Below are 55,605 nucleotides of genomic sequence, written 5' to 3' on the forward strand. Positions count from 1 at the left end.
CTTCGGCCCGGACAAGGACGCCTGATGCTCCTGACCGGCACCTTTCGTCCTGTGAAAGTGGTCACAAGGCCCGAACTCATGATCGGGGGCGGGTGCCCATCACGCACCGAGTTCGCGTAAGGTCGCGGGTCGGCCACCCACGGCCGACCCGAACCACACCGTCATCGAACAAGGAGTCGCAGGTCATGCCGGCCAATGACACCGCCCAGGCGCCGATCTATGAAACCCTCGTCCAGGAGCACGGCGACGTTCTCGCCACGGCTCGCAAGGCCGCGGAGGAGACCCAGCAGACGGCCCAGGACGTCCTCGACTTCAGCACCCCGCCCCGCGTGAGCGTGCCCGCGGAGCCGGCCTCCTGACCCGGCCCCGGGGCGACGCCGCCTCGCGCCGGGGGCGGCCGATCGGTCAGGATGACGCCATGGACCACGAGTTCTGGAAAGAGATCCACGACCGCGGCGGCATCCCCGCGGTCAGGAGCGCGCTGGCGGAACTCCCCGAGGACCTGCCCCCTCGGGAGGCGGAGGCCGCGGCCGAGCTGGCGCTGAAGGTCATCGAGGAGGACATCGCCCGCCTCAACGCCCGTGCCGACGCGGCCGAGGCGAGGGCCCGCGACCTGGCCGAACAGACCCGCGAGGTGCACCGCCGACTCACCGAGAACGCCACCCGCGGCTCGCACGAGGCGTGACGAGCGGCACCCCCGGACGCCGGGGCACGCCGCACTGCTGAGCGTCGGCGCAAGCTCCCCTCGCGGCGGACGTCGGCGTACGGCCCCGGTCGGCTCAGCCGACCCACGGGCACGCCGGCCGACCGAGCGACAGGGCACGCCAGCCGACCGATCCACGGGCACGCCGCGCGACCGACCCACGGGCACGCCGCGCGACCGAGCGGCAGGGCACGCCGACCGACCGAGCGGCAGGGCCCGGCCCGCCCCGCGACCGAGCCGCAGTGCATGCCGTGCGACCGACCCACGGGCACGCCGCGCGACCGAGCGACAGGGCACGCCGACCGACCGAGCGACAGGGCACGCCGCGCGACCGAGCCGCAGAGCACGCCGTGCGGCCGAGGGCACGGGCAGCCCCCGCGCCGCCCGCACCCCCGGGGCAGTACCGCACAGCCGAGGTCACGCCCCAGCACCCCGGGGCCGGCCCCGCTCCAGTCCCCCCTGCGAGCAAACCTCGCCGCGACCCGTCACGTGCGGGACATCAGCCGTACCATCGCCGTGTCGTACCGCGCCTGGAGCCCCGCGTCCGCCGAGACACGGAGCAGCGCGCCGAGGGCCCGTACCGCGCCGTCGTCGTAACCGCACGTCTCCGCCTCCAGGGCCGCGTTCTCCAGGCGGCGGATGCCCTCCCTCTCGTCGCCCATCCCCAGCAGCGCCTCGCCGATCGCCGTGAGCAACAGCACCCGGGCCGCCACCGACGCCTCCGCGGGGCCTTCGAGGTCCAGCGCGGCGACGGCCGTCTCGTGGGCCGCCTGCCACTCCCTGCAGTCCAGCCGATGCCGGGCCAGGTGGCAGAGCGCGAGGCGTTCGGTATGCCGGTCGCCGACGCTGTGCGCCAGCTCCGCCGCGAGCGCGCACCCCTCGGCCGCCTCGTCCGGGCTGCCGAGCGCCGCCTGAGCGAGGGACAGATTGATGAGCGCGGTCGCCTCGCCGCGCGTGTCGCACGCCCGTGCCGCTAGTACCGGCGCGGCCTCCAGATGGACGAGCGCCTCGTCGACGCGGCCCTCCTCGGTCAGCACCCACCCCAGCAGCGCCAGGACCCGCGACTCCGCGCGCGGATCACCGTCGGCGCGCGCCGCCTCCAACGCCGTCCGGAGCAGGGGAGTCCACCCGTCCCGCACCCGCCATACGATCTGCGGCCACATCCCGAGGATGATCCGCCACGTCCTGCCGTGCAGCCCCGCGGAGTCCGCGGCGGCGGCCGCCAGCGTCAGGTCGTCGCGCTCGGCCTCGTACCAGGCCATGGCCTGGTCACGGTCGGCGAACTCCCGCGTGGCCCGCGGCGCGCGGAAGTCCGCGGGCAGGGCGAAGCAGGACTCGTCGCCGGGCTCGGCCGCGTCGGCGGCGGCCAGCGCGGTCGCCACCAATTGGTCGAGCACGCGCGGCAGGGCCTCCGCCCCGGCGTCCAAGTCGTGCGCGTACAGCCGTACGAGATCGTGCAGCGTCCAGCGGTCAGGACCGGCCCGCACGACGAGGTGCGCGGCGGTGAGCCTGTCGAGCGCGGCCTCGGCGGTCGCCGGATCGGTGTCGGCGAGGGCGGCCGCCGCGTACCGGTCGACGTACCTGCCCGGATGGCGCCCGAGGTGGGCGAACTGCCGTGCGGCGTCGGCCGGCAGACGGCGCACCGTGAGCCGCAGTGCGGCGCGCACGCTCGTGTCCTCCACGTCGAGGAGGCACAACCGGCGCGACTCGTCGGACAGTTCGGCGCACATCGCGCTCAGCTGTGCCTCCGGCTGGTCGGCGAGCCGCGCGGCGGCCACCCGCAGGGCGAGCGGCAGCCCACCGCACAGCTCGGCGAGCCGCCGCGCTGCCACCTCCTCCGCGAGCACCCGCTCCGTGCCGAGCACCGCGGCGAGCAGGGCGGTGCTGTCCTCCGGTTCGAGGACGTCGACGGGTACGGGGCGCGCGGCGTCGGAGGCGATCAGGCCGCGCAGCCGGTACCGGCTCGTCACGACGGTCACGCAGCGGGCGCCGCCCGGCAGCAACTCCCTGACCTGCTCGGATGCCCGGGCGTTGTCGAGGACGACGAGCAACTGCCGTGCGGCGCACAGGGAGCGGAACAGCGCGGACGCGGCGCCCGTCGACTCCGGTATCCGGCGCGGCGCGACCCCCAGGGCGAGCAGGAACTCCCGCAGCACCTCCAGCAGGGCCGGTTCGCCGGTCTCGCTGAAGCCGCGCAGGTCGGCGTAGAGCAGGCCGCCGGGAAACCGGTCGCGGTTGCGGTGTGCCCAGTGCGTCACCAGCGCCGTCTTGCCGACGCCCGCGGGCCCGGTCACCAGGCAGACGGGCGCCTCACCGGCGGCGGCGCGGGACAGCGCGGTCAGCTCCCGGGCCCGCCCGTGGAAACCGCGGGGCATACGTGGCAGCAGGTCGATGGTGGCGGAGACCGCGGCCGGCGCGGCAGCCACCGGGGGAGCCGCCACCGTGGAGCCGTCCACCGCGTCATGCCCGCGCCTGACGTTGAGCCCCCTCCTGTTCCCGTTCCCGCCCGCGCCGGCCTCCTCGGCCTCGTCCTCTCCGACTTCTTCGGCCCCGCGCAGTGCGAGCGCGTAGGCGTCGGCCAGCTCCCGGCCGGGGTCGACCCCCAGCTCGTCGGCGAGCAGCCGCCGGGTGCGGTGGAACCAGTCGAGTGCCTCGGTCCGCCGCCCCGCCCGCTGGAGCGCCCTCATCAGCGCGGCCGACAGCGATTCGCGCAGCGGATGGGCGCCGGCCTCGGCCCGCAGCACGGCGGCGGCCCGTGCGTGCTCGCCCATGCGCCCGTAGGCCCCGGCCAGCGACTCCACCGACGCCAGCCGCAGTTCCTCCAGAGCCTGGGCGGCGGCCTGGAGCGACTGACTCGGATACGCCCCGGTCAGCGCGGGCCCCTGCCACAGCGACAGCGCCTCCTGATACATGGCCACGGCGTCGGCGGGCGCCCGCTGACCGCGCGCCAGCGTCACCAGTTCCTCGAAGCGGTGGGCGTCGAGCAGCGACTCCGGCATCCGCAGGACGTACGCCGTGCCCTGAGTGACCAGCTCCACGCCGTACATGTCGGCCTCGGCACCGGCGAGCAGCACCCGCAGCCGTGACACATGCCCCTGGATGACGCCACGAGAGCGCGCCGGCGGTTCCTGGTCCCACAGCGCGGCCGTCAACTGATCCACGGGAACGGGGTGGTTGGGCCGCAGCAACAGCGCGGCGAGCAGGCTGCGCCGCTTGGCGGGGCCGAGCGGCAACACGCCGGCCTCAGTGGCCACGGACACCGCTCCGAGCAGCCGGAACTCCACTGACGCAACTCCTCCTGCGGGAAAAGATCCAGATTACCGGAGCCGTACACCTGTCCTGCCTGCCCTGCCCGCCCTGCCCGCCCCACCTCTTCCCTCGCTGACCGCGAACGGTCCATCAGGTCCCGAAAGGGCAGATTTGTCAGGGTGTCCTCGGGGCACACGATCATGGTGATCCGCCGATCACCCCTGGATCACCCGAGGGCGACCGGCGGACCACACCGACCGCACCACGCGTCGGCCGGAGACATGCGCGCGGGTCCTGGTTCGGCCAGGATCGTCAGAGGGCCACCACCTCCGCATGCCGACGGCCCGCGCCCCTTTTCCACCAGGAGGACCTCATGCTGGACCACACGCTGCCGCTCCTCGCCCAGGGCTACGCGTGGCTCCCCGACCTCACCCGCCGCAAGGGGCCGGGGCCCGTGCGCACCCGCCTGATGGGCAAGCCCGCCATCGCGCTGCGCGGTCCGCAGGCCGTCTCCTTCTTCTACGACGAGAACCACGTACGCCGTCGCACGGCCCTGCCCGAACCCATCCTCAGCACACTCTTCGGCAAGGGCGCGGTGCACACCCTCGACGGGGAGGAGCACCGCCGGCGCAAGGCGATGTTCGTCTCGGCACTCAAGGACGCGACCGCGGTCACCGTGTTGGCGGAGCGGGTCGCCGAAGAATGGGAGCGGGCCGCCAAGGAGTGGGCCGGGCGCTCCCAGGTGACGCTCTTCGACGACGTGAGCCTCCTGCTCACCCGTGCCGTCTGCGCGTGGGCGGGCGTCCCCCTCACCGGGCACCCGAGCGACCGGCACCCGAGCGACCGGCACCCGAGTGACCAGCACCCGGACGACGCGGCGCGGCAGACCGCGCAGGACCTCGTGGCCATGGTCGACGGCTTCGCCACCGCGGGTCCCCGCCACTGGAAGGCGCGGAGCGCCCGCAAGCGGCAGGAGGAACGGCTCGCCCGCCTGATCGAGGAGGTCCGCTCGGCCGGCCACGAGCCCTCGGACGCGCCGTCCGTGGTCGAGGCCGTGGCCGCCCACCGCGAGGCCGACGGGCGGCTGCTGGACCCTCGTACGGCCGCTGTCGAGGTCCTCAACGTGCTGCGCCCGACCGTCGCCGTCACGTGGTTCACGGTCTTCGGCGCGCACGCGCTGCACCGGCACCCGGCCCTGCGCGAGCGGCTGGCCGCCGAGGGCGACGGATACGCCCGGGCGTTCGCCCATGAGGTGCGGCGCTTCTACCCGTTCGCGCCGTTCGTCGCCGGCCTCGCCCCGAGCGACCTGGAGTGGCAGGGGGAGCACATCGCCGAAGGTTCCATGATCCTGCTCGACCTGTACGGGCAGAACCACGACCCGGGGCTGTGGAAGGCGCCGTACCGGTTCGACCCCGAGCGGTTCCACGGCCGTGAGCCGGGCCGTGACGAACTCGTCCCGCAGGGCGGCGGCGACGCCTCAGCGGGCCATCGCTGCCCGGGCGAGGACGTCACCCTGGCCGTGCTGACCACCCTGCTTCCGCGCCTCGCCCGGCTCGACTACCGCGTAGCCGAACAGGATCTGCGGATACCGCTGCACCGGGTGCCCACCAGGCCCCGCAGCGGCTTCGTCATCACGGACGTACGCTGACCCGCCCCCCTGCCCCCGCCGACCGACGCCCCCAGAAGGGACCGGTGTGAAACCATGGCGCGTGCCGCGCTGTTCGACGTCGACGGAACCCTCGCCGACACCAACCACCTGCATGTGACCACGTGGTGGGAGGCGTTCCGCCAAGCCGGTGAGGACGTCGCGATGCACGACATCCACCGTGCCATCGGCCTCGGCTCGAGCGACCTCATCGCCCACCTCCTCGGCGACGAACGCGACCGCGGCCTCGACGACGAGATCAGCGCCGCCCACAGCACCCTGTACGCCACGTACTTCGACCGGCTGCCCGCGCTGGAGGGCGCCCGCGACCTGCTGCACGCCTTCCACGGGCGCGGGTGGCGCGTCGTCCTCGCGACCTCGGCGGGCGGCGGGGAACTGGGCGCGCTGCGCCGGGCCATCGACGCGGACGACGTGATCGCCGGCATCGCGAGCGCCGACGACGTGTCCTCGGGGAAACCGGCCCCCGACGCGGTGCGGCACGCCCTGGACATCGCCGGGTGCGGCCCGGACGAGGCGCTGTTCATCGGTGACACCGTCTGGGACATGCGGGCCGCGTCCCGCGCGGGCGTACGGAGCATCGCGCTGCTCTCGGGAGGAATTCCGCGCGGCGACCTGGAGGAGGCCGGTGCCTCGGCCGTGTACGCCAACCCGGCCGATCTGCTGGACCAGTTGGACGCCGAGGTGCCCGCCGCCACGGCGTGACCGCGGGGGAGCATCAGGGGAGAGAGGGAGTCCGACCGGCCGCACCCCAATGCGGCCGGTCGGTGAGGCCTGCGTCCATGTGCCGTTCCGACGCTTCACCCACCGGCCGCGTGTGCCCCGAAAACGCCACGTCATTCCCTCGTTCACCGTTACGGACGACGCCTTGAACGCGCGCACGTATCGTCCGCGCCGAGCCGTTCGGCCAACGCCCGAGCCGCCGCAGCGAAGCCCGAGACGCTTTGCGGGAAAGGCTGTTTGGCCCCAGGTTCGGAGGGCAGGCGGAAAACGTGCTTCGGACCGGAGGCGCGTTCGCGGGAGCGGTGTGTCGCTGCCCGGTGGATGCCTGTCACGGGGCGCCTCCGTTTCCCGCGGTTCCTGTTGGCGGCACCGTTGAGGAGCGATTTTCTGATGCTTACCGACCTGACTGCATACTCCGCCCGTCGTCGTTCGTCGACCCGGCACCCCCACAACGACGCACCCGACACCGCGGCGGACTTCGCCCGCCTCGCCGCCCTCGATGACGGCCCCGAGCGTGAACTCCTCTGCGAGCAAATCGTCGAGGCGTGGCTGCCCATGGCGCACCGCATCGCCGGCCGCTTCCGCAACAAGGGGGAGAGCCTCGAGGACCTCCAGCAGGTCGCCGCGATGGGCCTGGTCAAGGCGGTCAACCGGTACGAGCCCGGCCGCGGCGCCTTCGAGAGCTACGCCGTGCCCACCATCACCGGTGAACTGCGGCGCCACTTCCGCGACCGCATGTGGGACGTGCGCGTGCCCCGGCGCGTCCAGGAGCTGCGGAACAAGGTCCGCGTCGCGCGCCGGGAACTGCTCGACCGGCCCGGCAGCGGCCCCGAGCCCAGCATCACCGAGATCGCCGAGCACGCGGGGCTCACCGAGGACGAGGTGAAGGACGGCATGGAGGCCATGGAGGGGTACAGCGCCCTGTCGCTGGACGCCGAGATCTCCTCCGCCGACCCCGACGGCTTCAGCCTCGCCGACACCCTCGGGGCGCCCGACCCCGCGTACGACTGCATCACCGACCGCGAGGCCGCCAAGGCGGGCCTGCGGCAGCTGCCCGAGCGCGAGCGGACCATCCTGTACCTGCGCTTCTTCGAGGACATGACGCAGAGCCGGATCGCCGAGGAACTGGGCATCTCGCAGATGCACGTCTCGCGCCTCATCAGCCGCAGCTGCGCCCGCGTCCGCGCGGAGGCCGACGCCGGGTACGACGACGCCGAGCACGCCCACGCCGCGTGACCCGCCCGCACCACAGCCGTGGACGCAGTCGGCGGCGGGCACGCGCCGCCGGCCGGGCGACCCACCTGGTCAAGGGGGGTTGCGCCCGGTTGCCGGATGCCCGGATTGGACGGCGTCCCGCCAGGGAACGCGTGTCCCATGCCGCTTGACCACACCCGCGCGCCCGTCCTCACGCCGCCGGGCCCCGAACAAGGCCGCGGCGCCGACCCCGCCGTACGCGACGTGCTCGTCGAGTAGGCCCCGCCGCACCCACCGGGGCCCGCCCCGGGCACAGAGAACAGAGAACACCGAGGAAACGGAGCACCACCCATGGACCCCATGGACGAGCGGAACCCCCCGTCGCCGGGCCAGGACGGCAAACCCGTGCCCAGGGACCTGCCGGACCAGCAGGCCTCCGACGAGCCCGACCCCTGGGAGGCCGACGAGAAGACGTCCACCACGGGCAACGCGCCCGAGGACGCGGACGACGACGTGCCCGACACGGACGAGGCGGGCACCGGCCGACGCGGCTCGGCCGAGGCCGAGACCTCGCCCACCGACGACCCGGAGCCGCAAGAGCCCACCGCCTGAGAGCAGCCTTCCAGGCGTACGCGCTTCCCCCTATGACGGGCCGCGCGGCCCGCTCGCCGTGCCGCGCGGCCCGTCATGGGCGACGCTGGTAGCACGCGTACGCCGCCGAAGGAGACCGGCGGCCGGAGGTGCCGATGGAGCCCGTGGAGGCGCTGGAACGGATCGCCTTTCTGCTGGAGCGCGGCCGCGCCCCGACCTACCGGGTGCGGGCCTTCCGCACCGCGGCCGCGGTGATCGGGGCCCTGCCCGACGGAGAGACCGCACGGCGCGCCGCCGACGGAACGCTGGAGTCCCTCAAGGGAGTCGGGCCCAAGACCGCCGGTGTCATCCGCGAGGCGCTCGCCGGCGGGGTGCCCGGCTATCTCGAACGGCTCGAAGGCGAGGCGGGCGACCCGCTCGCCGAAGGCGGCGCCGAGCTGCGGGCCCTGCTGCGCGGCGACTGCCACCTGCACTCCGACTGGTCCGACGGCGGCAGCCCGATCGAGGAGATGGGCCGGGCCGCACAGGCCCTCGGCCACGAGTGGGCGGTGCTCACCGACCACTCGCCCAGGCTCACCATCGCCCGCGGACTCTCCTCGGAGCGGCTGCGCGAGCAACTCGACGTGGTGGCCGACCTCAACACCCGCTGGGCGCCCTTCCGGCTGCTCACCGGCATCGAGTGCGACATCCTCGACGACGGCTCCCTCGACCAGGAACCGGAACTGCTCGACCGTCTCGACGTGGTCGTCGTGTCGGTGCACTCCAAGCTGCGCATGGACGCCGCCGCGATGACCCGCCGCATGGTCGCCGCCGTCAGCAACCCCCGCGCCGACATCCTCGGCCACTGCACCGGCCGGCTCGTCACCGGACGCGGCAGGCCCGAGTCGCAGTTCGACGCCGACGAGGTGTTCGCCGCGTGTGCGGCTGCGGACACCGCCGTGGAGATCAACAGCCGTCCCGAGCGCCTGGACCCCCCGCGCAGGCTGCTGCGCCGCGCCGTGGACGCGGGGGTCCTCTTCTCCGTGGACACCGACGCGCACGCCCCCGGCCAGTTGGACTGGCAGGTGTTCGGGTGCGCGCGGGCCGAGGAGTGCGGGGTCCCCGCCGAGCGCGTCGTGACGACCTGGACGGCGGAGGAACTGCTGGCCTGGACCCGTCGGAGCCGGGCCGGAGCCACCGCCTAAACCGTAGCGCCGCGCGGCCGGTCTACGGGGTGTCCGCGGCGGCCGCGAGCACCCGGTCCGGCGTGAGCGGCAGCTCGCGCAGGCGTACGCCCGTCGCATGGTGCACCGCGTTGCCGATGGCGGCGGCCGTCCCCACGATGCCGATCTCCCCGATCCCCTTGCTGCCCATCGGGTTCAGGTGGGGGTCCTCCTCCTCGACCCAGTGCGCCTCGATCGCGGGCACGTCCGCGTGGACCGGTACGTGGTAGGAGGCGAGGTCGGACTCCGCGAAGTCGCCGAAGGCCTTGTCCAGCGTGCTGTGTTCGGTGAGCGCCATCCCCAGCCCCATGGTCATCGCGCCGACGAACTGCGAGCGCGCCGTACGGGCGTTGAGGATGCGCCCGGCGGCGTAGACACCCAGCAGGCGGCGCACACGTACCTCGCCGGTCACCATGTCGACACCCACCTCGGCGAAGTGTGCGCCGAACGCGTGCCGCGCGTACTCGCTCTCCGCGTCCGCCGTACCCGCCGTGTCTGCCGTCGCGCCCACACCCTCCGGCGGCAGCTGCTGCCCCTGCTGCCCCGAGAGGCGCTCGGCCAGCCGCTTACAGGCCTCGTGGACGGCCCAGCCCCAAGAGGCCGTGCCGGAGGAACCACCCGCCAGCGGCGCGTTCGGCAGGTCGCTGCTGCCGACGTCGGCCCGCACCCGCTCCACCGGAACGCCGAGCGCGTCCGCGGCGACCTGCGCGAGCACGGTGCGCGCGCCCGTACCGATGTCGGTGGCGTTGACGCGCACCAGGAAGCTGCCGTCCGGGTAGGCGTGCGCGCTCGCGCGGGACGGCGCGGCGAGCACGGGATAGGTCGCGGCGGCGACGCCACTGCCGATCAGGACGGGTCCCTCGGCACGCGAGCGGGGCCGCGGGTCACGCGCCGACCAGCCGAAACGACGGGCCCCTTCCCGCATGCACTCGGCGAGGTGACGGCTGCTGAAGGGCTTGGAGCTGTCGGGTTCCGTACGGGTGTCGTTGCGCAGCCGCAGCTCGACGGGGTCGATGCCGAGGCGCTCGGCCAGCTCGTCCATCGCCGACTCCAGCGCATACATGCCCGGTGCCTCACCGGGTGCTCGCATCCACGAGGGGCTCGGCACGTCGAGCGGTACGACCCGGTGCGTGGTGCGGGCGTGCGGCGAGGGGTACATCACGCGCGTGGCGGCCGCCGCGGTCTCCACGAACTCCTTGACGCGCGAGGTGTGCGAGGCCACCTCATGGATCACGGAGACCAGCGTGCCGTCCGGCCGCGCGCCCAGCCGCACCCGCTGGAGCGTCGGCGAGCGGTGCCCCACCACGGTCGCCAACTGCCGCCGGGGCAGGGCGAGTTTGACGGGCCGCCCGGTCATGCGGGCGGCCATGGCGGCGAGCACGACATGGGGCCGAGGTGTGCCCTTGGAACCGAAGCCGCCGCCGACATGTTCGGAGACGACCGTGATCCGCTCCTTGGGCAGCGCGAACATGTCCGCGAGGACATCGCGCACGGTGGTCGCCCCCTGGCTGGAGTCGTACACCGTCAGCCGCCCGTCCTCCCAGGACGCGGTCGCCGCGTGCGGCTCCATGGGGTGGTTGTGCAGCGGCGGTACGCGGTAGACGACATCGACCTGGGCGGGCGCGGCGGAGAACGCCTCCTCGGCGTCACCGCGGACGTGCTCGCCCGAGGTGCCGTCGGTGTCCTCGGGCACGTACGCGTCGGCGTGGTCGGCGGTCAGGGTGACGTCGTGGGGCTCCTCGGCGTAGGTGACCTCGACGGCGGCGGCACCCTCACGGGCCGCCTCCAGCGTCTCGGCGACCACCAAGGCGACGTACCAGCCGCGGTGGGGCACCCGCGTGTCCTGCAACACCGCGAGGGTGGCGTCCTCCGGTTCGACCAGGCGCGGGGCGTTCAGATGGCTGAGGACGTCGATGACTCCGGGCAGGGCGAGGGCCGCCGTGTCGTCGAGGGCGGTGATCTCACCGCGCGCCACCGTGGCGGGGACCGGCCAGGCGTACGCGCACCCGTCGGGCGTGTGCTCGGCGGCGTACCGGGCGGTCCCGGTGACCTTGGCGGGGCCTTCCCTGCGCTCGGCGGGCGCCCCGAGAGCGCTGACGCTGGTGGTGTCCGGCATGAGGTGTTCTCCCTGAAGGGCGGAGGACGGAGGACGGAGGGGTGGGACGACGGGGGCCGCGTCAGGAGGCCGGGGGTCTGCCGGCCAGGCGGCCCAGGACGTCACACGCGAGATTGCGGGCCAACGGCACCTTGAACGCGTTGTCCCGCAGCGGCTCGGCCGCGTCGAGTTCGCTCTCCACCGCCTGCCGGAACGCCTCATCGGTCGGCGCGCCGCCCACCAGCGCCCGCTCGGCCCGCCGCGCGCGCCAGGGCCGGTGCGCCAGACCGCCGAACGCGATCCGCACCTCGCGTACGACGGAGCCCTCGACGTCCAGGACCACGGCCACGGACGCCAGCGCGAACGCGTACGAGGCGCGGTCGCGGGCCTTGCGGTAGGCGGAGGGCAGGCCTGCGGTCTCCGGCGGGAGCACGACGCCGGTGATGAGTTCCCCGTGCCTGATCTCGGTGTCCAGGTCGGGGCGGTCGCCCGGCAGCCGGTGGAACTCCGCCGCGGGCACGGTCCGCCGACCGCCCGGCCCGTACAGCTCCACCTCGGCGTCGAGCGCGGCGAGCGCGACCGCCATGTCGGAGGGGTGCGTCGCGATGCACTGCCGGGAGTGGCCGAGGACGGCGTGGTCGCGGTGGACTCCGTCCCTGGCCCCGCAGCCGGTGCCCGGCTCCCGCTTGTTGCACGGCTTGCCCAGGTCCTGGAAGTAGGGGCACCGCGTGCGCTGGAGGAGGTTGCCGCCCGTGGTCGCCATGTTGCGCAGCTGGCCCGACGCACCCGCGAGCAGCGCCTGCGACAGGACCGGATAGCGCTCGCGCACCAGCGGATTGGCGGCGAGGTCGCTGTTGCGCACCGTCGCCCCCACGCGCACGGACCCGTCGCGCAGTTCCTCGACCGCGTCCAGGGGCAGGGCGCTGACGTCGATCAGCGTACGAGGGCTCTCCACGCCCAGCTTCATCAGGTCGACCAGGTTCGTGCCGCCGCCCAGATAGCGGGAGGTGGGCCGGCCCGCGTGCGCCGCGGCCGCCTCGTCGACGCTGTGGGCGCGTACGTACATGAAGGGCTTCACCGGGTCACGTCCTCCACGGCCTCGACGATGTGCGGATAGGCGCCGCAGCGGCACAGGTTGCCGCTGAGCCGCTCCCTGATCTCGTCCCTGGTCAGCTCCACGGCCGACTCCGCGGGTGTCTGCGGGTCCGTGACGTGCGAGGGGTGGCCCGCCTCGGCCTCCGCGATGGCGCCGACGGCCGAGCAGATCTGCCCCGGGGTGCAGTAGCCGCACTGGAAGGCGTCACGCTCCACGAAGGCCCGCTGCAACGGATGGGTGCCCTCACCGGCGGCCGCGCGCAGCCCCTCGACGGTGGTGACATCGCGTCCCTCCTGCGCCACGGCGAGCAGCAGGCAGCTGTTGGCCCGGCGCCCGTCGACGAGGACGGTGCAGGCACCGCACTGGCCGTGGTCGCAGCCCTTCTTGGCGCCGGTCAGGCCCAGCCGCTCGCGCAGGACGTCCAGCAGCGTCGAGCGGTGGTCGACGGTGATGCGGCAGGATCTGCCGTTCACCGTCAGGGGCACTACCGACTGGAACGCTTCGGTTCCCATGAGCCTCTGCTCCTCGTCCTCCGTGGTCCGTGCGATGACCGCTTATCCAGCCTGGACCAGGACACACGTTCCGGCATGGCGGAAAGAGCCGGATGCTCCGACCGGCCGTCTGGTAAGACGGCAACGACATGGCCCCGACCGCCGGAGAAGGAGAACCGCATGCCCCTCAGCGTCGAAGAGCGCGAGCAGTTCCTGGCCGAACCCCACATCGGGGCGCTGGCCGTGACCGGGGACGGAGGGCGGGCGCCGCTCACCCTGCCGATCTGGTACCAGTACGCCCCGGGCGGCGAACTGTGGGTGATGACCGGACGCCACTCCAAGAAGGGCCGCCTGATCGCCGCCGCGGGCCGCTTCTCCCTCATGGTCGACCGCGTGGAGCCCACCGTCCGCTACGTCTCCGTCGAGGGCCCCGTGGTCCGCACCGAGGACGCCACCGTCGAGCAACTGCGGGAGATGGCCGCCCGCTACCTCCCGGCCGACAAGGTCGACGCGTACGTGGAGTTCGCCTCCAAGGAGCACGGCGAGCAGGCGGTCTACCACCTGCGTCCGGAGCACTGGTACTCCGCGGACCTGGGATCTGTCTGACCGCGCCGGCAGGCCGCCCGCGGCGGTGGCCTGCCCTCAGTCGGTGTGCCCTCAGTCGGTCTGCCCGGCGATGTCGACCATCCAGGTGGTGCCGTGGCGGTCCGTGCACATGCCGAAGACGTCGCCCCACATCTGCTTCTCCAGCGGCACGGTCACCGAGGCGCCCGCCGAGAGCTTCTCCCAGTACCCCCGCAGTTCGGCGTCGTCGTCACCGCTGAGGCTCACCGAGATGTTGTTGCCCGGCCGGTGGCCGTCCAAGGGGGTGTCGGCGCCCATCAGGGTGAAGCCACGGGGGGTTTCGAGCACGCCGTGCATGATCTTGTCGGCCATGGGGGAGTCCGTCTGGCCGAACTCGGCGTAGGTGTGGAACACCAGAGTGCCGCCGAAGACTTCCTTGTAGAACTCCATCGCCTGCCGGGCGTCACCGGCGAAGGAGATGTAGGGGTTGAGGCGCGTAGTCACGAATCCTCCTGAAACAGGGCCGAAAACCGGACATGTCAGTCTGTGAGGAAAGTAGCGCAGGCCACTGACAACGGCTCGCGCACGCACCCATCCCGGCTGGGGCTCGCGCAGCACCCATCCCGGCTGGTACGGGAAAACGCCCGCCTCCCGGTGTGAACCCACCCCGGGAGGGCACACGTGCAGTGCAGGGGTGACAACCTGACAGGGACCGCCGATGGTCAGTGGGCGGTGCCACGTGTGAGCTGAGCGGCCGCGCCTCCGTGGGACAGGGACGCGGCCGCTCAGACGGTTGCACGAGGGCCGGTGGGCTACTTGGCGTCGCAGGTCAGGTCACGTGCGGGCAGCTTGCCCGTGGCCAGGTAGGCGTTCACCCGCCGGTCCACGCAGGCGTTGCCGTGGTCACCGTAGACACCGTGCTGGTTGGCCCCGGGCACGGTGACCAGCCGGGAGCGCGTCCACCGCTCGCGCACCTGCCGTGCCCCGGAGTACGTCGTCCGGGTGTCACCCGTGGCGTTGACCAGCAGCGCCGGCACGTCGTTGTCGACCACGGTCGGCGCCTCGACGGGGCGGTCCCAGAACTCGCACGCCGTGATGTTGTGCGTCAGCGGACTCGCGAAGGGAGCCCTGCTCCGGTCGGCCTGAATGGCCCGCCAGTAGCTCTCGGTCCCGCGCCGCTCCGCGACGTCCCCGCAGAGTATGGCGGCCTGCGCACTGCCCTGGTGCGATCCGGCCTTGGTCGTCATGGCCGTCAGCATCTCCGTCAGCCAGGGGCCCGGCTCGACCCGTTCACGGTCGGCGGCCCGCGCGAGCGTACGGGCCGCGGTGGCCAGGTCGGTCCGGGCCGCGTCGAGATCGCTGCCGAGACCCCCGAAGAAGACGATCGGCAGGAAGTGTTCGTCGACGCGGAACCTCCCGACCCGCAGCGGCTGCTCCGCCGCGGCCTCCTCGATGCGGTCCACCGAGGCCAGCACGGCCTTCGGGGTCCTGCCGAGGCCGTACGTCCCATGGCGGGCGGAGGCCCAGGCCGCCCAGTCGCGCAGAGCCCGTTCGTTGGCCGCGGTGGAGTCCTCCAGGAGCGTCTGGCTGTACCTGGCGGGGTCGATGACTCCGTCGAGGACCATGCGGTCGGTGCGGCCGGGGAACAGCTCGGTGAAGACCTCGCCGAGGTAACTGCCGTAGGAGTATCCAAAGTACGAGATCCGCTTCTCGCCCAGCGCGGCCCTGACGACATCCATGTCACGGGCGGTGTTGCGGGTGGTGACGTACGGCAGCACGTCGGCGTTCGTGCGTCGGCACCGCTCGGCCAGGTCGCGCCCCCGGGCGACCGAACGCTCGAACCCGGTCCGGTCGCGGCCCGCGGAGAAGACCGTCGAGCCGACGTCCCAGCCGCAGTCCAGCGGCGTGGAACGCCCGACGAACCGCGGGTCCATGCCTATCAGGTCGAACTTCCCGGCCGCCTTGCCCATGAACTGGGCCATGCCGGGCGGCATTTCGAGGCTCGGCCCGCCGGGGCCGCCGTTGTTGAGCAGCATCGCGCCGACGCGGTGCGCGGAATCGGCGGCGCGCAGGCGGGAGATGGCGACGGTGATGGTCCGGCCGCCGGGATCGGAGTAGTCGAGGGGCACGGTGAGGTCGGCACACCGGGCGCCCGCGGCGTCCAGCTCACGTCCGGTGGTGTCGTCGGGGCCGAGGGCGCAGTCGTGCCACCGCACGTCCTGGTCGTAGTACCGCGTGAGCGGATCGGCGGGGGAGGAGGCCGCGGCGGGCAGGGCCCCCGCGCCGACGGCCAGCGTCGCGGCGGCCGCGACGACGACTCGTAAACACGAAGTGATTCTCATGAACCGCACGGTAGGCGCGGGCCCACCCGCGTCTCACTACGGTCCGCCCCCGAATCCCCCTGGGGTCATCCCCACCCCCTGACGAAACCCTGAGGCTCCCGAGCCCCCCGGTGGGCTACCTCGCCAGCTCCGCGCGGATCGTCTTGCCGGTGGCACCGAGCGTGACGCTCACAGCCGCGGCCAGGTTGCGCACCATGGGCCAGCCGAAGCCGCCCGTTCCCCCCGCGAGATCCGGGGTCCGCTCCTGAGGCGGCCGGGGATCCGCGTCGGACACCGTGACCGCGATGGCGTCGGGCAGAGCCTGGAGCCCGAGCGAGCACAGGGTGCCGCGGGCATGCCGCACCACGTTCGTGACCAGCTCGGAGACGACGAGCTCGATGCTCGCGGCGGTCTGCTCGCTCACGGCCGGACTCAGCCCGGCGAGGAAGCCTCGCGTGAGGTCCCGCGCGTCGGTGACCGCGCCCGGCTCCTTGTCGAAGACGGCCGGTCCAGGCGGCCCGTCGTTCAGCCGCATCGGTTGCGCCGGCATGAGCCTCCTCCCTTCGGTTCCCGCTGCGCGATGCCCGTTCGAGGGGGCCCCTGCCCGAAACCAGCGGATTTAATGCTCGCACAGTGGCCGGGAAGTACCGGTTGCCGAACCGTTGCGGAAACCATGGCGGTTCAGCCGACGGCGTCCCGGCATTCCACGTGGCCCCAGCCGTGCGCGTTCTTCGCGATCTTCTCCCCGGCGGCGTACGGCTTCTGGCAGTGGCAGCGGCCGGGGAACTTGGCCTTGATCACGGGGCCCGGTCCGGACGCCCCAGGGCCGGACTTCTTCGCGCGGGCGGCGGCCTTCTTGGGGGCGCGGCCCGCGGGGGCGGCGGTCATCCGCTCCGCGCGCGGCTCGGGGATCTCCAGCGCGCCGTGGGCGGTCCCGGCGGGCCGCTGGGTCGTCGCGGCGTCGCTGGCCGCGACATCGGCGATCGCGTTGAGGTGGTCGCCGCCCACCTGGTGGGCGGCGACGTACCGGAACGTCACCGCGCGGCCCTGCAGCAGCGCGTCGATGCGTACGACGATGTCCTTGTTGGCGACCGGCTTCTTGGCAGCGGTCAGCCAGCCGTTGCGCTTCCAGGAGGCGATCCACTTGGTGACCGCGTTCATCGCGTACTGACTGTCCATCCGCACCTCGATCGGCACCGCCGGGTCCGTGGACTCCAACAGCTCGGCCAGCGCGGTCAGTTCGGCCACGTTGTTCGTCGAGTGGCCCAGCGGCCCGGCCTCCCAGCGCTGCGGGCGGCCCTCGGCGTCGGCGACGACCCAGGCCCAGGCCGCGGGCCCGGGGTTCTTCTTGGCCGCTCCGTCACAGGCGGCGATGATCACGTCAGACATCCTCCGATGATTTCATCCGCCGTCCGGGGCCGGGACGCCGGACACCCCCTTGGCGCGCGCGCCGCTCAGGACGGCTGACTCTCCCGGCGGCGACCGCCGTGCTGGGCCAGCCCCCGCAGCTCCAGGTAAGCCCGCTGGATGAAGCCGCCGGACAGGGACGGGCTCGTGTTCGCCAGCGCGGCGAACGCGACCCGCGTCCGGGGACTGAAGCCGGCGAAGCAGGTGAAGCCCCGGGTGCCTCCGGAGTGGTGGTAGAGGTCGTGGCCGGGGCGGGGCCGGATGTTCCAGACCAGCGCGATGCGGGTACCGGTGGCCGGCAGCGCGATGCGGGGCACGGTGACATCGGTGAGGGCGGTCCGCAGCGTGTCGGGAACCTCTGGCGGTATGGCGCCGGGGGCGCACAGGCCGTCCAGGACCGTCAGCAGGTCCCGGGCGCAGGAGCGCCCCGCAGCCGCACCCGCCATGCCGGCCATGTGCCAGCTGGGCCGCGCGCGGCCGTGCCAGTACCCGGTGGCCTGCGGCTGGTCGGCGGCGCAGCTGGTGCGGGTGAGGCCGAGCGGGTCGAGTACGCGCTCGGCGACCAGCGTGGCGAAGGCGCCGCCGGGGCCGTGAGCGGCCCGGACCAGCAGCTCACCGAGGAGGCCGACACCGTAGTTCGAGTAGTGCACGCGCACGCCGGGGGCGGCCCGCGGTCGCGTTCGGGCGAGGGCGTCGAGCAGCGCGTCGGAGGAGAAGCAGGCGTAGGGGTTGCTGAACCAGGTGGGCACGCTCTTGCGCAGCAGCCCCGGAGGCAGGCGGGGCAGCCCTGAGGTGTGGGTGGCGAGGTGGAGGAGGGTGATGGGCGAGCCCCGCAGGCCCGGGGTCGCGAAGCGGGGCAGAAAACGGCTGATGGGATCGTTGTAGGCGACCTCGCCGCGCGCGACCATCTCGGCCAGCAGCAGGCCGGTGAACGTCTTGGTGAGCGAACCGATCTCGAAGCGGGTGTCGGCGTCGGCGGGTGTTCCGTCGCGCCACGCGGTCTCCCCGGTGGCGAGAAGGGCATGCTCGGGGCCGTGCCGCACGGCGAGTGCCACGGTGCTCGCACCGGGCGCGGCATCCCGCAGGGCCCGCAGGAGGTCGACCGCCCAGGCGGGGCTGTCCGGGGCCGCCACAGGCTCTGCCCGGCGCCCGGTGGGCCCGACACCACGGAGCTTCACCGCGCACCCGTCGCCCCGCCCAGCGCGCGGGAGACCGCGAGGGTCCCCGCGATCGCCGCCACGACGGCGGTGTGCTGGTGGTCGGAGAATCGCTGCGCCTGATCCGCACTGACGGGATCACCATCCCGGGGCACGAGACCGTCGGCGTGCTGGACGCGGGCCAGACGCTCCCAGTCCGCCGGGTCGCAGTACGGTTCCCTGAGACAGCTGCCGACGATCATCAGCTCGGCGACCAGGTCCCACTGCTCTATCTCGGCCCAGATGTCGATCCAGACGGGCAGCCACGTCGACACGTATGCGGCGAGGTCGTCGGGCAGCCCCTCGGGCTTGCCGCCCCAGTCGGTGAGGTGGAAGACGGTGTGGGTGACGCAGTAGCCGGTCATCCAGTCGATGAGCCAGGGCTCGGGAGTGTCGCCGAGCCAGGTGGCGCGCGTCAGGGTCGGCCAGTCATAGGCCCGGTCCCCTTGGTCGAGGCCCACGATACGGGCCGCGTTGGCGACGGCGAGTCTGCGGTTGGGCACGACCTCGAAGCCCCGGAACGAACGCAGGGCGCTGGTGTGCGCGAGCAGCCGTTCCAGGGGTTCGTGCCGGATGCCGCAGCGGACGAAGGGCGCGTACGTCTCCAGCGGGTCGGTCATCATCGAGTACCGCAACAGCCGCTCGTACAGCATGTCGCCGTCTCCGAACTGCCGCCAGCAGAAGGCCATCAGTTCCTGGGCCATGCGCAGCGTGGCGCTCCCCGCGGCCGACTCACGCAACACCAGTGAGGCGGCGAGCGAGGTCTCGCCGAGCGGTTTATAGACGCTGTCCGGGTCACCGAGGTCGATGGTGGTGTCGGCGGGCAGTGCGCCGAGTTCGCGGTGGGTATGAAGCCAGGCCACCGCCTGGGTGCTCACCTGATGCGCGGTCTGCGTCGTGGACGCCGTCATGGTGTCTCCAGTGCGAGCAGTCGCCCGGCGATCGCGACGTCGAGCGCGAGCCGAGGCCCGCCGCCGTGCAGTCGGAGGTGTTCGACCAAGGGCGCGGGGTCGAGGGGAACGGGCACACCCTCTACGCTCAGCAGGGCCAGCCAGCGCACGATCCGGGCGGCGGTGGGGAAGTCCCGACGCAGCACGGCGCGGGAGGCGCCGCGCGCGAGGGCGAGTGGGGCGGCGCGGGCGGCGACCTGGACCGGTCCTTCGAGTCGGGGCAGGGCCAAGGGCGCGAGCTGCCCCATCCGGACGGACCAGCGCTGCCAGCCGGTACCGGAGTCCGTCGCCGGAGCGGTGCCGGCGGCCACACCGAGGCCCGGCTCCCCGAGTACCGGGGCACCGGCGGGCCGCGGTGCGAGCACCGCTCCGCTCATCCCCGGGCCGGAGTCGGTCAGGTGGGCGAGAAGCGTGGCGGTGGCCCAGTCCTGCCAGGCGATGAGCCAGGGCTCGGCGGGGCCCTCCGGGGGCGGGGGAGGGGCGGTCACCGCGGCCGGGAACACGGTGAAGGACTGTTCGACCGCCGCCGCGTCCTTCGGATGGAGGGCAGTGTTCCTCAGCAGACAGGGGGCGAAGAGGTCGGCTCCGACAATGCGAATGGCGGCCAGGGCCGCCTTGGGGTCGTCGGCGGCTTCGACGTGCTCGGCGGCCAAGGCCGTGCCCCCGACGCCATGCAGGGCGTCGAGGGTACGGAGAGCCAGGTCAGCCGCCGACGCAGCGTAAGCGGTCCGCGACTGATCGGGACTCACTTGTTCGTCGGCTCCTTCGGTTCCTTCGGCTCCTTCGGCGAAGCAAGAAGCCCGAGCAGGAGCGCCCCTGCGGCTTGGGGACTGTACGTCGGTGCGTCGCTCAAGTCGGCTTCCGGCTCCACCATGGACGTACCAAGAGCCGTGACATCCGTCGGAGTGACGAGAATTGCTGTGTGCTGAGCAAGCATTGTGCCTCCTCAATAGAGTAAGACTTCGTCACTATGTCCAGTGACGCCCACCCTCGGACTAGTTTAGGGCAATTAGCCGCTGTTGTCTGTTTAGTTCGGAACGTGTGTGACGCCGTGACGGTGCGCATACACATGGTCAACCGTTGCCCGGCACGTGGATCGCACCCGGTCCTCGGTTCATAAGGTGGTGCGCCGTATGCGTCCTTCGCTGAGTGGAAGCCTGGTCCAGGTGCCGTCCAAGTGGGCTGGAACAACGGTGAGTTGAGGCTCGTACGTGATGGCCGATCACCTGGGCGGACAAAGGGGGGGGCGACAACAGCTCGGCGAAAGGGGCGAGTTGAGCGTAGGCGGACTCAACCGGCGTACGGCTCAAGGAAAGTGACCTGATCAGGCGTGGCGAGGGCATCGAGACGGCCGACCGTCACTCGTCGCCGCGCCACCTTCGCCGCAGTGACACGCTGCTTCGATCCGACCACTCACCGCCGAACCGCGTACCGTCGAAATTCCCTGCCGTGACAGGCGGCAAGGGCGCAGACTCGCCGTCATGACCGACATGGGGGCGTTCCGTGAGGAGATCACCGCGTGGGCGGCCGGGGACCCCGGCGACCCGGCGCGTCAGCTCGCCGGCCGGGCGCGTCAGCTCCCAGACCGGGCGCGTCAGCTCGCCGAGCGGCTGCCCGTCCGAGCAGTGGTCCTGCTCGAAGGCCCGAGCGATGCCGCGGCGGTCGACGCGCTGGCCGCGAGCCGCGGCCGGGACCTGGCCGCCGAAGGAGTCTGCGTCCTGCCGATGGGCGGCGCGATGAGCGCCGGCCGCTTCGCCGCACTCCTCGGGCCGACCGGCCTGGGCCTGCGCCTCACGGGCCTGTGCGACGAGGCGGAGCGTCCCTTTTACGCCCGCGGTTTGGCACGGGCCGGCGCGGCCCAGGCGGAGTTCTTCGTGTGCGCGGCGGACCTGGAGGACGAGCTGATCCGCGCGCTGGGCGTGACCCGGGTGGAGGGGCTCGTCGAGGCGGAGGGCGACCTGCGTGCCCTGCGGACCTTCCTGCGCCAGCCCGCGCAGCGGAACCGTACGCCCCAGCAGCAACTGCGGCGCTTCCTCGGCACGAAAAAGGGGCGCAAGATCCGCTACGGCAGGGTCCTCGTCGAAGCCCTCCCGCCCGACGGCGTTCCCGCTCCGCTCGACGACCTGCTGACCAGCCTCTGACCGCCTCCGCCGACGCCGCGAGGATCTCGCTCCGGCCGGGGCGCGTCAGCCGCCGGTCAGGTGTCCGTCAGGGGCCGCACGCACACTCGGGGGGCCATACCTGACCGGCGTCACATCTGACCGGGGCCCCATCTGACCTGACCGTCCCCGGGAAGGCCACACCGCCGGCCTTCCCGCTTCCTGGAGGAGACCGCGTATGCCCTCTGCGTCAGCTCAATACGAAGCGCGTGCCGAGGCGGGAAGGAAAGCGTTCGCCGACCACCCGGCCGTCCTGGAGCTGAGTTCACCGCACATCGACGCCGCGCTGTTCCTCCAGTGGCACTACCGCTACTGCCTGCACGGTGTCCACGTGACCCGTGACATGCAGCGCGTCATCGAGACCGCGGGGAACCGCTCCCGGGCCGCGGGCCACGGCTCCGTCGGCGAAGGGCTCGTCAAGCACGCGCGGGGCGAGACGGGCCACGACCTGCTGATGGTCGACGACGCCCGCTCCACCGCCTCGTTCCTGGGCGCCGCGGGCGGCGTCGTCCTGGACACCGAGGACATTCTGAAGAACGCGCCCGCGCTCGCCTCGGCCGCCCGCTACAACGTGTTGTTCGAGCGTCTCAGCGGGGGCGACGAGCCGGTGTGCACCGTCGCCGCGCTCTACGAGATGGAGCAGCTCTCGGCGGGCTTCGCCGTCGACCTGGTCGTCAATTGCAGGCGCACCATGGACGACGACCCGGCGCGGTTCACCTTCCTCGACGAGCACGTCGTCGTGGACGTCGGCCACATCGCGCTGGACCGCCGCATGCTGGAGACGGCCCTCACCGACCGGCCCCAGTTGCTCGACGCAATGGTGGAGGCGGGCACCGAAGTGCTCGCCTCCTACGCGGAATTCGTGGGCGAGTGCCTCGAACTGGCCCGCGCTGATCTTGCCGCGGACGCGGCTCGCTCGGCTCACTGAGTCAGCCGCGGTCCGCAGTACGCCGTCGGCTGCCGACATCCGCTGCCGACGCCGACGGCCGACCCGTTTCGGCGTTGCTACCAGTAGTGCCGTCGGCCACCCACGGCGTGGCCGACCGAGCCGAGAACCCAGAGGGCCGCACCGATGATGACCAGGATGAGACCGATGGTCCACAGGATGGAGATACCGGCTACGAGGCCGATGACGAGCAGGATGATTCCGAGTGCGATCATTGGATTCCTCCGACCCTTGAATGAATTCAAGTATGCGCCTAATGCCCGCTCGGCGACAGCGGTGCGGCAGGGCCCGTGAACAGGTTTGATGCCGACGCGGTCCTTGTGTGCGCCGATAAGATCTCTGTCTTCGGGATCTTCGGGCTTTTCGAGGTCTTCAGGATCTTCGGGCCCGGGGCCCGCCTACGGGCACAGGGCCGGATTCTGTCGGAGATGCGTCCCGTGGAAGAAGCGCCGCGAGGCGGTCAGTGGTGACCGTGGGCCGTGTTGGAAGCCCCGCCGAAGAGTCGCGCGACGGCGCGGAACGGCAGCGTCACAACGGTGGCGATGGCGCCACCGATGGAGCGAAGAACGTCTGCAATGGCCTTCAGCATGTCTGACCTCCATGAATCGCATCCCGGCTCGCAATTGCTGAATTGCTCCGCGGTGCTTAGTGGGCTCTTGCCTACCGGCTGCCCCGCGACCGTCGACAGAAACGCGACGGTGGTCCTGACTCGACTCGTCGGTGGTCCCGCATCGCCTTGTCGACGGTCCCTGCCCCGGTCTCCGGCGCAGCCCTGCAAAATTATGTGATTACCCTCCGTCCGAAGGGGCACAAGGGGACAGCCAAACGGCGATTTCCCCACCAGAAACAGCGATTCTTCGCACCGGACGGAAGGACCCCGACGTGCTCAGGCCTCACCCCTCCTTCGTGCACGATCTGCTCGAGACCCACGCGACGCTGCGGGCCCGGCTGTCCCAGGAAGACTCCGCCGAGGTCCGCCGCCGGCTGGACGACGTCACGTACACGCTCTGCGTGTCCACCGGTACGCGGACTCTCGACGCGGCCCTCGCCTCGGCCCGGGCCCAGCTCGCCGGGGTGGCCTCCCAGGCGGACTCCAGCCTGGCCGCCTGATCGGCACCGGTCTGCTCTGAACGGCTCTGAACGACACTCACCGGCACTCACCGGCAGCAGACTCTTCCGCATCGGCGAAGAGTTCTTCCGTTTCGCCCCGTGGGCTGAGGGCACACGGGGCGGCAGACGCAGGCGGCGGCCCCTCGCGGGGTGGGCCACCGAGTAACCGAGTACGGGTGAGTACGAGAGGAGCCTTCGCGGATGCGCTGTCTCTCCCGAAGACCGTAGGGGCGGCCCCACCACCCCCGCCCCGCCCTCTCGCGCCCCCCGCCAAGCCGCCCCCCACCCAGCCCGTGGCCCCTCTGGGCACTGCGATTCCTCGGAACCCCGGCACCTCGACGCCCCTCCGCGCACCGGCCCACTTCCCCGGCGCCGCCAGGAGTGCGCAACCACCGGAGCACCGGGGCACCCCTGGACGGGCGTATGCCTGTTTGGACGCGCCCTTCCGAGGCCATGGCTGTGACACCCCCCTCCCTCACCACTGGAGCACCCATGAGTGACGCGAACCGCAACGACATCCCGGGAGCGCCGGCCCCGCAGCCGCCGTCGGTCGACGAGCCGACCACGCCGCACGAGCCCCTGCCCCCGAAGCCCGACCAGGAGGCCCCGGAAGCGGTCTCCCCGACAGGCAAGCCCACCGGTGCTCCAGCCAACGCGCGCGCCCAGAGCGGCGCCTATCTCACCACGGCGCAGGGCGCCCGCCTGTACGAGACCGACCACTCCCTCAAGGCCGGCGCACGCGGTCCGGTGCTGCTTCAGGACCACCACCTGCGCGAGAAGATCACGCATTTCGACCATGAACGCATTCCCGAGCGGGTGGTGCACGCACGCGGCGCCGCGGCGCACGGCGTCTTCAAGGGATACGGGACGGCGGCGAACGTCACCAAGGCGGCGTTCCTGGCCAAGGACACCGAGACACCCGTCTTTGTACGGTTCTCCACGGTCCTGGGGTCGCGCGGCTCCTCGGACACGGTGCGCGACACCCGCGGGTTCGCCACCAAGTTCTACACCGAGGAGGGCACCTTCGACCTCGTAGGCAACAACATCCCGGTCTTCTTCATCCAGGACGCCATCAAGTTTCCCGACATCATCCACGCGGGCAAGCCGCACCCCGACCGCGAGATCCCGCAGGCCCAGAGCGCGCACGACACCTTCTGGGACTTCGTGACGCTGCACACCGAAGCGGCGCACCACACCCTGTGGAACATGTCGGACCGGGGCATCCCGCGCTCGTACCGCATGATGGAGGGCTTCGGGGTCCACACCTTCCGGCTGGTCAACAGCGAGGGCGCCACCACCCTCGTCAAGTTCCACTGGAAGCCGAAGCTCGGAGTGCACTCCCTGACCTGGGAGGAAGCACAGATCACCAACGGCATGGACCCCGACTTCCACCGCCGCGACCTCGCCGACGCCATCGAGGCCGGGGCCTTCCCGCAGTGGGAGCTGGGCATCCAGGCGTTCCCCGACACCCCCGAGCAGACCTTCCAGGGCATCGACCTGCTGGACCCGACGAACATCGTGCCCGAGGAACTGGCGCCCGTGCAGCCCATCGGACTGCTCACCCTGAACGCCAACCCGACCAACTTCTTCGCCGAGACGGAGCAGGTCGCCTTCCACCCCGGCCACCTCGTCCCCGGCATCGACATCACCGACGACCCGCTGCTCGCCGGCCGCCTCTTCTCCTACCTGGACACGCAGATCAGCCGGCTCGGCGGCCCCAACTTCGCGCAGATCCCCATCAACCGCACCCACGCGCCGGTCAACGACATGCTCCGCGACGGGATGCACCAGACCGCCGTCCACGCGGGGACCGCGCCCTACCGGCCGAACTCCCTCGACGGCGGCTGCCCCTTCCTGGCGGGAGCGGAGAACGGCGCCTACGTCGAGGTGCCCGTCGACGTACCGGCCGCGAAGAAGGTCAGGGAAGCCCCGGCCTCCTTCTCGGACCACTTCAGCCAGCCCCGGCTCTTCTGGCGCTCCATGACGCCCATCGAGCAGGAGCACATCATCGCCGCCTACACGTTCGAGCTGAGCAAGTGCTACGAACAGGCCATCAAGGAGCGGGCGCTGCAGGTCCTGGCCAACATCGACCCGGAGCTGTGCCGCCAGGTCGCGACCGGGCTTGGGCTGCCCGCGCCTCAGCCGACCGAGAACCTCGCGGACCCCGAGCCGAGCCCCGCGCTGTCCCAGATCGGCAAGAGGTGGCCCGTGGAGGGCCGGATCGTCGGCATCGTCACCGACGGGGAGACCGACCTCGACGGACTCGCCTCGGTACGCCGCTCGGTGCTGGCCGCGGGCATGGTCCCGCTCATCGTCGCCCCCACCGGCGGCCACCTCGGCACCGGTCAGGACGCGCTCGCCGTGCAGCGTACGTTCGCCAACGCGCGCTCCGTCGAATTCGACGCGCTGCTGCTCGCGGGCGCCCCGGTGCCGGGGGCCGATGCCTACGGCGCCAGGGACGCCAAGGCGGGCGAGCCGGCGGGCACCGGTACCGCCATCGACCCGCGGGTCCTGCTGATGGTGTCGGAGGCGTTCCGCCACGGCAAGGCGATCGGCGGCTGGGGAGGCGCGGAGACGGCGCTCCAGGCGGCCGGGATCACGGACGCGGCAGCGGGTGTGGTGCTCGCGAGTGACGGAGTGAGCGTTCTGGAGCAGGTGACGCAACTGCTGGGCGAGCACCGCGTCTGGGACCGCTTCCCGGCCGCGGTCTGACCTTCCGCAACACCTTCCTGCATCCCTTCTGCCACCGGGCCCCGGCCGTCGGCCGGGGCGGAACGGGGCGGCCGTCACTCACGGCCGCCCCGTTCGGCGTGCTCAACGGGCCGCAGCGGGGCTCTTGTAAGCCGAGGGCTGTCCCGCCAGGTGTCCCGGCGACATATGTCCCGTCGGTCAGGGCTGTGTTCCCGCTGCCACGTCCCTGCGGATGTCGACGTCCACCACGACCCCGTAGTGGTCACTCGGCCAGACCCCGTCGACGGGGCGGTCGAAGGCGAGGTTCGCGGCACGTATCTCGCAACGTGCCCTGGGGTGCGCGTGCCAGGAGCCGGTGAACACGTAGTCCAGTCGACGCCGGTGCCCCGGCTGGCGCACGATCTGGTCGAGCAGGGCGGCGGCGTTCTCGTTCTCGGCGCTCCAGGTGTGCCCCGGTCCCTCACCCGCGACCTCCCAGGCATCGTGGTAGTGCACGCTGCGGCCCGCGAGCGACTGACGTCCCGTGAGATAGCGGATGCTGGCCGCGTCGGGGCTCGCGTTGAAGTCACCGGCGATGATCGTGGGGAGGTCGGTCCGGTGCCGGGCGTCCAGATCGCTGAGCGCCACCGCCTGCTGTTCACGGACGGCTTCGGCGTCCAACCGCCAGGACGCGGTGGCGGAGATGAACAGCAGGTCGCCTTCGCCGGGCAGGGGAACCTTGACCGCGAGTGTGCACCAGGGCACGTCACCCGCACCGGCCAGGCGCAGATCGAGGACCTCCACGACCTGGTGCCGCCAACGGGTGGCGACCGCGTTGCCGCCGTAGCGATCGACGAACGGCGGGGCGTAGGACATCACCTCGGACTGGTGGGTGCAGTGCAGACCGGTGCCCGCCACCAGCTCGTCGAGATGCCGCGGGCTGCCCCCGTCGACGACTTCCTGCAGCGCGACCAGGTCGGGGGCGAGCCGGCGCAACTCCTGGTTGAGCAGGCGCAGACGCCCGGGGTCACCCTCGTGGTTCTGGACGTTGATCGTGACGATCCGCAGACGCATGTGTTCACTCGCTCCAAGCTTCTAGTCAGATGTGTGGCGGGGAGAGGAGAGATGGGGGTGCTTGACGCAGGAGGGCAGGCGGTGGGCGGCACCACCGGCTGACGCAGACACCGGTTCCGACGCGGACGCCGACACCGAAGCCCACTCCGACGTCCACCTCAACACGCCCTCCAGGGACGCAACTTGTCGGGGTTCCGCACCGACCAGACCCGCTTGATCCGGTCGCCCACGACCTCGAACGCGATCACCGAGATCGTCACGCCGTCCTGCTGGGCCACCAGACCGGGCTGACCGTTGACCGTGCGTTCCAGGAACGTCAAGGTCGACGCCGCCTTGTCGAAGATCTCGACCAGCCCGTGCGCGATCCGGGTACCGCCCTCCACCGGATGGAGCGCCGCGCTGACCAGGCCGCCACCGTCCCCGACCGCCGTGGCATCGGGATCGAGGAGGCCCACGAGGGCCTGGACGTCCTTGGCCTCCCACGCCTCCTTGAAGCCCCTGACGATGTCCGCCTGCCGGGCCTTGGGTGTCGCGAGCCCCCGCGAGGCGTGGACGCGGCGACGGGCGGAGGAAGCCAGCTGCCGGCATGCCGCAGGCGTACGCCCCACGACCTCCGCCACCTCGGCGAAGGGATACCGGAAGACGTCATGAAGGACGAACGCCACCCGCTCGGCCGGGCTCATCGACTCCAGCACGACGAGAAACGCCATCGCGATCGACTCGTCGAGCGTGACCCGGTCGGCGGGATCGCTGCTCGCGCCGCCGGACCGCCCGCTGATCCACTCCGTGCGGTCCGGCAGCGGCTCGGGCACCCACTCGCCCACGTAACTCTCGCGTCTGGCCCGTGCCGAGCCGAGCATGTCGAGGCAGATGCGACCGGAGACCTTCGTCAGCCAGGCACCGGGGGACTCGATCTCCTCCCGCTGCCGCGGGGACATCGCGTACCAGCGGGCGTACGTCTCCTGCACCACGTCCTCCGCGTCGGCCAGGGAGCCGAGGAGCCGGTACGCGAGATTGATCAGTCCACGCCGCTCGGTCATGATCGCGGTCAGGCCGGGGTCGGGCCGATCGCGTCCCGCCTCGGACGGGACGCCGCTGCTTCGGGTGGCCGTCATGCCGCCGACTCCCATGGTCGCGTCTGCCTTCATTCGTCCGACTCCTCGCACATCTCCTCGTACGGCCGATCAGTACGGCTGCTCGTACTGCTGCTCGTACGACTGCTTCACCAGTACGACGGGACGGCGCGCCGGAATGTGAGACCTGCGGGCGCGGTACAGGCGCGTCACCGGTCGAGTGAGACGCACGTCACGCTTGGGTGACTCTCACATTTCGCGGGGCCGCGTCGTCGATGAGGTGTCACACCAGCCGCAGTGAAGGAGATCAGCGTGGAAGCCCGATTCGACTATCTCGGCAAGGCCTCGGCGGGGAAGTTCTTCAAGCACCTCGTCTCCGCGGGCAGGACCCTCGTGGATTCGCCTCTCTCCATCACCACGCAGGAGTTGGTGCGGATGCGCGCGAGCCAGATCAACGGCTGCGGTTCCTGCCTCGACATCCACACCAAGGAAGCCGCCGCGGCGGGGGAGAGCGCGGTACGCATCAACCTGGTCGCCACCTGGCGGGAGGCGACGGTGTTCACCGACGCCGAGCGCGCCGCCCTGGAACTGGCTGAGCAGGGAACGCGCCTGGCCGACACGCCCGGTGGCGTCACCGACGATGCGTGGGCGAACGCTGCGAAGCACTATGACGACGCCCAGCTCGCGGACCTGATCTCCGTCATCGCGGTCATCAACGCCTTCAACCGGATCAACGTCATCGCACGGCGCCCCGGCGGCGACTACGAGGCCGGTCAGCTGTCCTGACGGCACCGCCTCACCGCAGGGCGGGCGGGACCGAACCAGTGCGTTCGCCTCCCGCCCGCCTCTCTCCGAAATGGACCAGAGGCAAGAGCACGAAGAAAGGGAAGAAGCAGATGAGTCATCTGGGGAACATCGCCGACCGCTTCGAAATCGAGGCGCTGCGCGGCGAATTCACCGACGCGGCCATGATGCGCGACTACGACCGCGTCGCCTCACTGTTCACGCCCGACGGAACGCTGCGCTTCCCCGACGCCGGGACCGAGATCACCGGTCGCCCGGAGATCCGCGCGGGGGCCGAGCGCCTGCAGGGCCTGTGGCAGTACTTCGTCCAGAGCACACACCCCGGCACGATCCAGATCAACGGCGACGACACCGCGACCGGCCGCGCCTACGTGGCAGAGTTCGGACGCATGCACGACGGAAGCTCCCACCGGAACCACGGCATCTACCATGACCGTTACCAACGCACCCCGGACGGCTGGAAGTTCGCGGAACGCACCTACGAGCTGCGCTATGTCGACACCACTCCGCTCCCCGGGACCGCGCCCGGCCGCATCGACGTCTGATCACCGCCGGGGCCCCGTGACGCACGGAGCCGGAGAGCCGCCTGCCGAGCCATCATCACGGCGCACGAGGAACACGTGACGCGACTGGCCGTGGGCCACGTGTGCCCCACGAGGCAGCTTCGTCCTGTTCTGGCGACGGGTCAGGTCGGGCCGGATCGGACTTGATCAGGCCCGATCAGATCGGTCGTCACGGACCATCGCCACACCCGAGGGTCCACCCCGTCTTCAGGCCGCGTCGGCCGTCTGCGTAAGGGTGTACATGACCGAACGCTGCTGCTTGTGGCGCTGTACGCGACCCTTGGCGACCAGGGACTCCAGGGTGTTCCGAACCACCTGCGGGGTCGGATTGCGGCTCGGGTGCTTCTCCAGAAGCTCGTCCCGCAACTCCTTCGCCAGGCGTGGTTCCTGGTGACCGGCGAGCAGTTCCATCAGCACGTCACCGAGCAGAGGCTCGCGCGACTTCCCCTTCGCGCCGCCCTTCGCCCCGGCCCCCGCACGAGCCGACTTGCCCTTGCCCGCCGTCGCCCGCTGCGCGGACTCAGCGGTCTTGCCGCGGCGCTTCGCTTTCGCGACCACGGGCTCGCCCTGCGCCTGCTCCGGCAGACGCACGGCGTCCGCGAAACCCTCGTACCGCTCGGCGAGATTCAAGATGTCCGACAGGAGGGCCTCCTCCTGCTTCAACAGCTCGATCTTCCTCGCCAGTTCCTCCTGACGCCTGCGGTTCGCCTCCAGATCCGCCGCGGCTTGTTCCACGTACCGCGATCGGAGGGTGGCGGCTGATTGGCTGCTCACAACCGTTCACTCCTTTGCTATGGACGATGCTGCGCATGGTAACCAGGCTGAGGTTCCGTGCGAATGGGTGGCGACGCCCGAGAGTTCTTGGGCGTGTTCACCCTTCACCATAAGCGCAAAGGAGGCCGGGCATGTACGTGCTGTCGCCCTCTCACTCGTTGGGAACGATGACGTGCCGACCGGTCAAACGTGTTTGCGGACCGTTCGAGGGGATGCCCGGCAGTGGTGCCGAGTTCCTCGACGCGGATGACGGCGCGCTCTTCTTTCGCGTACGGAGCGCGGCGGAGCGCGGCACATGGGGGGAGGGTTCCCCGTCCCCCATGTGTGTCCCATGTGCGTCCTGGTCAGGACCGGGAGCGGCTCGGCATCGACATCTCCTCCCGTTGCCGGGTGCCTTGCTCCAGCCGGAACTCGCGGCCCTGCCACCGCCGGCGCAGCCAGCGGTCGTGGCTCGCGAGGACGATCGCGCCCGGGCCGGTCCCCAACGCTTCCTCCAGTTCATCGCAGAGGCGGGGCGAGAGATGGTTGGTGGGCTCGTCGAGCAGCAGCAAGTGGGGTGGGCAGGCCACCAACAGGGCCAGTGCGAGCCGCCGGCGCTGACCGACCGACAGCCGGCCGACAGGCCTGGTCAGGTCGTCCGCGTGCATCAGGCCGAGTGAACCGAGCGGCACCCGCTCGGCCCGGGCCGGACCGAGCGACAGCTCATAGGTGTCCCGCACCGTGCGGTCGGGCCGGTCGAAGACGGTGTCCTGGGCGAGCATGCCCACGGTCAGGTGAGGCCGTCGGCGCACCTCACCCTCGGCGGCGAGCCGCCCCGCGAGGACGGCGAGAAGCGTCGACTTGCCCGCTCCGTTGTCACCCGTGACCAGCAGCCGGTCGGTCGCCGACACCTCCAGGGCGTCCAACGCGAGCCGCCCGGGCACCCGGACGTCTCGCAGCGAGACCAGCGGCTGCGTACCCTCCTCCGTCGGCGCGGCCGGCGCGCCGCCCGCGAACCGCAGGGGCCTCGGCGGCTCCGCGACCTGGGCGCGCTCCAGTTCCGCAAGGCGACGTGTGGCGTTGCGTACCCGCCGGGAGATCTGGTGCTGCACCCGTCCCGCGCGGTGGCTGTAGCCCATCTTCTCGTTGTCACGCCGGCCCCGGCCCGGCGCGAGCCGGTGCGCGGTCACGCCCGCCGCGTGCCGCAGTTCCGCCAGCTCCTCCTGCTCCTCGGCGTGGCGCCGCTCCCAACGTTTGCGCTCGGCGCGCTTCTCACCGAGGTACGCGCTGTAGTTGCCGCCGTAGCGGACGGGGCCGTCCACCGCCGGGTCGAGGTCGACCAGGTCGGTGCAGACGGCGTCGAGGAACGCCCGGTCGTGGCTGGCGGCCACCACGGCCCCGGGCAGTTCGCGGAGTTGCTCCTCCAGGAAGGCGGCGGCCCTGTCGTCGAGGTGGTTGGTCGGCTCGTCCAGGAGCAGCGCGGACGGCCGCCGGACGAGCAGCGCGGCCAGCGCGAGCCGACTGCGCTGCCCGCCGGACAGTGAGCCGAGCGTGCGGTCGTGGCCCAGCGCGCCGAGGCCGAGCCCGTCGAGGACGAGGGCCGCGCGACGGTCGGCGTCCCAGGACTCACGGTCCTGGGCTTGTTCGAGGCGCCTGCCGTAGGTGTCGAGGAGTTCTTGGTGGCCAGGGGCGTCCTCGGGGATTCGGGCGAGTTCCTCGCTGAGCCGTTCGAGTTCCGCGAGATCCTCACGGGCCTCGCGGAGCGCCTCGTCCAGCACCGCGGCGATGGTCGAGTCGGCGGCAAAGGGCATCTCCTGGTGCAGGAAACCGAGGTCGTCGGGGCGCCTGACGCTCCCCGCGTCGGGTGCGTCGACGCCGGCGAACACCCGCAGCAGGGTGGACTTGCCGACGCCGTTCTCCCCGATCAGGCCGATGCGGTGGCCGGGGGAGGCGGTCAGGGAGACACCGTCGAGGACACGTCGCCCCGCGAGGGTGCGGATGATGTCATGGGCGAGCAGAGCGGGCTGGTGAGCGGGCCGGTGAACGGGCTGGGACACAGCGATCGATCCGTCCGAGGTGGTGGGTGGTAGGCCCGCCGGGCGCACGGCCGCGGCGCGGGCCACTTCACACGTCGGCGGTTCACACGCCGGGGGCTCCGGTCTCCCTGAGTTCTCCGTCGGCCAGCCGCAGCCAGCGGTTCACCCCGATCGCGGTGAGGAACCGCTCGTCGTGGCTGACCACCACGAACGTGCCCTGGTAGGAGTTGAGGGCGCTCTCCAGTTGGCCCGCGCTGACCAAATCGAGGTTGTTGGTCGGCTCGTCGAGCAGGAGCAGGTGGGGTGCCGGTTCCGCGCACAGTACGCAGGCCAGGGTGGCGCGCAGCCGCTCGCCGCCGGAGAGCACACGGACGGGCAGGTGTGCCCCTGGGCCGCGGAACAGGAAGCGGGCGAGCAGGTTCATCCGCTCGGCCTCGGGCCGCTCGGGGGCGTACGCGGCGAAGTTCTCCGCCACGGTGCGGTCCGGGTCCAGCAGGTCGAGGCGCTGCGAGAGATGGGCGATCCGGCCGTCGTTGCGCTTGATCTCGCCGCTGCCGGGCGTGAGCTCGCCGGTGATCAGCCGCATCAGGGTGGTCTTTCCGGCGCCGTTGGGCCCGGTCAGTGCGATGCGCTCGGGGCCCCGGATGGTCAGGCCCACGCCGCCCTCGGCGAACACGGCCCGCCCGGCGTGGTGGACCTGCAGCCCCTCGCCGAGGAAGAGGTTGCGCCCGGCGGGCACCTGCGTGTCGGGCAGCTCCAGGGCGAGGCGCTGCTCCTCGCGCAGCGCGCGCCCGGCCTCGTCGAGCCGGGACTTGGCGTCGCTGACCCGAGCCGCGTGCGTCTGGCCGGCCCGGCCCGCGGACTCCTGAGCGCCGCGCTTCATGGTGCCGGCGAAGATGCGCGGAAGTCCGGCGTTCTTGAGGTTCTTCGCGGCGTTGCTCGCACGGCGCTCGGCGCGCTCACGGGCCTGCTGCAACTCCCGCTTCTCCCGCTTCAGTTCCTGTTCGGCGTTGCGGACGTTCTTCTCGGCGACCTCCTGCTCGGCGCGCACGGCCTCCTCGTACTCGGTGAAGTTGCCGCCATAGAGGCGCAGTTCGTCGCTGTCGAGTTCGGCGATGCGTTCCATGCGGTCCAGCAGCGCGCGGTCGTGGCTGACCAGCAGCAGGCAGCCGGTGAAGTCCGACAGCACGTCGTACAGCTTGTGCCGGGCCTCCCCGTCGAGGTTGTTGGTCGGTTCGTCGAGCAGCAGTACGTCGGGGCGCTTGAGCAGTTGGGCGGCGAGGCCGAGGGAGACGACCTGGCCGCCGCTGAGGGTGCTCAGATTGCGGTCCAGGGCGAGGCCGGTCAGGCCGAGGCGGTCGAGCTGGGCGCGGGTGCGTTCCTCGATGTCCCAGTCGTCGCCGATGGCGGCGAAGTGCTCCTCGCTCACGTCGCCGGACTCGACGGCGTCCAGGGCGCGGATCACCGCGGCGACGCCCAGCACCTCGGCGACCGTGAGGTCGCCGGTCAGGGGGAGGCTCTGCGGGAGGTGGCCGAGCGTGCCACTGACCGACACCGAACCGATGGTGGGCTCGAGGTCTCCGGCGATCAGCTTGAGCAGGGTGCTCTTGCCGGAGCCGTTGGGGGCGACCAGGCCGGTGCGGCCGGTGGCCACGGTGAAGGACAGGCCGTTGAAGACGGGGGTGTCGTCAGGCCAGGCGAAGGAGAGGTTCGAGCAGACGACGGCGACGTCGGACATGGAAGTGACCTCGAAGGATTGAGGGCAGACAGACCTCTGCCCTGGGCAGCGTGGGGAAAAGGGGTACGACAAACGGGCCACGGGGGCAGCGCTCTTGCCGCGCCGTCCGATGGCCGGTCACTTCCGGATCTCATCCGGAGATGTCGTCTTCACCCACCGCGTCTGCTGCTCCTCGATCGAGCGGTTCAGGTCGCCGACAAGCGTAGCAGGCATCACGCCTGAAGGTGCTGTGAACGGGCGGCGCGGACAGGGCCCGCAGGGGGGGGCATACGTTGCTCGCAAGCCCTCACACGTGTGTCGGCGCCGCATCGGATTGCCCCGCCCAGGCGGCGGCCGGAACTGTGCCTTGGCAGACCCATATGCGAGCATGCCGGGATGCCGATCCGCCTTCACCCCGTGCAGCAGTGCACCTCACCCGGCGAGGTCACTCCCGGGATGCGGCGGAAGCTCACGGCCTGCTGGGTCGAGGTCACCAACGCCGGGGGAGCGGCGGGGTTTCCCTTCCCTCCCAGTGACGCGACGCATGCCACCTCCCAGAGCCTCGGCAGTTGGCCCTCGTCAACCCACGCGATAGCGCACGGGAAGGGACAGTACGCCGCGGATGATGCCGGAGCCGATCCAGTCGAGCGAGTCCCACGGGACGGCCAGTTCCAGTTCGCGGACGCGGGACAGCAGGACGCGCAGGGCGATGGCCGTCTCCAGCCGGGCGAGCGGCGCGCCCAGGCAGTAGTGGACGCCGTGGCCGAAGGCCAGGTGCCGGGCGCCCGGCCGGGTCACGTCGAGAACCGCCGGGGCGTCGCCGTCGTCCTGCGGGGCGTCGTGTCCCGCTGAGCCGAGGGCGACGGCGATCATGCTTCCGCGAGGGATGGACACCCCGGCCAGTTCGAGGTCCTGTGCGGCGTAGCGGCTCGTCGAGCGTTCGACGGAGGTGTCGTACCGCAGGAACTCCTCCACCGCGCCGGGCAGCAGCTCGGGTTTCTCGCGCAACAGCCGCAGCTGGTCCGGGTGTTGGAGGAGGGCCAGTACGGCGTTGCCCAGCAGGTTCACCGTGCTCTCGTGGCCCGCGACGACCAGCATCATGGCCGTGCCGACCAGTTCCTCCTCGGAGAGCCGGCCGTCCTCCTGGTCGCGCACGGCGACCAGCGCGGACAGCAGGTCGTCCTGGGGGCGGCGGCGTTTGTCGGCGATCAGTTCGGCCAGCAGCCCGTGCAGAGCGGCCAGCGCCGGGCGGTGCTCGGGGGAGGCGACCCGGAGCGACTGCCCCGACCAGCGACGGAAGTCCCGGTGGTGCTGCTGAGGGATGCCGAGGAGTTCGGCGATGACCGTGGCGGGCAGCGGGGCGTTGAACGCCTCCACGAGGTCGAGTTCGCCCGACGGCTCCATGGCGTCGACCAGGTCGTGGGCGATCCGCTCGATGCGCGGTGCCATGTCGGCCGTACGACGTGGGGTGAAGGCCGCCGAGGCCAGCCGGCGCAGACGGGTGTGCTCGGGCGGGTCGGCCTCCAGCATCTGCGCGCCGAGTCCGACCGAGGGCTGGTGGAGGACGTAGCCGGCGGCCGCCAGGGTCTCGGCGGCGGGCGTGGTGTCCTTGAGCAGGGCCGGATGCGTCAACACCTCGCGTGCCAGGTCGTATCCGACGACCAGCCAGCCCTGCAGGCCGAGGGGGAACTCGGCGGGATGAATGGGGCCGAGCGCCCGCAGTCGGGCGAAGCGCGCGGGTGCGTCGGCCTTGAAGGCGGCGTCGAGGACCACTCTGCCGCCCTGGTACGGGCACTGCTCGTGCGGGTTCATGGCGTCTCCCGGTCCGGCCGCCCGATGGTGCCCGGACCGGGCGGCCGGACAACACCACGGGGCGGCGATCGTGCCGTGGTCGTCGTGAGGACGGTCCGATGCCCTTGCGGGGTCGGCCCGTTGCTCCACGAACGAACATGCCGGGGGGCATGCATGCTGTGCATGCCCTTCCAGGGCCGGAGAATTCCGTCGCGGCCGCCGAAGTCGGTCGACTCCACGGCGGCCAGGCCGAAAAGGGTCGGTCACGCCTCCGCGCCGGGGGGGGGAGCGTAGGCCCAGACGTCCCCGCGTCTCACTCGGCGGAGAGCTTATGGACGGTGGTGTCGTCCGGGTCCAGTCGGCGCCCGTCCGCGGACAGTACTTCCAGGGGGCGCAGCCGCTGCCCCTGTCGGCGGTCGACCAGCTCCGAGTGCGGCTCGCCGGGCGAGAAGAAGTTCCGCTCGCCCCACTGCCGCAGCGCCACGATGACGGGAAAGAGCGCCTTGCCCTTCGCGGTCAGGACGTACTCGCGGTAAGCGCTCCCGTCCGAGGCGGGTACGGATTCGAGGACGCCACCGGCGACGAGGGTGCGCAGGCGCGCGGTGAGGATGTTCTTCGCCACGCCGAGGCTGCGCTGGAACTCCCCGAAGCGCCGGCTCCCGTCGAAGGCGTCCCGCACGATCAGCAGGGACCACCAGTCGCCGATCGCGTCCACCGACCGGGCGACGGGGCACTCGCTGTCGTCGAAGCGCGTCCTGGTCACCATCGCGTCTCTCACTCTCCTCGCTGCTGGTTGCAACATGCTACCAACACGGCTACCGTCACCCCTCGTCGGCTCATTGGTAGCAAGATGAAACCAGATCTGAGGTGGAGTGCGGATGTCCGGTGACGGTGAGGCCGTAACAGCGCGATGCGGCACCCGAGGTGAGGAGCGTCCCGCGCCGGTCCTGTCCCGCGGCGCCGTCATCCTGTTCGCCGTCGCCTGCGGGGCCGCGGTGGCCAACGTCTACTTCTCCCAACCGCTCCTGGTGACCATGGGCCACGACCTCGCCATGAGCCCGGCGCTTGTCGGCAGCGTGGTCACCCTCACCCATGTCGGATACGGGCTGGGTCTCTTCTTCCTCGTGCCGCTGGGCGACATGGCCGACCGCAGGCGGCTCGTCGTGGCCCAGTTGCTGCTCCTGGTGGTCGCGCTGATCGCCGTGGCCACCGCCCGTACGGCGGGCATCCTGCTCGCGGGCATGGCCGCGACGGGGCTACTCGCCGTCGTCACGCAGACGTTGGTCGCCTTCGCGGCCTCGCTGGCCCCTCCTGCCGGGCGTGGGCGGGTCGTCGGCGTCGTCACCAGCGGCGTGGTGATCGGAATCCTGCTCGCCCGCACCGCATCGGGTCTCCTGGCCGATCTCGCGGGCTGGCGCTCCGTCTACCTCGCCTCGGCGTCGCTCACCGCCCTGCTCGCCCTGATCCTGTCCCGCGTACTCCCGCGTCACAGCGAGGCCGCACAGAAGAACCTGCGCTACGGAGAGCTGCTGCGCTCCACGATCACTCTCTTCGCGCGCGAGCGACTGCTGCGGCTCCGTGCCGTGTTCGGGCTGCTGATCTTCGCCGCCTTCAGCACCCTGTGGAGCAGCGTCGCGCTGCCGCTCAGCGAGGCCCCGTACTTCCTTTCCCACAGTGCGATCGGCGCGTTGGGGCTGATCGGTGTCGTCGGCGCGCTGGCCGCCGCCGCGGCGGGCCGCCTGAACGACCGCGGGCTGTCCCGGCGGACGACCGGCATCGCCCTCGCGCTGCTCGCCGTCTCGTGGTTGCCCTTGTCCTTCACCCGCGGCTCGCTCTGGGCGCTGTTCGCGGGGGTGATCCTGCTCGACCTCGCCGTGCAGGCGGTCCACGTCACCAACCAGACCCTGATCTACGCGCTGCACCCGGACGCGGGCAGCCGGCTGATCGGCGGATACATGGTCTTCTACTCGATCGGCAGCGCCACCGGCGCCCTCGCCGCGACCTCCCTCTACACCGTGGCCGGTTGGGGCGCCGTCTGCGCGCTGGGCGCCGGGTTCAGCTGCCTGGGCCTCGCGCTGTGGGCGGTCTGCGGCGACCGCCGCTGAAGGTCGCCTGGGCGGACGGGGTGCGGACGGCGACGGCGTCCGGTGCGCCGTCGGCAAGCGCGGTCGGCGCCGATGGAGCGGGCTCAACAGGTCGGCCGCTGGAGAGCGGTGATCCCGGTCAGGATGAGGTCGATCCCGGCGAGGAACTCTTCCCGGTCGTCGTGCTCGCGCAGCTGACCGGCGACGTTTCGGGTGAACGCGTACTCGTCCGGGTCGAGTTCCTGCCAAGCGGCCGCCACGGAGTCGAGGAACTCGCTCCGGTCGGTGTCCGGCCGGAGCGCCCGGGTGTTGGCGGCGTTCTGGCCCGCCACTCCGAGGATGTAGCTCATCAGCGCGGACGCGGCGGTGAACTGGGCCGCCTCGGGCACGCGGAGCGCCTGGATCTGGCGTCCGATGCGTTCGAAGACCCGCAGCATCGGTGAGTGCGAGGGCGCGTGGGTGAGCTGCGTGCCGACCCACGGGTGGGCGTCCATGGCGTCGAACACGCCGAGCGCGAGGGCACGGATCGCTTCCTGCGGTGTCGCGTCGGCGTCGTCGACGGCGGCGATGGTGGTGGCGACGACGGAGTCGATGGCGGCGCCGAGGAGTTCGGTCCTGCCCGTGACGTGCCAGTAGATCGCCCCCGGTCCGGTGGCGAGGTGCTTCGCCAGGGCGCGGAAGGTGAGCCCGCCCTCGCCCACCATGTCGAGGAGTTCCACGGCGGCGCTGATGATGCGCTCCCGCGAGAGCGGTTCCTGACGTCGTTCCGGGCGGCGCGGGTTGGTTGCCATGCCTCCCACTCTAAGTGCCGTGGAACGCCGTTCCAGCTTGACAAGCCATGGAACGCTGTTCCAGCCTGAGGGGAATGGAACGGCGTTCCAGAGGTGTCCGGAGGGCGTTCGTCCACCGGTCCGCGACCAGGGAGGAACCACCATGACCACTCCGGTCACGATCATCGGCGCAGGGCTCGCGGGCCTGACGCTCGCCCGCCTCCTTCACCTGCACGGCATCCCGGCGACGGTCCACGAAGCGGAGACCTCGCCGTCGGCTCGCTCCCAGGGAGGCCTGCTCGACATCCACGACCACAACGGTCAGCGGGCGCTCCGGGCGGCCGGGCTGTTCGAGGAGTTCCTCGGCATCATCCACCAGGGCGCCGAGGTGTCACGCGTCCTCGACAAGGACGGCAACGTCCTGCTGGACGAGCGCGCGGACGACGGTCCCGGCGGGCGCCCGGAGGTGCCCCGCGCGGCCCTGCGGCGGATTCTGCTCGACTCACTGCCTGCCGGCACGATCCGGTGGGGGCACAAGGTCACCGCGGCCCGCACCCTGGGAAGTGGCCGCCACGAGGTGACGTTCACGGACGGGACGGCCGTGACGACCGGCCTGCTGGTCGGTGCGGACGGCGCCTGGTCTCGAATCCGTCCGCTCCTCTCCGACGCCGAGCCCCAGTACGTCGGCACGTCCCTGATCGAGTCCTACCTGTTCGATGCGGACGCCCGTCACCCGGCCTCCGCCCGGGCCGTCGGTGACGGTTCCCTCTTCGCGCTCGCCCCTGGTCGGGGGATCTCCGCCCACCGCGAGCCGGATGGGGCCCTGCATGCCTACGTGACGCTCACGAAGCCCCAGGAGTGGGTGCGCGCCATCGACTTCACCGACGTCGGCGCGGCCAAGGCGCGGGTCGCCGCGGAGTTCCATGACTGGGCGCCGGAACTCACCGCCCTGATCACGGACAGTGATACGGCTCTGGTCCCGCGTACCGTCAACTCCCTGCCCGTAACGCATCGTTGGGACCGCGTGCCCGGCGTGACGCTGCTCGGTGACGCCGCCCACCTGATGGCCCCGTCCGGCGAGGGGGCCAACCTCGCCATGTACGACGGCGCCGAACTCGGCAGGGCTCTCGCCGCGCACCCGGACGACATCGAAGCCGCGCTCACCGCGTACGAGGAGGAACTGTTCCCGCGCAGCGCCGCGGCCGCCGCCCAGGCCTCCCGCATCCATGAGATGTGCCTCGACGGCGATGCCCCGCACAGCCTGGTCAGCTTCTTCACGGACCACGGTCAGCCGACGGACTGAACGGCGCCCTCTGCCCGACGGTGCTGGCCCGCTCCCGGGAAGCCGTCGGCATCCGGGCAGAAATATCGCAGCACTGTTATATTAGCGCTGTGACATCTTCTGACCCCACCGCCCTGCCCGACCCCTGGCAGCCCCTGCACGAGCTGCTGGCCGCCATGGACGCCGAGATCGAGAAGCTCTACGTAGAGCGGGGCATCAAGGGGGTGCGGCCACGGTTCGCGTATCCGCTGATCCGGCTCGCGCACACCGGACCGCTGACCATCCGCGAACTGGCCACGTCCCTGAACCGCTCGCACTCCGCGGTCAGCCAGACGGTCGCCGCCCTGCGCAAGGAGGACCTGGTCACCTCGGAGCCGGGTCCCGACGCCCGTACGCGCCGGATCGACCTGACCGAGCGCGGTCGAGCGCTGGTGCCGTTCCTGGAGGCCGAGTGGCGCGCCACCCACGCGGCCGTCGCCGAGCTGGACGCGGAGGTTCCGTACGCGATGACGGCCGTCGTCCAGGAGCTGCGGCGCGCCCTGGAAAGCCGTTCGATGCGGCAGCGGATTCTCCGCCACCTCGTCGAGCCACCGGGGTGATGAGGAGCCCTGCCTGGTTCCTCGACCTCCGCCCGTTGCGGGACAGCCGGCGCTTCCGTGACCTGTGGATCGGCTCAGCCGCTTCCCAGCTCGGCGGGCAGCTGGCCACTGTGGCGGTGCTGGCCCAGGTCTGGGACCTGACCGGCAGCCCGGTGGGCACCGGCGCCATCGGACTCGCCACCGGCCTGCCGATGGTGCTGTTCGGCCTGGTCGGCGGCACGTTGGCCGACGCCGTGGACCGCCGTGCTCTGGTGCGGGCCACCACCGCGGGCCAACTGGTCACCGCGGCCGGACTGTACGCCCAGGCCCTGACCGGCAGCCGCAACGTACCGTTGCTGTTCGCCCTGGTGTCCTTGGGCGCCGCCTGCAGCGCGCTCGGCGCCCCGGCCCGGCGCACCTTCCCGGTCAGGCTGCTGCCGGCCGACCAGGTCGCCGCGGGGCTCGCACTGACCAACGTCTCCTTCCAGGCGGCGATGCTGGCCGGGCCCGCCATGGCCGGGCTGATCATCGCCCGATGGGACGTGTCCGCCGTCTACGCCGCGCAGGCCGTGGCCGTCGGAATCTCGGCGCTCGTGGCGATCCGCCTGCCGTCCGTGCGGCCCGAGGGCGTCGAGGTGAGAGGCGGCCGACACCGGTCGGAACGCGACGGATACGGCTGGGCGGAGCGCCTCCGTCGGCAGCTGCCGAAGCGCGGCGGCCTGGGGGTCATCCTGCGCCGCCCGACACTGTGGGGATCGATGGCCACCGACCTGCCCGCGACGCTCCTCGCCATGCCCATCGCCCTCTTCCCGCTGGTCAACGAAGCCCGCTTCGGCGGCGATCCGCAGAACCTGGGCCTGTTCCTCTCCGCCGTCGCGGCCGGAGGCATCACGGCGGGCCTGCTCTCCGGGGCGGTGACGCGCCGGCGCCGCGGCGGCCTCGTCCAGCTGACCGCCGCCGGCGCATGGGGCCTGGCGCTGGCAGGCTTCGGTCTGGCGGAACAGCTGGGGACGGCGCTCGGGTGCCTGGCGTGGGCGGGCGCCGCCGACACCGTGTCCGTCATCACCCGGAGCGCCCTGGTCCAGTTGGAGACCCCGGACGCGTACCGGGGGCGGGTCTCCTCGGTCGAACACGTCATCGGCGTCGCGGGCCCCGAACTCGGCAACTTCCGCGGTGGCCTGCTGGCGTCGGCCACCTCGGCCTCCTTAGCCCTCGTCGCCGGTGGCCTGTCCGCCGCCCTGGCGATCGCCGCCGTGGCCGCGACCAACAGCCCCCTGCGCACCTATCGCACACCGCAGGCCGCCACGAAGCCGACCGCGTCACGAGGGGGCGACGCGGCCACGGCGGCCACCAGTTGAGCGCACCGGCAGCAACGGTGGCGGCAGGTCGACCCCGCCCGCAGGCACGTTGGCTGTATCGCGTAGCTCGCGGTCGCGCAACAACTCTGACCGCACCCCCTTGTCCCGAACCTAGAGGCCTCTCTAAATTCAGGTGACTCTCCAAGTTCTCGCGAAGGGGTGTGCTCGGATGCAGACGGTCGACGGGGGATTACGTGAGCAGCACAAGGCCAAGCGACGGGCTCGGATTCTTGACGCGACCCGTGAACTCCTGCGCGAGGGCCCGGAGTCGGTGATCACCACCGAGCGGATCGCCGAACGGGCGGAGGTCGCTGCGGCCACCGTGTACAACCTGATCGGGCCGCGCGAGAAGATCTGGGAGGCGCTCGCCGCCGGGTTCATGGACGAACTGGAACGCCGCCTGGCGGTGTCGGCGCCCGGTGATCCGCGGGAGGTCGTCCGCTCGACCGTACGACTCTTCGTGGAGGACCCGGTGGTGTCGCGTCGCATGGTGCGCGGGTGGGAGGAGAGCGGCCTCGTACTCCACCGAGGTCCGCTCACCCGGCTTCGCCGGGCGATGGCCGAGGCGCAGGCGCAGGGCGTCCTGCGCGCCGACGCCCGTACCGAGGCACTGGCAGCCGTCGTCGGCGCCTCGTGCGTCGGCGCCCTGCATCAGTGGGTCGCGGCCCTGATCGACGACGACCGGTTCCTCGCGCGCGCTCTGTTCGCCCTGGACGTCGCGCTCGCCGCGGCGGCCGCGGACGCCCACCGCGACCGACTGCTGGCACCGCTGCTGACCCGAGGGACGGCGACGACATGACGGCCGACGCGCGCTCGCGGTCCCGAAGCTTCGTGAGCCGGGACGGGACCCGGCTCGAGGCGGAGATGTGGGGCGAACCCTCCGCGCCGCCGGTCGTCCTGCTGCACGGCGGCGGTCAGACACGGCACGCCTGGCACCGGACCGGCCCCCGGCTGGCCGCTCTGGGATGGCGGGTCGTCGCCCCCGACCTGCGCGGGCATGGCGCCAGCCAGTGGTCGTCCGACGGTGCCTACGACCTCGACGTGTTCGCCGAGGACGTACGGGCGCTCGTCGCCGAACTCGGCGGCCGGCCGGTGCTCGTCGGAGCGTCCCTCGGCGGCCTGAGTTCGCTGCTCGCCGCCGGAGAGACCCCCAGGGCGGCGATCCGCGCGCTGGTACTCGTCGATGTCGCCCATCGCCCCGATCCTCGCGGAGTGCGCCGGATCGTCGAGTTCATGCGCCGCCGGCCGGACGGCTTCGCGAGTGTCGAGGAAGCGGCCGCCGTGGTCTCCGCCCACCTGCCGCACCGCACGCGCCCGTACGACCCCGAGGGGCTGCGCAACAACCTGCGGCGCCAGGGTGATCGCTGGGTCTGGCACTGGGACCCCCGGATGCTGCACAGCTTCGAGGGCCGGACGGACCCGCCCGGGATGGCGGAGCGGCTCCTTGATGCCGCCCGCCACGCCGACGTGCCGATCCTGCTCATCCGCGGCGGAGTCAGCGACGTGGTGCCCGAGGACATCGCCGAGGAGTTCTGCGACATGGTCCCCCACGCGCGGTACGTCGAGGTGGGCGACGCGGGGCACATGGTGGTCGGTGACCGGAACGAACCCTTCATCGACGCCCTCATCCCGTTCCTGCAAGGCATCGGGTGAGGGGCGGAATCAAGCCTTCACGGGCCGGCTTTGGGCGTCAGGCGGGGGAGGGGAGGCGAAGGTTATCCAGCTGTCGGGCGGCAGGCCCGGGCGACCCGGAACCGGCCTGCGTTCCTCTGTCCACGCGTCACCGGCGATATCGGGGGCCGTGCCACTGGTCAAGAGGTACGGCGCCCAGTCGGCCCGCGTGACGGCGGCCTCCAGCCGTTCGCTGCGGAAGGTGCCGTCGGGGTGGGGCAGAACGCCGCTGAACTCCGACATGTCATGTTGGAAGAGCAACCAGAGGCGCTCCAGTACGGGGCGATCGCTCGCGTCGGCCAGACGCGCGCTTACGTCGGTCATCGATCTCCTTCGGTGGCGGCCAGGTGGGCGACGGGTGGCTCTTCGGGTCAGGGCTCACGCGGAGCCTCACCGATGCATCCCGCGACGAGTTCGCGTACGTACGCCTCGTCCGTGCCGGGGATCGAGAAGACCACCCGGAAGTAGAGCGGCGCGATGATCCGGTCCAGGACCTGTTGCAAGGAGGGGGGCGCGTCACCACGCTCCCGCGCGGTGTCGAGGACCGGGCGGAAGCGTTCGCTGACCCTGCGCAGACACTCCCGCAGTCCGTCGTGCCGCTCGTCGATGTCGGGGGCGACCTCGGCGCGGAAGAACGCGATGCCACCGGGCCGGGAGAGTTCCGCCAGTGTCCAGACCGCCTGGTTCTCCAGGTCGGCGCGCAGATCGCCGACGAGTGGGGGTGCGCCGACGTCGCCGCGGTGCCGGGCGATCTCGGCCAGGAGCGCGCCGACCGTCCCCCAACGCCGGTAGAGAGTACTGGAGTTGACCCCCGCACGCTGGGCCACGGCGGGGAGGGTCACCTGGTCGGCACCGCGCTCACTCACCAGCGCGATCGCGGCGCTGTGCACGGCGTCACGGACGCGGGTGCTGCGGCCGCCGGGCCGCTTCGTCGATGCGTCAGCGTTCACCCCGCCATCTTAAAGCAAAGGGTTGTGCCTTAACGGGCGGTGCGCCTACAGTCGCACTAAAGCGGGGATCTTCGCTTTAGTGCTCCGAAAGGAACGGAACGCCATGTCCATCAACGAAGCCGCTGTCGCCCTCGGTCGCAGCTTCCACCAGGCCCTCGTCGCGCGGGACTGGGACGGTATCCGAGCGCTGCTGCAGGACGACGCCACCTGGACCCTGCCCGGTGACAACACCATCTCCGGCACGGCCGACGGCGCCGACGCCGTGGTGGAGCGCGCTCAGCGGATCGCCTCGTACGGCGTCGACTTCGAGCTGCTGCATCTCCTGGTCAGCAGGGAGAACGTGGCGCTCTCCCTGCACAACACCGCGCGCAGGGAGGACGCCGTGCTGGACGAGCACCTGGCCACGGTCTGCCGACTCCGCGACGGCAAGATCGCGAGTATCGAGACCTATCTCTCCGACGTGCCCGGGATGAACGCCTTCTTCGTCTGACTCCTCCCCGTGCCGGTGCAAAGCGCCGATACGGCTCGGGCAACCCTGGAGCCCTGCGGCACGCCCGCGCACACCTCGCACCCTTGCGCCGGAAGCTGCTCGTGTAGTCCGCTGACTCCTATGGGGAAGAAGAGCATTGCCGCAATGACCGCCGCGCTTGTCGCGGGGTCCCTTCTGACGGGCGTACCGAACGCCGGTGCGCAAGCCACCGAGCGCGGCCCGGACGCCTCGCCGCAGCCGGCCGGGTCGGCACGCGTTCCCGGGGTCGACCTGGACACCGTGACGATTCCGGAATTACAGGCGCGTATGGCGGACGGTTCGCTGACGTCGTCGACGCTGACCCGGGCCTACTTGCGGCGTATCGAGACCGTGGACCCCAAGATTCACTCGGTGCTGCGGACCAGCCCGACCGCCCTGCGCGCGGCGGCCGCCAGCGACGCGAGGCACCGGCGCGGCAAGGTCCTTGGGCCGTTGGACGGCATCCCGGTTCTGCTCAAGGACAACGTGAACACCCGCGACATGCCGACGACGGCCGGGTCGCTCGCGCTCGCCGGTAGCCCGCCGGACACCGATGCCGTGCTGGTGAGCCGGCTGCGGAAGGCGGGGGCGGTGATCCTCGGCAAGACCAACCTCTCGGAGTGGGCCAACTTCCGTTCCGGGAAGCCGACATCGGGGTGGTCGGCGGTCGGCGGGCAGACCAACAACCCGTACGTCCTCGACCGGAACCCGTGCGGATCGTCGTCCGGTTCCGCCGCCGCGCTCGCCGCGTCCCTGGCGCAGGTGGCGATCGGAACCGAGACGGACGGCTCCATCGTGTGCCCGGCCGGGATGAACGGCGTCGTGGGCCACAAGCCCAGCCTCGGCCTGGTCAGCCCGTCAGGCGTCGTGCCGATCTCCGCCGAGCAGGACACCGCCGGGCCCATGGCGCGCAACGTGATCGACACCGCGCTGACGCTGGAGGTGCTGAGCGATCACCAGGGCTCACGCGGAGACGCCGCTCGTTCCGGCGGCCAGAAAGCTCTCCCGGGTCCCCGGAGCCGCCCCGGCGCGTCCGGCCTCCAGGACACGGCGGCGGGGCAGGTGGCGGGTCGGCCGGCGGGCCAGGCGGCCTCCGGCCTCCGGGGCAAGCGGATCGGCCTGTGGCGCCTGGCCTCGCTCGGGCCCGACGTCGACGCGGTGATGACGCGTACGGCGACGAAGCTGCGCAAGGCCGGAGCGGTGGTCGTCGAGGTGACACCCCCGTACCAGGCGCGGCTCGCCGAGCTTGAATTCCCGGCGCTGCTGAGCGAGTTCCACCGCGACATCGACGCGTACCTCGGCACCCGCAAGGGTCCGCGAAACCTCGCTGAACTGATCGAGTTCAACCGTACCCACCCCGAGGAACAGACCTGCTTCGCCGGCCAGGAACTGTTCGAGAAGGCCCTCGCCGCGCCGCCCACGACCGACCCCGGATACAAGGCGATGCGCGCCGAGCTGACGAACCTGTCCCGCCGCTCACTCGACGAGACCTTGGCGGCCCACCACTTGGACGCCATCGCCGCGCCCACGAACCCGCCCGCCTGGACGACCGACTGCGCGCGCGGTGACAACGACGTCATCCCCTCCTCCACGCCGGCCGCCGTCGCCGGATACCCCTCCCTCTCGGTGCCCGCCGGGTCGGTGAACGAACTGCCGGTCGGCCTGCTCCTGATGGCCGGCAGCCACCAGGACGCCGAGCTGCTGTCCCTGGGAGCCGCCGTGGAGCACCGGCTGAAGGCCTGGCGCGCACCGCGCTACCTGCCGACGATCGGGTCCGGCGCGGCACGGTGAACGAGGGGGGGCCGGACCGCCGACGGAGAACGTCGCTACTGCGGTGCGAGGGCGCGCCGGTATCGTCCCCGCACGGCTGATCATCGTTTGATCGACGCGGGAGGCGTCCGGCTGGCCCATCAGGTCTCTGGGCCGCCGGACGCGCCACCACTCCTCATGTCGTACGCGCTGGACGAGGACGGCACCGATTGGGGCCGCGTGGCGCCCTCCTTCGCGCGCGACTGGCGCGTGGTGCCGGCTGTCAGGCGCGAGATCGACACGCCTGAATCGCGCCGGCTGGAGCGGCTCGGGGAGATCACGGCCGAGACCCTCGTGGTGGCCGGCGGTCCACGCAGCCGCGTACCGCAGGAGGGCGTCGCCGACTTGGCCCGTCGTGTTCCTCGTGGGCGAGTCGTCACCATTCCGGCCGGGCACCTGATCCGCAAGGCCGAACCGGTGCGGTTCACGGAGACCGTTCTGAGGTTCTTGCAGTCAGCGGCAGCGCCGGTTACCAGCGGGCCGCGTCGAGCATCGGCCCCTCCCTCATCCGGCCGGGTCTTCGTCCGCGCGTCGGGCCGCCCTCTTCGCTGCCTGCTCCACCTCGTGGCGGGACTGCCCGGTCGCCTCGGCGTGCGCCGTGACCGCTGCCTGGAAGCGCTCGGCCGCGTCGTTCCAGTGGCGCCACTGCGCCGCGTACTCCTCGTCGTCGAGTCCCGCGAGCTTGGCGCGCTCTTCCTCGGCGCAATGTTCCAGCTTGACCAGTTCATCGGAGATGTCTGCCACGAGCGGATCTTAAGCATGCGATCCGGCGCGGCTGCCTCGACCCGCGCGACGGGGGCGGGGAAGCGCGCGGGACTGCGCTGTGCAGGGGAACCGTTCCGCCTCGTCCTGTCGTACGCAGCGCCCACCCGCCCCGACCGGCAGTGACGTTTCTGTGGTGAAAGTGCTGCACCGGGAGGGTGAGAGCAGCGCGGGTCGGGGAAGTTCCGCCATCGGCCCGAAAACATCCTGTCCCGGGAGTCCAACGCGTCGCCCCCACGCATCCCCGCCAACATGGCGCATCCCCCCACATGACGCATCCCCCCACACGACCAGGAGCCAGGCGTGAAGCACGGAACGAAATTGCGGGACCGGATCGCCGCGCCCGGCACGACTCCTCTCATCGGCGTGTACGACATGTACTCCGCGTCCGTCGCCGCCGGCCACTACGACGGGATGTTCGTGTCCGGCTTCGGCTTCGCCGCCTCGTATTACGGGCTGCCCGACATCGGGTTCATCGCCTGGCCGGACATGGTGGCGTTCGTGCAGCGGCTGCGGGGCGCGTTCCCGCGCCACCACCTGCTCGTGGACATCGACGACGGCTACGCCGATCCCGAGGTGGCCTGTCACGTCGTGGGCAGTCTGGAGCGGATGGGGGCTTCCGGGGTGGTGCTGGAGGACCAGAAGCGGCCCCGCCGATGCGGGCACGCGGACGGCAAGCAGGTCCTGCCTCTCGACGAGTACCTGACCAAGCTGGAGATGGTGCTGAGGACCCGGAGGGACCTGGTCGTGGTGGCCCGGACGGACGCGACGGACGAGGCGGACATCATGGAGCGCGCCAGGCGTCTGGCCGCCACCGACGCGGACGTGATCCTGGTGGACGGCGTGCGCGACGTGGAGGGCATCCGCCGGATTCGCGAGGTGGTCGGCGGCAAGCCCCTGCTGTTCAACCAGATCGCCGGCGGCAAGTCCCCCCGGCTCTCGCTCTCCGAACTCACCGATCTCGGCGTGGACGTCGCCATCTACAGCACGCCCTGCCTCTTCGCCGCGCACGAGGCGATGGAGGCCGCGCTCGCCGAACTGAAGCGTGCCGACGGCAGATTGCCGTCCCTCGACCCCGCCCGTGGCGTCGGCGTCGCCGCCTCGACCAAGCTCCTGGAACGGAACATCGCCCGCCATCACCCCGAGGGCCCGGAAACCGCGTGAGCCTGGCTGGATTTCGTCTTGTGAGACGAACACGACCCCCCATTTCCCAGGGGAATTAGGTTAGGCTAACCTCAGCGTCGTGCATGTAGGTGAAGAGACCGCCGAGGCCACGCGCCCCCAGGGTCATGAACTGTCGGCCACGGGTGTCACCGTGGCGTACGAAGGCGTCGACGTGGTCCACGACGCCGCGATGACGTTGCGCCCGGGCGACGTGACCGTCCTGGTCGGTCCGAACGGCAGCGGGAAGTCGACGCTGCTGCGCACGCTCGCCCGCCTCCAACAGCCCCGGACCGCCACACTCCGCATCGACGGCGAGACCGACGGCCTCGCCCTGAGCCCCCGCGCCTTCGCCCGGCACGTCGCGCTGCTCACCCAAGGCCGCCCCACGCCCAGCGGACTGACCGTACGGGACGTCGTCGAGTTCGGCCGCTACCCGCACCGGGGCCGCTGGGGCAAGGCCGACCCGGGCGGCCGGGCCGCGGTCGACCGCGCGCTCGCCATGACCGGCGTCGCGGACCTCGCCGAACGCGGCGCCGAGCACCTGTCCGGTGGCCAGCTCCAGCGGGTGTGGCTCGCCGGCTGCCTCGCCCAGGAGACGGGCGTACTCCTGCTCGACGAGCCGACGAACCACCTCGACCTGCGCTACCAGGTCGAACTCCTCGACCTCATGCGGGACCTGGCGGACGTGCACGGGATCGCCGTCGGAGCCGTCCTGCACGACCTCGACCAGGCGGCCGCCGTCGCCGACCGCATCCTGCTGCTGGACGCGGGGCGGATCGTCGCGGACGGCGACCCCGAAGACGTACTAACGGCCGAGCGGCTGACCAAGACCTACGGCATCCGCATCGAAGTCGACTCCGACCCCCTCACCGGCCGCCTGCGCAGCCGCGCCATAGGCCGCCACCACTCGCGAAGCGAAAGGCTCAGCACCACCTCATGAGACGCCTCCTGTTCACCGCGGCGGCCGCCACCGCCGCGGCCCTCGCCCTGTCCTCCTGCGGCACCACCGAACCCGCCGCCGACGACGCCAAGAAGAACACCTCCGCCCTCACCCTCACCGACGGCACCGGCACCAAGGTGAAGCTGGACGGCCCGGCCAAGAAGGTCGTCGGCACCGAGTGGAACGCCGTGGAGAGCCTGATATCGCTCGGCGTCGACCCCACCGGCGTCGCCGACGTCAAGGGCTACAAGGCCTGGGACACCGCCGCCCCGCTGACGAACGACCCCAAGGACGTCGGCACCCGCGGCGAGCCCAGCATGGACACCATCGCGTCCCTGAAGCCCGACCTCATCATCGCCACCACCGACCTGCCGGCCGCCGCCGTCAAGCAGATGCGCGAGATCGCCCCGGTGCTCAACCTGCGCCCCGCCGACGCCGCGGACCCCCTCGGCCAGATGACGAAGAACCTCGACCTCCTCGCCGAGGCCACCGGCACCACCGAGCGGGCCGCGAAGCTCAAGAAGGACTTCACGGCGAAGCTCGCCGAGGGCAAGAAGAAGCTCGCCGCCGCCGGGCACAGCGGCGCCAAGTACGCCTTCGCCGACGGTTACGTCACCGGCAACCAGACCTCCATCCGCCCGTACACCAGCGGTTCGCTCATCGGCGCGGTCAACGAGAAGCTCGGCCTGAAGAACGACTGGACGGCCAAGGGCGACAAGGGCTACGGCCTCGCCGCCACCGACGTCGAGGGCCTCACCAAGCTCGACGAGAACGTGCACTTCGCCTACATCGGCAACGACGGCGACAAGCGCAGCAACCCGTTCACCGGCGTCCTGAAGAAGGACAAGGTGTGGACGTCGCTGCCGTTCGTCAAGAAGGGCAACGTGCACCGGCTGCCCGACGGCATCTGGATGTTCGGCGGCACCGCGTCGATGAGCCAGTACGTCGACTCCGTCGTCGAGGCGCTGAAGAAGTAACCCCATGGCCGTCACCGCACCCACCACCCCCGCCGCCCGCCCGTCGACAGCCGCCTCCCGCACGGGCGCGGCCGCGGTGACGGCCGCACTGGTCCTCCTCGTCACCGCCCTCGCGGTCGTCGACATCACCCAGGGCACGGCCGCCGTCGGCCCCTCCGAGGTCTGGAAGGCGTTCACCGGCCGCGCCGACACGGGCGACGCGTCCGTCGTCGTCGCCTCCCGGCTGCCGCGCATGGCGGCGGGCCTGCTCATCGGGGCCGTACTCGGCATGGCGGGCGCCGCCCTCCAGGCCATCAGCCGCAACGTCCTCGCCTCGCCCGACACCCTCGCCGTCAACGCGGGCTCCTACCTCGCGCTCGGCGTGGCCGCCGCCGCCGGCATCTCGCTCCCGCTCCTCGCCTCCTCCGGCATCGCGTTCGTCGGCGGCCTCGCCGCGGCGGCCGTGGTCCTCGGACTGTCCGGCCTCGGCGCGGGCACGGTCCGCCTCGTCCTCGCGGGCAGCGCCCTCACCCTCGGCCTCACCGCAGTCACCGAGGGCCTGCTCCTGCTGTTCCCCCACGAGACCGAGGGCCTCTACAAGTGGAACCAGGGCGGCATCGCGCAGAACGGCTTCGACGGCGTACTCCAGATGCTGCCCGTCGCCGCCGTCGGACTCGTCGGCCTGCTCCTGCTCGCCCGCAGGGTCGACGCGCTGGCGCTCGGTGACGACGCCGCGCACGGCGTCGGGGTGCCCGTGCGCTCCACCCGTGTCATCGCCGTCGTACTCGCCGCGCTGCTCTCCACCGCCGCCGTCACCCTCGCCGGGCCCGTCGGTTTCGTCGGCCTCTGCGCGCCCGCCCTCGTACGCCCCCTCGCCCGCAGATTCCGGACGTTCACCCGGACGCGGGCGCGGCTGCCGCTCGCCGGTCTCACCGGCGCGGCCCTGGTGCTCGGCTCCGACGTGCTGCTGCGCGCCGTCGTCCCCTCGGACACCGCGGTAGCCGTGCCCACCGGCGTCGTCACCAGCCTGGTCGGCGCCGTCTTCCTGATCGCCATGGCCGCACGGGCCAAGGACACGGCGGCCGCCGCCCCTGCCGACCGGCTGCGCATCCGCAGCACCACCGTCTTCGTCGTCACGACGGCGACCCTGGCGGCCGTGCTGGTCGGCCTGGTGATCGCCGCCGTACTCATCGGTGACAGCAAGCTGCTGCTGGGTGACGTGGTCAACTGGGCCCAGGGCAGGGCCGGCCGGACCGTCTCCTTCGTCCTCGACACACGGGTACCGCGCGTCACCGCCGCCCTGCTGACCGGAGCGGCGCTCGCCCTCGCCGGGACGCTCATCCAGGCCGTGACGCGCAACCCGCTCGCCGAACCAGGTGTGCTCGGCGTCACCAACGGCGCCGCGGTGGGCGCCGTCCTGCTCGTCACGACGGTGCCGGTGGCCGGTTCGTGGAGCATCGCCGCGGGCGCGTTCGCGGGCGCCGCGGTCAGCTCGGTCCTCGTCTTCGGTCTCGCGGCGCGCGGCGGCTTCCAGCAGAACCGGCTCGTCCTCGTCGGCTTCGGAGTCGCCACGGGAGCGACGGCCGTCATCAGCCTGCTCATCATCCTCACCGACCCGTTCAACGCGACGAAGGCGCTGACCTGGCTCGCGGGCTCCACCTACGGGCGGACCCTGCCCGACGTGGTGCCTCTCGCAGCCGTCCTCGCCGTGGGCCTGGTCGTCGCGCTCGTACGGCACACCGAACTCGACCTGGTGTCGCTCGACGAGGACACGCCGAGGCTGCTCGGTCTCGCCCTGGGCCGCGGACGCCTGGCCTTCCTCGTCCTCGCCGTCCTGCTGAGCGCCACCGCGGTCGCAGCCGCCGGCACGATCGGCTTCGTCGGCCTCGTCGCGCCGCACGCGGCCCGGGCCCTGGTGGGCCGCCGGCACGCCCGGGTGGTGCCGGTCGCGGTCCTCCTCGGGGCCATCCTCGTGTGCGCCGCCGACCTACTGGGGCGGACGGTCATCGCTCCGGCCCAGCTCGGCGCCGGCCTCATGACGGCCGTGATCGGTACGCCGTACTTCCTCTACCTGCTCGTACGCGGCCGCCGATAGACGGGGCGCGGGCCGCAGATGGGCGCAGGGCCCGGCGAAGCCCTGGGGCAGACGCATGCGGTGCGCGAGGTCACGGGCCAGGCGTCGCGTGAGGCGGCTGTACCAGTCCACGTCCGGGTAGTAGGCCCGCAAGTGGGAGACGGCGCGCGTTCCCAGCCCGCTGTCCTGGAGCGGTCCTGTCACCTGGGCGTGGGTCACCACACCGCTCGCGCACTGTTCGCACAGCTCGTAGTCGAGACGACCGACGATGCGGCGCCCGTACACCAGCAGCAGACAGCGCGCCTTGTCACCCGTCGGGGCGGGCGAGTGGAGGATCTCCACGTCGCGGTAGGCGAGCAGACGCCGGTGCAGCCGGCCGCGGCGGCGGCTGCGACGCGCGTGGCGAGGCTCCTTGCGGAGCCGGGCGCCGGGCAGAGAGGCGGCGGGCGCGAAAAGGTGTGTCCCAAGCATCTTTGCCGTCTACCCCCGCCCGGCGCGAGCACTCCGGTTCCCCGGCTCCTGCCGTCCGCTCGGCTCCGACCGCCACGCGGTTCCAGCGCGGTCCAGCGGGGTTGCACGCGTGGTTTCAGGCGGGGCCTCAGGCGTGGGACAGGGCGAAGGACACCAGGAACCCGCACACCGTGATCAGCCCTATGGCCAGGTGCGCGTTCTCGAACGCCTCCGGGATCATCGTGTCGGCGATCATGGCGAGGATCGCGCCGGCCGCCACCGCGGTCACCGCCGCCACCACCGCCGTGGACATACCGCCCACCACCGCGTACCCGAGCACGGCCGCCACCGTACTGGCCAGCGCGATCACCCCCCACACGCCGAACACGTACGCCTTGCCGCGCCCCGCCTGCCGCATTCCGGCGGAACTGGACAGGCCCTCGGGGACGTTGCTGATGAACACCGCGGCCACCGTCGCGACACTGACCGCACCGCCCTTGAGCAGGCTCACCCCGATGACCGCCGACTCCGGTACGCCGTCGAGCAGGGCGCCCAGCGCCAGTGCCAGCCCCGAGCCGCCCTGTTCGGACTCGGAGGGCTGCCTGCCCTGGCCGCTGCGCTTGCGGTGGCGCGCGCCACGCCGTGCCAGCCAGGCGTTTCCGCCCGTATAGGCGAGCGCTCCGCCGACCGTGCCGATCGCCGCGGGGGCGAGGCCGGCTTCGTCGTACGCCTCCGCCACCAATTCGAAGGACACGGCCGACAGCAGGACTCCGGCGCCGAACGCCATCACGGATGCCACCAGCCACGGGGGCACCCGGACTCCGTAGCCGATCACCGCCCCCAACAGGAGGGCGGAACCGGCCACAAGGCCCCATACACCGGCTTGGAAGATCTCAGACATGCGATCTTCCCTACCCACCCGACAGCATGTGCCACCAGAAGGCATCGGTGCGCAGGGCGAGGCGCGCACCGGGTGGCGGGCGGGGCGGTGTTCTCAGCGGGCGGTGACCAGGGCTTCGTACATGGGTGAGGTGCCGTCGCTGACCCAGGCGCGGATCGCGCTCAGGTACTCGTCACGGCTGACGCGGCCGTCGCCGTCGGTGTCCAGGGCGTCGAACGCCTGCGCGGCGTTGTCCGCCCTGTTGCCCAGAACCTCGCGCAGCCGCGCGAACTCCGTCCGGGTGAGCATGCCGTCGCCATCGGTGTCGGCGAGGTCGAAGAGGGACCCCAGCGCCTCGCGGCAGACGTCGTCGAAGGTCTCGGCGCCTGCCCAGGCCGCGTACTCGTCGAAGGTGACCTTGCCGTCGCCGTCCGCGTCCATCGCGGAGTAGACGCGCGCGTGCGAGGAGCGGGCCGCGGCCACGAGGGGGTCGCTCACCTCACGGCCCAGCTTCACCGCCGCCCGGTCGGGACGGGCGAGGTACTCCTCGCGGGAGATCACGCCGTCGCCGTCCACATCAAGCATGCGGAAGACGTCTTGCCGTGCGGCCATCACATCCATGTGGTTCCTTTCGCTGCGTTCACGCCGTGGCGGGCGCCGTGAGACATACCCGGACGAAAGCGCGGGACAACCACTCGATGGACTGGAGGTGAGCGGCAGCCGTTGACTCGGCTCCGGACCCGGCTCGGCACCTCGGAATCCTGTGGCCGGAATAGGTCCTTGACCGGAACGAGCCGAAGTCTATGGTCTGGACTAATCGCCCCACGAGAACACTTCACGCCGCACACCCCCCCCACGAAGCGCCGCCCGTGAAGGAGTCACGCATGGACAAGAAGCGGAAGCTGGCCGCGGCGATCGGTGCCGGTATGGCACCCGTCCTCGCCCTCACCCTGCCGACCGGTTCGGCCGGCGCACACGGATACGTCAACGCCCCCGCGAGCCGGCAGGCGCAGTGCGCCGCGCGCACGGTGCCCTGCGGCGACATCAAGTACGAACCGCAGAGCGTCGAGGGCCCCAAGGGCCTGCGCAGTTGCAGCGGCGGCAACGCCAGGTTCGCGGAACTGGACAACGACGCCAAGGGCTGGAAGGTCAGCGACGTCAGCAGGACCCAGACCTTCACCTGGACGTTCACCGCCCGGCACCGGACCGCGAACTACGAGTACTTCGT

54 protein-coding genes (1 of these 54 cut by a window edge) are annotated in these 55,605 nt (G+C 71.8%); 27 read left to right on the forward strand and 27 right to left on the reverse strand.

Annotation, left to right across the window (positions count from 1 at the left end):
- Positions 1-185 precede the first annotated feature (185 nt).
- The gene (locus tag J2N69_RS35135; RefSeq protein WP_167515814.1) at positions 186-359 is read left to right on the forward strand and encodes a hypothetical protein; all 174 of its coding nucleotides are present in this window, start codon (positions 186-188) and stop codon (positions 357-359) included.
- A gap of 59 nt (positions 360-418) precedes the next feature.
- Entirely contained in the window at positions 419-685 is a 267-nt protein-coding gene (locus tag J2N69_RS35140) for a hypothetical protein (RefSeq protein WP_230904339.1), read from the forward strand.
- Positions 686-1,188: 503 nt separating this feature from the next.
- On the opposite strand, the gene J2N69_RS35145 is transcribed toward J2N69_RS35140, so the two are convergent.
- Positions 1,189-3,987, reverse strand: a complete 2,799-nt coding sequence (locus tag J2N69_RS35145) for an AfsR/SARP family transcriptional regulator (protein WP_230904340.1) — start codon at positions 3,985-3,987, stop codon at positions 1,189-1,191.
- Between the two features lie 338 nt (positions 3,988-4,325).
- Between J2N69_RS35145 and J2N69_RS35150 the strand changes: the two genes are divergently transcribed.
- From J2N69_RS35150 to J2N69_RS35170, 5 genes are all read left to right on the forward strand, one after another.
- Positions 4,326-5,600: a cytochrome P450 gene (locus tag J2N69_RS35150; protein ID WP_230904341.1), complete on the forward strand. Its 1,275-nt coding sequence runs from the start codon at positions 4,326-4,328 to the stop codon at positions 5,598-5,600.
- A gap of 54 nt (positions 5,601-5,654) precedes the next feature.
- A complete protein-coding gene (locus tag J2N69_RS35155; protein WP_230904342.1) occupies positions 5,655-6,320 on the forward strand; it encodes an HAD family hydrolase in 666 nt (221 codons plus the stop codon).
- 408 nt (positions 6,321-6,728) lie between these two features.
- Entirely contained in the window at positions 6,729-7,574 is an 846-nt protein-coding gene (locus tag J2N69_RS35160) for a SigB/SigF/SigG family RNA polymerase sigma factor (protein ID WP_230904343.1), read from the forward strand.
- Between the two features lie 309 nt (positions 7,575-7,883).
- Positions 7,884-8,144 carry a hypothetical protein gene (locus tag J2N69_RS35165; RefSeq protein ID WP_330166849.1) on the forward strand — a complete coding sequence of 87 codons (261 nt, stop codon included), beginning with the start codon at positions 7,884-7,886 and terminating at the stop codon, positions 8,142-8,144.
- 134 nt (positions 8,145-8,278) lie between these two features.
- Positions 8,279-9,307 carry a PHP domain-containing protein gene (locus J2N69_RS35170; RefSeq protein WP_230905008.1) on the forward strand — a complete coding sequence of 343 codons (1,029 nt, stop codon included), beginning with the start codon at positions 8,279-8,281 and terminating at the stop codon, positions 9,305-9,307.
- 22 nt (positions 9,308-9,329) lie between these two features.
- Here the strand turns inward: J2N69_RS35170 and J2N69_RS35175 are convergent, their stop codons facing one another.
- The 3 genes from J2N69_RS35175 to J2N69_RS35185 all read right to left on the reverse strand — a co-directional run bounded on the left by J2N69_RS35175 (position 9,330) and on the right by J2N69_RS35185 (position 13,028).
- Positions 9,330-11,441 (reverse strand): xanthine dehydrogenase family protein molybdopterin-binding subunit, encoded by a 2,112-nt coding sequence (locus J2N69_RS35175; RefSeq protein ID WP_230904344.1) that lies wholly within the window; start codon positions 11,439-11,441, stop codon positions 9,330-9,332.
- A gap of 61 nt (positions 11,442-11,502) precedes the next feature.
- A complete protein-coding gene (locus J2N69_RS35180; protein WP_230904345.1) occupies positions 11,503-12,498 on the reverse strand; it encodes an FAD binding domain-containing protein in 996 nt (331 codons plus the stop codon).
- Positions 12,495-13,028: a 2Fe-2S iron-sulfur cluster-binding protein gene (locus tag J2N69_RS35185; RefSeq protein WP_230904346.1), complete on the reverse strand. Its 534-nt coding sequence runs from the start codon at positions 13,026-13,028 to the stop codon at positions 12,495-12,497. Before J2N69_RS35185 ends, J2N69_RS35180 begins: the two co-directional genes overlap by 4 nt.
- A gap of 159 nt (positions 13,029-13,187) precedes the next feature.
- Here J2N69_RS35185 and J2N69_RS35190 point away from each other — a divergent pair, with 159 nt between their 5' ends.
- Entirely contained in the window at positions 13,188-13,613 is a 426-nt protein-coding gene (locus J2N69_RS35190; protein WP_230904347.1) for a pyridoxamine 5'-phosphate oxidase family protein, read from the forward strand.
- A gap of 51 nt (positions 13,614-13,664) precedes the next feature.
- On the opposite strand, the gene J2N69_RS35195 is transcribed toward J2N69_RS35190, so the two are convergent.
- The 7 genes from J2N69_RS35195 to J2N69_RS35225 form a co-directional block, all read right to left on the reverse strand.
- Positions 13,665-14,075 carry a VOC family protein gene (locus J2N69_RS35195; protein ID WP_230904348.1) on the reverse strand — a complete coding sequence of 137 codons (411 nt, stop codon included), beginning with the start codon at positions 14,073-14,075 and terminating at the stop codon, positions 13,665-13,667.
- 308 nt (positions 14,076-14,383) lie between these two features.
- Positions 14,384-15,913: an alpha/beta hydrolase gene (locus J2N69_RS35200; RefSeq protein ID WP_230904349.1), complete on the reverse strand. Its 1,530-nt coding sequence runs from the start codon at positions 15,911-15,913 to the stop codon at positions 14,384-14,386.
- Between the two features lie 115 nt (positions 15,914-16,028).
- Complete coding sequence (locus tag J2N69_RS35205; RefSeq protein WP_230904350.1) at positions 16,029-16,442, reverse strand: ATP-binding protein; 414 nt, start codon at positions 16,440-16,442, stop codon at positions 16,029-16,031.
- Positions 16,443-16,573: 131 nt separating this feature from the next.
- Complete coding sequence (locus J2N69_RS35210; protein ID WP_230904351.1) at positions 16,574-17,281, reverse strand: ribonuclease H family protein; 708 nt, start codon at positions 17,279-17,281, stop codon at positions 16,574-16,576.
- A 65-nt stretch (positions 17,282-17,346) separates the two neighbouring features.
- Positions 17,347-18,432, reverse strand: a complete 1,086-nt coding sequence (locus J2N69_RS35215; protein WP_230904352.1) for a serine hydrolase domain-containing protein — start codon at positions 18,430-18,432, stop codon at positions 17,347-17,349.
- Between the two features lie 41 nt (positions 18,433-18,473).
- On the reverse strand, positions 18,474-19,406 hold the full coding sequence (locus tag J2N69_RS35220) for a DUF6895 family protein (RefSeq protein WP_230904353.1): 933 nt from the start codon (positions 19,404-19,406) through the stop codon (positions 18,474-18,476).
- Positions 19,403-20,098, reverse strand: a complete 696-nt coding sequence (locus J2N69_RS35225) for a hypothetical protein (RefSeq protein ID WP_230904354.1) — start codon at positions 20,096-20,098, stop codon at positions 19,403-19,405. Before J2N69_RS35225 ends, J2N69_RS35220 begins: the two co-directional genes overlap by 4 nt.
- 828 nt (positions 20,099-20,926) lie before the next feature.
- On the opposite strand from J2N69_RS35225, the gene J2N69_RS35230 reads away from it, so the two are divergent.
- Complete coding sequence (locus J2N69_RS35230) at positions 20,927-21,586, forward strand: TOPRIM nucleotidyl transferase/hydrolase domain-containing protein (protein WP_230904355.1); 660 nt, start codon at positions 20,927-20,929, stop codon at positions 21,584-21,586.
- 196 nt (positions 21,587-21,782) lie between these two features.
- Complete coding sequence (locus tag J2N69_RS35235; RefSeq protein WP_230904356.1) at positions 21,783-22,532, forward strand: iron-containing redox enzyme family protein; 750 nt, start codon at positions 21,783-21,785, stop codon at positions 22,530-22,532.
- Between the two features lie 77 nt (positions 22,533-22,609).
- On the opposite strand, the gene J2N69_RS35240 is transcribed toward J2N69_RS35235, so the two are convergent.
- Both J2N69_RS35240 and J2N69_RS36465 read right to left on the reverse strand, forming a co-directional pair.
- Positions 22,610-22,765, reverse strand: coding sequence for a DUF6131 family protein (locus tag J2N69_RS35240; RefSeq protein ID WP_205035160.1), 156 nt, complete (start codon positions 22,763-22,765; stop codon positions 22,610-22,612).
- Positions 22,766-23,010: 245 nt separating this feature from the next.
- Positions 23,011-23,139, reverse strand: a complete 129-nt coding sequence (locus tag J2N69_RS36465) for an LPFR motif small protein (protein ID WP_269075655.1) — start codon at positions 23,137-23,139, stop codon at positions 23,011-23,013.
- Positions 23,140-23,432: 293 nt separating this feature from the next.
- On the opposite strand from J2N69_RS36465, the gene J2N69_RS35245 reads away from it, so the two are divergent.
- Positions 23,433-23,660, forward strand: a complete 228-nt coding sequence (locus J2N69_RS35245; RefSeq protein ID WP_230904357.1) for a DUF5133 domain-containing protein — start codon at positions 23,433-23,435, stop codon at positions 23,658-23,660.
- Positions 23,661-24,152: 492 nt separating this feature from the next.
- On the forward strand, positions 24,153-26,372 hold the full coding sequence (locus tag J2N69_RS35250; RefSeq protein WP_230904358.1) for a catalase: 2,220 nt from the start codon (positions 24,153-24,155) through the stop codon (positions 26,370-26,372).
- A gap of 177 nt (positions 26,373-26,549) precedes the next feature.
- Here J2N69_RS35250 and J2N69_RS35255 read toward each other — a convergent pair whose 3' ends face one another.
- Positions 26,550-27,404 (reverse strand): endonuclease/exonuclease/phosphatase family protein, encoded by an 855-nt coding sequence (locus J2N69_RS35255; RefSeq protein ID WP_230904359.1) that lies wholly within the window; start codon positions 27,402-27,404, stop codon positions 26,550-26,552.
- A gap of 158 nt (positions 27,405-27,562) precedes the next feature.
- The gene (gene sigJ, locus J2N69_RS35260; RefSeq protein WP_230905009.1) at positions 27,563-28,519 is read right to left on the reverse strand and encodes an RNA polymerase sigma factor SigJ; all 957 of its coding nucleotides are present in this window, start codon (positions 28,517-28,519) and stop codon (positions 27,563-27,565) included.
- Positions 28,520-28,789: 270 nt separating this feature from the next.
- Between sigJ and J2N69_RS35265 the strand changes: the two genes are divergently transcribed.
- Both J2N69_RS35265 and J2N69_RS35270 read left to right on the forward strand, forming a co-directional pair.
- Positions 28,790-29,263 carry a carboxymuconolactone decarboxylase family protein gene (locus J2N69_RS35265; RefSeq protein ID WP_230904360.1) on the forward strand — a complete coding sequence of 158 codons (474 nt, stop codon included), beginning with the start codon at positions 28,790-28,792 and terminating at the stop codon, positions 29,261-29,263.
- A 110-nt stretch (positions 29,264-29,373) separates the two neighbouring features.
- Entirely contained in the window at positions 29,374-29,826 is a 453-nt protein-coding gene (locus tag J2N69_RS35270) for a nuclear transport factor 2 family protein (RefSeq protein ID WP_230904361.1), read from the forward strand.
- Between the two features lie 225 nt (positions 29,827-30,051).
- On the opposite strand, the gene J2N69_RS35275 is transcribed toward J2N69_RS35270, so the two are convergent.
- The 5 genes from J2N69_RS35275 to J2N69_RS35295 all read right to left on the reverse strand — a co-directional run bounded on the left by J2N69_RS35275 (position 30,052) and on the right by J2N69_RS35295 (position 36,907).
- Positions 30,052-30,618: a BlaI/MecI/CopY family transcriptional regulator gene (locus J2N69_RS35275; RefSeq protein WP_230904362.1), complete on the reverse strand. Its 567-nt coding sequence runs from the start codon at positions 30,616-30,618 to the stop codon at positions 30,052-30,054.
- Positions 30,619-30,962: 344 nt separating this feature from the next.
- Entirely contained in the window at positions 30,963-32,654 is a 1,692-nt protein-coding gene (locus J2N69_RS35280; protein WP_230904363.1) for an ABC-F family ATP-binding cassette domain-containing protein, read from the reverse strand.
- Between the two features lie 82 nt (positions 32,655-32,736).
- Entirely contained in the window at positions 32,737-34,371 is a 1,635-nt protein-coding gene (gene abc-f, locus J2N69_RS35285; RefSeq protein ID WP_230904364.1) for a ribosomal protection-like ABC-F family protein, read from the reverse strand.
- A gap of 558 nt (positions 34,372-34,929) precedes the next feature.
- Positions 34,930-36,162 (reverse strand): cytochrome P450 family protein, encoded by a 1,233-nt coding sequence (locus J2N69_RS35290; protein ID WP_230904365.1) that lies wholly within the window; start codon positions 36,160-36,162, stop codon positions 34,930-34,932.
- 292 nt (positions 36,163-36,454) lie between these two features.
- Positions 36,455-36,907: a winged helix-turn-helix transcriptional regulator gene (locus tag J2N69_RS35295; protein ID WP_230904366.1), complete on the reverse strand. Its 453-nt coding sequence runs from the start codon at positions 36,905-36,907 to the stop codon at positions 36,455-36,457.
- 112 nt (positions 36,908-37,019) lie between these two features.
- Between J2N69_RS35295 and J2N69_RS35300 the strand changes: the two genes are divergently transcribed.
- Entirely contained in the window at positions 37,020-38,246 is a 1,227-nt protein-coding gene (locus tag J2N69_RS35300; protein ID WP_230904367.1) for an MFS transporter, read from the forward strand.
- Positions 38,247-38,329: 83 nt separating this feature from the next.
- On the opposite strand, the gene J2N69_RS35305 is transcribed toward J2N69_RS35300, so the two are convergent.
- A complete protein-coding gene (locus J2N69_RS35305) occupies positions 38,330-39,016 on the reverse strand; it encodes a TetR/AcrR family transcriptional regulator (protein WP_230904368.1) in 687 nt (228 codons plus the stop codon).
- A gap of 142 nt (positions 39,017-39,158) precedes the next feature.
- Between J2N69_RS35305 and J2N69_RS35310 the strand changes: the two genes are divergently transcribed.
- The 5 genes from J2N69_RS35310 (at position 39,159) to J2N69_RS35330 (ending at position 43,866) form a co-directional block, all read left to right on the forward strand.
- A complete protein-coding gene (locus J2N69_RS35310) occupies positions 39,159-40,298 on the forward strand; it encodes an FAD-dependent oxidoreductase (RefSeq protein WP_230904369.1) in 1,140 nt (379 codons plus the stop codon).
- Positions 40,299-40,387: 89 nt separating this feature from the next.
- Positions 40,388-40,876 carry a MarR family winged helix-turn-helix transcriptional regulator gene (locus J2N69_RS35315; RefSeq protein WP_230904370.1) on the forward strand — a complete coding sequence of 163 codons (489 nt, stop codon included), beginning with the start codon at positions 40,388-40,390 and terminating at the stop codon, positions 40,874-40,876.
- Positions 40,876-42,213 (forward strand): MFS transporter, encoded by a 1,338-nt coding sequence (locus tag J2N69_RS35320; protein WP_230904371.1) that lies wholly within the window; start codon positions 40,876-40,878, stop codon positions 42,211-42,213. Before J2N69_RS35315 ends, J2N69_RS35320 begins: the two co-directional genes overlap by 1 nt.
- A gap of 169 nt (positions 42,214-42,382) precedes the next feature.
- Positions 42,383-43,012, forward strand: coding sequence for a TetR/AcrR family transcriptional regulator (locus J2N69_RS35325; RefSeq protein WP_230904372.1), 630 nt, complete (start codon positions 42,383-42,385; stop codon positions 43,010-43,012).
- Positions 43,009-43,866, forward strand: a complete 858-nt coding sequence (locus tag J2N69_RS35330) for an alpha/beta fold hydrolase (RefSeq protein ID WP_230904373.1) — start codon at positions 43,009-43,011, stop codon at positions 43,864-43,866. The genes J2N69_RS35325 and J2N69_RS35330 overlap by 4 nt, the downstream gene beginning before the upstream one ends.
- A gap of 9 nt (positions 43,867-43,875) precedes the next feature.
- Here the strand turns inward: J2N69_RS35330 and J2N69_RS35335 are convergent, their stop codons facing one another.
- The gene (locus tag J2N69_RS35335; RefSeq protein WP_230904374.1) at positions 43,876-44,208 is read right to left on the reverse strand and encodes a hypothetical protein; all 333 of its coding nucleotides are present in this window, start codon (positions 44,206-44,208) and stop codon (positions 43,876-43,878) included.
- Between the two features lie 47 nt (positions 44,209-44,255).
- On the reverse strand, positions 44,256-44,834 hold the full coding sequence (locus J2N69_RS35340) for a TetR/AcrR family transcriptional regulator (protein WP_230904375.1): 579 nt from the start codon (positions 44,832-44,834) through the stop codon (positions 44,256-44,258).
- A gap of 103 nt (positions 44,835-44,937) precedes the next feature.
- Here J2N69_RS35340 and J2N69_RS35345 point away from each other — a divergent pair, with 103 nt between their 5' ends.
- Both J2N69_RS35345 and J2N69_RS35350 read left to right on the forward strand, forming a co-directional pair.
- A complete protein-coding gene (locus J2N69_RS35345; RefSeq protein WP_230904376.1) occupies positions 44,938-45,324 on the forward strand; it encodes a nuclear transport factor 2 family protein in 387 nt (128 codons plus the stop codon).
- Between the two features lie 120 nt (positions 45,325-45,444).
- Positions 45,445-47,133 carry an amidase family protein gene (locus J2N69_RS35350; protein WP_230904377.1) on the forward strand — a complete coding sequence of 563 codons (1,689 nt, stop codon included), beginning with the start codon at positions 45,445-45,447 and terminating at the stop codon, positions 47,131-47,133.
- Between the two features lie 522 nt (positions 47,134-47,655).
- Here J2N69_RS35350 and J2N69_RS35355 read toward each other — a convergent pair.
- The gene (locus J2N69_RS35355) at positions 47,656-47,895 is read right to left on the reverse strand and encodes a hypothetical protein (RefSeq protein ID WP_230904378.1); all 240 of its coding nucleotides are present in this window, start codon (positions 47,893-47,895) and stop codon (positions 47,656-47,658) included.
- A gap of 321 nt (positions 47,896-48,216) precedes the next feature.
- Between J2N69_RS35355 and J2N69_RS35360 the strand changes: the two genes are divergently transcribed.
- From J2N69_RS35360 to J2N69_RS35375, 4 genes are all read left to right on the forward strand, one after another.
- Positions 48,217-49,077 (forward strand): isocitrate lyase/PEP mutase family protein, encoded by an 861-nt coding sequence (locus J2N69_RS35360; protein WP_230904379.1) that lies wholly within the window; start codon positions 48,217-48,219, stop codon positions 49,075-49,077.
- A gap of 79 nt (positions 49,078-49,156) precedes the next feature.
- Complete coding sequence (locus tag J2N69_RS35365) at positions 49,157-50,017, forward strand: ABC transporter ATP-binding protein (protein ID WP_230904380.1); 861 nt, start codon at positions 49,157-49,159, stop codon at positions 50,015-50,017.
- The gene (locus tag J2N69_RS35370) at positions 50,014-50,994 is read left to right on the forward strand and encodes an ABC transporter substrate-binding protein (protein ID WP_230904381.1); all 981 of its coding nucleotides are present in this window, start codon (positions 50,014-50,016) and stop codon (positions 50,992-50,994) included. The genes J2N69_RS35365 and J2N69_RS35370 overlap by 4 nt, the downstream gene beginning before the upstream one ends.
- A 4-nt stretch (positions 50,995-50,998) precedes the next feature.
- Positions 50,999-53,068, forward strand: a complete 2,070-nt coding sequence (locus tag J2N69_RS35375; protein WP_230904382.1) for an iron ABC transporter permease — start codon at positions 50,999-51,001, stop codon at positions 53,066-53,068.
- Here J2N69_RS35375 and J2N69_RS35380 read toward each other — a convergent pair.
- The 3 genes from J2N69_RS35380 to J2N69_RS36470 all read right to left on the reverse strand — a co-directional run bounded on the left by J2N69_RS35380 (position 52,961) and on the right by J2N69_RS36470 (position 54,989).
- Positions 52,961-53,518 (reverse strand): hypothetical protein, encoded by a 558-nt coding sequence (locus J2N69_RS35380; protein ID WP_230904383.1) that lies wholly within the window; start codon positions 53,516-53,518, stop codon positions 52,961-52,963. The genes J2N69_RS35375 and J2N69_RS35380 overlap by 108 nt on opposite strands.
- A 127-nt stretch (positions 53,519-53,645) precedes the next feature.
- On the reverse strand, positions 53,646-54,398 hold the full coding sequence (locus J2N69_RS35385) for a ZIP family metal transporter (RefSeq protein WP_230904384.1): 753 nt from the start codon (positions 54,396-54,398) through the stop codon (positions 53,646-53,648).
- A 93-nt stretch (positions 54,399-54,491) separates the two neighbouring features.
- A complete protein-coding gene (locus tag J2N69_RS36470) occupies positions 54,492-54,989 on the reverse strand; it encodes an EF-hand domain-containing protein (RefSeq protein ID WP_330166850.1) in 498 nt (165 codons plus the stop codon).
- Positions 54,990-55,261: 272 nt separating this feature from the next.
- On the opposite strand from J2N69_RS36470, the gene J2N69_RS35405 reads away from it, so the two are divergent.
- A protein-coding gene (locus J2N69_RS35405; RefSeq protein ID WP_127911535.1) for a lytic polysaccharide monooxygenase auxiliary activity family 9 protein crosses the window boundary here: on the forward strand, positions 55,262-55,605 show its 5' portion. 172 nt of this gene lie beyond the right edge of the window; the window shows 344 of its 516 coding nt (coding positions 1-344); the start codon lies at positions 55,262-55,264; its stop codon lies off the right edge, out of view.

It is taken from the genome of Streptomyces huasconensis (assembly GCF_021028635.1).
Classification (GTDB): Bacteria; Actinomycetota; Actinomycetes; order Streptomycetales; family Streptomycetaceae; genus Streptomyces; species Streptomyces huasconensis.

What these genes read in the sequence shown, in the direction of transcription:
- J2N69_RS35135 (WP_167515814.1), top strand. Translation starts at nt 186, where the DNA reads ATGCCGGCCAATGACACCGCCCAGGCGCCGATCTATGAAACCCTCGTC.
- J2N69_RS35140 (WP_230904339.1), top strand. Translation starts at nt 419, where the DNA reads ATGGACCACGAGTTCTGGAAAGAGATCCACGACCGCGGCGGCATCCCC.
- J2N69_RS35150 (WP_230904341.1), top strand. Translation starts at nt 4,326, where the DNA reads ATGCTGGACCACACGCTGCCGCTCCTCGCCCAGGGCTACGCGTGGCTC.
- J2N69_RS35155 (WP_230904342.1), top strand. Translation starts at nt 5,655, where the DNA reads ATGGCGCGTGCCGCGCTGTTCGACGTCGACGGAACCCTCGCCGACACC.
- J2N69_RS35160 (WP_230904343.1), top strand. Translation starts at nt 6,729, where the DNA reads ATGCTTACCGACCTGACTGCATACTCCGCCCGTCGTCGTTCGTCGACC.
- J2N69_RS35165 (WP_330166849.1), top strand. Translation starts at nt 7,884, where the DNA reads ATGGACCCCATGGACGAGCGGAACCCCCCGTCGCCGGGCCAGGACGGC.
- J2N69_RS35170 (WP_230905008.1), top strand. Translation starts at nt 8,279, where the DNA reads ATGGAGCCCGTGGAGGCGCTGGAACGGATCGCCTTTCTGCTGGAGCGC.
- J2N69_RS35175 (WP_230904344.1), bottom strand. Translation starts at nt 11,441, where the DNA reads ATGCCGGACACCACCAGCGTCAGCGCTCTCGGGGCGCCCGCCGAGCGC.
- J2N69_RS35185 (WP_230904346.1), bottom strand. Translation starts at nt 13,028, where the DNA reads ATGGGAACCGAAGCGTTCCAGTCGGTAGTGCCCCTGACGGTGAACGGC.
- J2N69_RS35190 (WP_230904347.1), top strand. Translation starts at nt 13,188, where the DNA reads ATGCCCCTCAGCGTCGAAGAGCGCGAGCAGTTCCTGGCCGAACCCCAC.
- J2N69_RS35200 (WP_230904349.1), bottom strand. Translation starts at nt 15,913, where the DNA reads ATGAGAATCACTTCGTGTTTACGAGTCGTCGTCGCGGCCGCCGCGACG.
- J2N69_RS35205 (WP_230904350.1), bottom strand. Translation starts at nt 16,442, where the DNA reads ATGCCGGCGCAACCGATGCGGCTGAACGACGGGCCGCCTGGACCGGCC.
- J2N69_RS35210 (WP_230904351.1), bottom strand. Translation starts at nt 17,281, where the DNA reads ATGTCTGACGTGATCATCGCCGCCTGTGACGGAGCGGCCAAGAAGAAC.
- J2N69_RS35220 (WP_230904353.1), bottom strand. Translation starts at nt 19,406, where the DNA reads ATGACGGCGTCCACGACGCAGACCGCGCATCAGGTGAGCACCCAGGCG.
- J2N69_RS35230 (WP_230904355.1), top strand. Translation starts at nt 20,927, where the DNA reads ATGACCGACATGGGGGCGTTCCGTGAGGAGATCACCGCGTGGGCGGCC.
- J2N69_RS35235 (WP_230904356.1), top strand. Translation starts at nt 21,783, where the DNA reads ATGCCCTCTGCGTCAGCTCAATACGAAGCGCGTGCCGAGGCGGGAAGG.
- J2N69_RS35240 (WP_205035160.1), bottom strand. Translation starts at nt 22,765, where the DNA reads ATGATCGCACTCGGAATCATCCTGCTCGTCATCGGCCTCGTAGCCGGT.
- J2N69_RS36465 (WP_269075655.1), bottom strand. Translation starts at nt 23,139, where the DNA reads ATGCTGAAGGCCATTGCAGACGTTCTTCGCTCCATCGGTGGCGCCATC.
- J2N69_RS35250 (WP_230904358.1), top strand. Translation starts at nt 24,153, where the DNA reads ATGAGTGACGCGAACCGCAACGACATCCCGGGAGCGCCGGCCCCGCAG.
- J2N69_RS35255 (WP_230904359.1), bottom strand. Translation starts at nt 27,404, where the DNA reads ATGCGTCTGCGGATCGTCACGATCAACGTCCAGAACCACGAGGGTGAC.
- sigJ (WP_230905009.1), bottom strand. Translation starts at nt 28,519, where the DNA reads ATGACGGCCACCCGAAGCAGCGGCGTCCCGTCCGAGGCGGGACGCGAT.
- J2N69_RS35270 (WP_230904361.1), top strand. Translation starts at nt 29,374, where the DNA reads ATGAGTCATCTGGGGAACATCGCCGACCGCTTCGAAATCGAGGCGCTG.
- abc-f (WP_230904364.1), bottom strand. Translation starts at nt 34,371, where the DNA reads ATGTCCGACGTCGCCGTCGTCTGCTCGAACCTCTCCTTCGCCTGGCCT.
- J2N69_RS35290 (WP_230904365.1), bottom strand. Translation starts at nt 36,162, where the DNA reads ATGAACCCGCACGAGCAGTGCCCGTACCAGGGCGGCAGAGTGGTCCTC.
- J2N69_RS35295 (WP_230904366.1), bottom strand. Translation starts at nt 36,907, where the DNA reads ATGGTGACCAGGACGCGCTTCGACGACAGCGAGTGCCCCGTCGCCCGG.
- J2N69_RS35300 (WP_230904367.1), top strand. Translation starts at nt 37,020, where the DNA reads ATGTCCGGTGACGGTGAGGCCGTAACAGCGCGATGCGGCACCCGAGGT.
- J2N69_RS35305 (WP_230904368.1), bottom strand. Translation starts at nt 39,016, where the DNA reads ATGGCAACCAACCCGCGCCGCCCGGAACGACGTCAGGAACCGCTCTCG.
- J2N69_RS35310 (WP_230904369.1), top strand. Translation starts at nt 39,159, where the DNA reads ATGACCACTCCGGTCACGATCATCGGCGCAGGGCTCGCGGGCCTGACG.
- J2N69_RS35320 (WP_230904371.1), top strand. Translation starts at nt 40,876, where the DNA reads ATGAGGAGCCCTGCCTGGTTCCTCGACCTCCGCCCGTTGCGGGACAGC.
- J2N69_RS35325 (WP_230904372.1), top strand. Translation starts at nt 42,383, where the DNA reads ATGCAGACGGTCGACGGGGGATTACGTGAGCAGCACAAGGCCAAGCGA.
- J2N69_RS35330 (WP_230904373.1), top strand. Translation starts at nt 43,009, where the DNA reads ATGACGGCCGACGCGCGCTCGCGGTCCCGAAGCTTCGTGAGCCGGGAC.
- J2N69_RS35335 (WP_230904374.1), bottom strand. Translation starts at nt 44,208, where the DNA reads ATGACCGACGTAAGCGCGCGTCTGGCCGACGCGAGCGATCGCCCCGTA.
- J2N69_RS35345 (WP_230904376.1), top strand. Translation starts at nt 44,938, where the DNA reads ATGTCCATCAACGAAGCCGCTGTCGCCCTCGGTCGCAGCTTCCACCAG.
- J2N69_RS35350 (WP_230904377.1), top strand. Translation starts at nt 45,445, where the DNA reads ATGGGGAAGAAGAGCATTGCCGCAATGACCGCCGCGCTTGTCGCGGGG.
- J2N69_RS35370 (WP_230904381.1), top strand. Translation starts at nt 50,014, where the DNA reads ATGAGACGCCTCCTGTTCACCGCGGCGGCCGCCACCGCCGCGGCCCTC.
- J2N69_RS35375 (WP_230904382.1), top strand. Translation starts at nt 50,999, where the DNA reads ATGGCCGTCACCGCACCCACCACCCCCGCCGCCCGCCCGTCGACAGCC.
- J2N69_RS35380 (WP_230904383.1), bottom strand. Translation starts at nt 53,518, where the DNA reads ATGCTTGGGACACACCTTTTCGCGCCCGCCGCCTCTCTGCCCGGCGCC.
- J2N69_RS35385 (WP_230904384.1), bottom strand. Translation starts at nt 54,398, where the DNA reads ATGTCTGAGATCTTCCAAGCCGGTGTATGGGGCCTTGTGGCCGGTTCC.
- J2N69_RS36470 (WP_330166850.1), bottom strand. Translation starts at nt 54,989, where the DNA reads ATGGCCGCACGGCAAGACGTCTTCCGCATGCTTGATGTGGACGGCGAC.